The following is a 56,268-nucleotide window of genomic DNA, read 5'->3' on the forward strand; positions in this document are numbered from 1 at the left end:
ATCCGTAAGCAACCGAAACCGCGTCACCGCTCCAGCGTCTCAACCGATCCCCTCAACCTTTGTCAGACACGCCCTAGTGGACGTGACCCGCCGTGACATGCTCCTCGCCGCCGCCGTGGCATCCCTTTGGGGATTCAACTTCGTCGTGATCGACTGGGGGATGGCAGGCATTCCGCCGCTGCTCTTCGTCGCGATCCGATTCGCGGTCGTGTCGCTCGCGGTGCTGTTCGTGCCGCGCCCGCAGACTTCGTGGCGGGTCGTCGTCGGTGTGGGGCTCTTCATGAGCCTCGGGCAGTTCGGGCTGCTCTACACGTCGATGGCCCTCGGGCTCAGCCCCGGACTCGCGGCGCTCCTGCTGCAGGCGCAGGCCGTGCTCACGATCGTCATCGCGGCCGGGGTGCTGCGCGAGCGGCCCACGCTGCCGCAGGTGATCGGCGTCGGTCTCGGCGTGATCGGCCTCGCGATCGTCGCGCTCGGCCGCGGCGGTGATGCGCCAGCGCTCGCCGTCGTGCTGTGCCTGGGCGGTGCACTGTCGTGGGCGATCGGCAACGTCATCGCGCGACGCGCGGGGAACGTCCGCGGTGCGGGCCGAGCAGGGTCGCTCTCGCTCACCGTGTGGTCCGCGCTCGTCGTGCCCGTGCCCGCGCTCGCACTGTCATTCGCGATCGAAGGGCCCGAACAGATCCGTGCGGGACTCGCGGCGTTCGGCTGGACGGCTGCGCTCTCGACCCTCTACACCGCAGTGCTCTGCACCATCGTCGGGTACGCCGTCTTCAACGGACTGCTCGGCCGCAACCCCTCGGCCGCCGTCGTGCCGTGGATCCTCCTCGCCCCGATCGTCGCCATGATCTCGGCAGCGGTGCTGCTGGGCGAGGTGCCCACAGCGGCCGAGGCGATCGGCGGCGCGATCCTCGTCGCGGGTGTGTTGATCACGGGCATCCGGTCGCGGCCCGGCTCGCGCCCGCGGAGACATCGAGAGATCGCGCACGCGCGCTGAACCCGGCGCTGCCCGCTATGTTCGTTCCGGGAACGGAGTCTGGGGATGACGAACACCGTGCGGGTCAGTGTGGTCGACGACCACGAGCTCGTTGCCGTCGCCGTGCGCGCGCTCGTCGAGGCGACGCCGGGTGTGCAGTTCGGTCGACATGAGCGCACGGTCAGCGCGATGGTGCATCGCATGCGCGACGCGGACGTCGTCCTGCTCGATCTGAGCCTGCGTGACGACAGCACGCCGGGTGAGAACGTGGCTGCACTGCGCGCGTGGGGAGCCCAGGTCCTGGTGCTGACGTCGGCCGAGAACCCGTTCCTCGTCCGCGAAGCTTCGCGAACCGACATCCTCGGCATCGCGCGCAAGTCGCTGCCCGGTGAAGGACTGGCCCGAGCGATTCTCGCGGCCGCGGCGGGAGAACACGTCCCGAGCATCGAATGGGCGTCGGCACTCGACACCGATCCGCTCCTGTCCGCGGCACCACTGACCGCGCGGGAGCGCGAGGTGCTCGCACTGTACGCCTCGGGCATGGGCGCCAAAGAGGTCGGTGCGGCGCTGTTCGTCAGCGAGAATACGGTGAACGACCACCTGCGCCGCATCCGCGGGGTCTACCAGCAGTTGGGGCGTCCCGCCGCGACCAAGGTCGAGCTGTATCAGCGCGGCATCGAAGACGGGTTCGTCCCAGCGCCACGGCGTGTCTGAGCGGATGCCGCTCGGCCAGACGGGGCCGACCGAGCTCGGCGCTCGTCGTGTCATCGCAGCGGGCGCCGGTGCGTTGGCGGTCGTCGTCGTCGTTGCCGGGCTGCTGCTCGTGGCACGCGCCGGGGACCAGACCCTGCCGACCTGGTTCATCGTGTCGGCAGGGACGGTCGTGACGGCGTTCGTCGCGCTCGCAGTGCTCGCACGGTGGCTGTCAGATCGCTCCCTTCGTGGACTCGCGGCGATCGCCGCCGGCGGGTATGTCCTGGTCCTCGTGCTGTTCCTTCCCGCGCTGACGGTGGCGGCGGCGCTCGACCGGATCCCATGGGTGTTGTCGGCCAGCACAGCCGCGGTCGCCGCGGCACTGCTCGCCGGTGGCACCCGCGCGGCATGGGGCACGCTCGCCGTCGCCATCGTGGGATGCATCGCCTACCGCGTCGTCGTCGGCGGGCTCGACCTCGACGGGATCGTGAACGATGTGCAGACCGCGCTCTCGGCGACCGTCGTGTGCGTCATCTGCGTCCACGTGATCGCGACCAGCCGGGCGCTCGACCACGCGGCTGCCGAGGTCGGGGCGACCTCGGCAGCCGCTGCCGCGGAGCACGGAAGGCTTGCCGCTCGCACGCGAGCGGCAAGCCTGGTGCACGACGAGGTGCTCGCGACGCTGACGCTCGCCGGGGTGCAGGCGAGCGTGCCGCGGGACCGACTCGCGGCCCAGGCTGCGCGCGCGTCCGAGCTGGTGACGTCGCTCGCCGCGGCCGAGCAGCCGGCGCCCGACCTCGAGACGATCTTGCGCCGGGAGTCGGACCACGCGGCGGCCACGTTCCGGGTCGAGGGGCTCTCGGCCGTCGTGGCGCCGGTCGCGGTCATCGAAGCCCTCGCAAGTGCGGCACGTCAGGCGCTCGAGAACAGCCTGCGGCATGCGCGCGCGCAGCGGCGCGAGGTCGTGCTGCGGCATTCCGCGACCGGACTCTTCGTGGAGGTTTCGGACGACGGTGTGGGCTTCGACCTCGACTCGATCCCTGCCGACCGGCTCGGCGTGCGAACAAGCATCGTCGGCAGGGTTCGGGGTCTGCCCGGCGGTGCCGCAACGATCGACACGGCGCCTGGCCGGGGCACCCGCGTCCGCCTCGGATGGTCGACCGCTGCGGCCGAATCGCCTCGCGATGTCGCGGTGCCCATGCCTGCACGATTCGACCTCGCCGCGCTCGCCGTCGTCTTCGTCGTGGGGCAGGCGCTCTGCGCGGCTGTCGCAGCGCTCACGGCGGTGCGCGAGTCGGGTGATCTCGCGATCTTCGCCGCGATCCCTCACGCGGCGCTGTTCATGGCGGCGTTGGCGTTGTCCGAGCTCCTTCGGCGGTCGCCGAGGCCGATCCCGTCGGCGTTGCGCACGACGGCGGTCGTCATCGCCGCCGTCGGGATCGTCGCGGCGGGCAGCACCGTGGTCCCGTTGAGCTTCGGGATGTCGTGGTATGTCACCGCGATCGCGTTCGTCCTCGTAGCGCTGGTGTTCCGCTCCCGGCCCGGCCCGGCGGGCCTCGGCGTCGCCGGGATCGTCGCGGTCGTGCTCGTCGCCGGCGTGACGGTGGGGGCGACGCCTGCCACGATCGGGCTCATCATCGCGCGCCCGATCGTGCTCATCGTCGCCGCAATCGTCATGCTCCGTGTGGTGCGCGCGATGCGGCGTCGAACGGCGGCGTTGCACGCGGATGCCGCGGATGCCGCGCAGCGTGCCGCGTGGGATGCCGCCGCGCGGAGCGAGTTGGCGCAGCGGGTGGCCGACCTCGGGCGCGATGCGGTGCCGTTGCTCGGGCGGATCGCGGATGCCGCGACGCTCACGGACGCCGAGCGGCGAGCGTGCGTTGCGCTCGAAGGCGAGCTGCGCGACGAATACCGCGCGGGGGCACTGCGTCGCGGTCCGCTCGTCGCGGCCGCCAGACGCGCGCGGCAGCGAGGCGTCGACGTCGTGCTGCTCGATGACGCCGATTCCCCGCCACCGGCTCAGCTACTCGACGCGATCGCCGCATGGATGGCAGATCGGATCGACATGGCCGCCGTTCGTGTGGTTGGACGGCTCTCGCCGGCGGGGCGCGCCGAGCTCGCCTCGATCACCGTCGACGGCTCGACGACGCGCTTCGCCGCCGTCGAGCAGGGGGATCACTCCTCGAGGAGCTTCCACGGCGAATAGTCACGATCGAGGATCGAGCGCGCCGGGTCCTGGCCGCGTGACCACCAGCGGGCCTCGTAACCGACCCCGTCCTGGACCACTCGGTCACCCTGGTCGTACAGCGTCGTGGCATCCCATTCGGGATAGGTGCCGGCAGCGACCACGGGCAGTGCGAACGGTTCATCCTCGGCCAGGACCGGCCCGACGTACGTCCATGCCGACGCGGCGAGGTCGAGTGTCGGGTCGTCGGGTGTCGGGCCATCTTCGGTCCACCATTTCGAGACGTACACGCCGCCGTTCCAGACCACCTTGACGCCGGCGGAGTAGTACGTGGTGCTCTGCCACACCGGATACGGACTCGTGTCGGGATCGTCCGGGATGGGCTCGCCCGGGTCCGGGGCGCTCGTGCCGCCGTCAAAGTCGGCCGCGAGCAGGTCGACGAATCGCTCGCCGGCCTGCTCCACGCCACTGCAGGCAGGCGAGACGACATCGGTGTAGGGGTAGTTACTGCCGCAGGTGTGATCGCGGTTCAACGACCACATCGACATCCGAGCCAGCCCCTTCTCGGCAGCGAAGGCGTTGAGCTCCCGTGCATCGTCCAGACTGAAGACCTCGGTGGGCACATCATTGCGTCCGATCATGGGCGTTGCGCCGAGCAGCGCCCACGCGCCGCCCGTGGGAAGTGCGATGTGGTGCTTCTCCCACATGGTTGCGAGCTGCGTCGACGTCGCCGTCAGTGCCTCGGCGCTGACGCCGGCGAGTGACGCCGGCTCGGCGATGCCGTAGTTCATGGTCATGACGTTGACGCCGGCGAGTTCCACTCCCGCGTCGAGCATCGCGTCGATGACGCCGATGCCGTCCGCGGTGAGCCCCGTCGGTGCGACCGGGAGGGTCAACCAGACATGCAGGGGGTCATCTCGCTCGTGCTGCAGACGGGCGATCGCCGCGGCGCGGCGCACCGTCGCCGCGTCGTCGAGGAACGCGTCACCCTCGATGTCGAGGTCGATCGTGTCGACGCCGTATCTGTCGATGACGAGGTTGTACGCGTCGGTGAGCGCTGCGACGTTGCGGCACGCGAGGGCGAGTTCGGTGTTGATCGCGCCGCCGAACGAGACCGCCACGGGACGGCCCTCGCGCTGCAGGCGTTCGACGCGTCGGTCGAGGTCGAACCGTGTGGATGCCTCGTCGAGACTGTACGCGCGGCCCCAGGTGGGGGTGCACGCGTCGTCGGAAGCCGCGACGACGAACGCCAGCACGGTGCCGCCCGGAGACACCCCGAGAGAGCTGCGTGCGAGGTCGGCACCCTCTTCGAGGGTCACGTCGTAGTACGCGCCGAACCAGCGATCGGCGAGCGGCGCTCCGGACACCGGCGTTGGCAGGAGCGGGAGGACGGTGGATGCCGCGACGCCCGCCACCGCGACGCCGACGGCGAGGACGCTCAGCGACGCCCTCGCCAGCGAGAAGCGGCGTCCGGCGAACCGCGAGCCGTCGCGACCGCGGAGGAGCCGGGTCATTGCGCTGCCACCAGTTCGATCGGCCCGTCGTCGAGGACGGCGCGCCACCCGGCGGCGACGGACACGGTGTCGGGGTGCGACGATCGCACCGGAGCGTCGACCCAGACCCACTCCAGCCAGCCGTGCCAGAGGTCGGCCAGTGCGGCGCGCAGCCCGATCAGTCGGATGCCCGCCCAGGTGACGCAAAGGGCGGTGGCGGCGGCGAAGCCGAGCGCGACCCACGCGCCGTCCGCGGCGGACCGGACGGCGACGGACGTCGCACCGATCGCGATGACGACCGGTGCGAGCACGTACAGTACTCCCGCCGGGGTGCGGGCGTGCACCTTCGGCGTCCGAGCGAACGTCGCCTTGCGCCCCGAGAAGGCCTGCGCCACCGACGCGAAGGTCCCCGCGAGATTGACCGAGATGAGGAGCAGGTTGAGTCCGTACACGCCGACGACGTCGCGACGCCGATACCCGAGGCGGCGCAGGTCCGACGCCATCTCGATGAAGTACGGCAGCGCGATGAGCAGCAGGACGGCGCTCACCAGCTCGCCGTCGAGCGGCACGAGCGTGAGGAGGACGAGCAGTCCGAGTGTGACCCACGTAATCGATCCGAGGTAGTTGGCGCGCAGAAGGAACTCGGTCATGGGCATGGGGGCCTGTGTCGTCCGTCGCGCCGCGGCGAGGGCGCGCAGGCGGGGGAGGACGAGCAGCCCGCCGTTCGCCCATCGGCGACGCTGGATCACGAGTGCGCCGAAGTCCGGCGGCGTCGTGCTGTAACTGAGCCGCTCGGGGAAGTTCTTCAGGGTCCAGCCGTGCGCGGCGACGTCGATGCTGGCTTCGGTGTCTTCGATGACGGTGCGCCCGCGGATGAATCGTGTGACCGCGCGGCCGTCCTCGAGCTCGACGCTGCGCAGGTCTTCGAGCACCGCGCGTCGGATCATGGCGTTCGCGCCGACCCAGAAGGTGGCGCCGAACGCGGTGAGCCCCTGGTGCACAATGTGTTGCAGATCGGTCGTGGCGCCGGCGAGCCGTTCCAAGTGCGACGGGGCATCGCGATACGCGGAGTACGGCGTCTGGATGATCGCGATCCGCTCGTTGCCGGGCTGGACGAGGTCGTGGTGCAGCCGGGCGGCGTACTCGGGGAGCAACATCGAGTCCGCATCGAGCGTGATGATGGCGTCGCACTCCCGCACCGTGATCGTGTCGATGCCTCCATCAGTGCGCTCGAGCTCGACGCATGTGCCCAGCAGCGCGAGGTACGCGTTCAGGTTCATCGCCTTGTTCGGTTCGTGTGACAGCGCCGGGTACCGCTTCCGCTCGAACACGGATGCCTCGACGCCGAACGTCCACGCGACGCGATCGGTGAGCTGCACCGCACGGTCGAGTTCGAGTGTGCCCGCGTCGAGAAGCGCCGCAGCAGACGCCGCGAAGTCGTCCGCGAGTGCCAGAAGCACGCGCTCGACGAAGAAGCGCTCGACGTGTGTGCCGACCGGTTCCTCTGTGGCGGTGCGGCGGAGCCACATCGCAGCGTACGCATGGACATCCGCGACCCGCTGCGCGCGGGCGTCGGACGCGACGCTGCCGTCAACGAGATCCTGGCGCGCCGCGCGCGCGGCATCCGCCACCGGAGCGAAAGCCGTGGTGAGCTCGGCGGCGAGCGCACGCGTGCGGCAGAGCCGCTCGGCGCGGGGATCGGTCGCAGTCGCCTCGGGTGGATCGTCCAGAAGGAGGACGACCCGCAGATCCGGGACGCACTGCAACGCCGTGGACCACATCGCGAGTCGCACGAGTTCGGGATCTTCGTCGTACGAGGGCAACAGGGCGAGGACCCGGGTCGGCTGCGAGGCGAGGGCGTCGTCGATCTCGATGCGGCGGGCCCGCCGATGCGCGGCGAAGCGCGGGAGCGCGCCGGCGCGGGCGAGCAGATACATGCACGCCGAGAAGGTGAGGAGCGCGACAGAGACGAGGAAAACGATCGTCCCGCTCAAGTGCCACACGTCGCGGAGCGCCCCGCCACGCGACAGCGTCACGGCAGTGGCCGTCATGTACGCCACCCACAGCAGGATGCACGCCACGAACGCCGCTCGGGCCCGCACGATCACGGCCGCAGACGGTCGATCGTGCACGGCCGGCATTCCGGTGCCGAGAGCGTCACGGCGACGGCGCTCTCGCGACCGTCGCCGTGACGTCGTTGTTCGGGTCATCGCTCGTCCTCCCCCGGGCCGCATGCGCCCGACAGTGCACGAGATCTCCCCAGATGACTCGTGCTCGTCCAGTGTTCCGTCGGCGGATGCCTCGCATCGGCGATGTCGGCCACTGATTCTGGTGGTTGTGGCGGGCGGCGGGAGACGGCCCCGCGAAGGTGGGCCACTAGGCTGTCCGCGTGACACCCGAGTCCTCCGCCGTCGCCGTCGATGCCGCGCCCGTTCGGCGCACGTACAGCTTCCTCGGACCCGCCGGCACCTTCACCGAGGCGGCGCTCGCGCAGGTGCCCGAAGCCCGCGACCAGACGTGGCGCCCCGTCCGCAACGTGGGCGAGGCGCTCGCCGACGTCGTCGAGGGTCGATCGGATGCCGCGATGATCGCGATCGAGAACTCGGTCGACGGCGGCGTCTCAACCACCCAGGACGCCCTCGCCACCGTGCCGGGCCTGCGCATCGTGGGGGAGTACCTCGTCCCGGTCGACTTCGTGCTCGTCGCGAAGCCCGGCATCGCGCTCGCCGACGTGTCGGTCGTCGCCGCGCACCCGGTCGCGTACGCGCAGTGCCTCAGCTGGCTGACCGCGAACCTGCCCGAGCATGCGCACATCCCCGCGACGAGCAACGTCGCCGCCGCGGTCGGGATCGTCGACGGGCTGACCGAGGCGGATGCCGCGATCGCACCTCCCGGCATCCTGAAGCTCCACGACCTCGACCTGCTGGCCGAGAAGATCGGCGACAACCCGAACGCGGTGACGCGATTCGTGCTCGTCAGCCGCACGGCGCCGCCGCCTGCGCCGACCGGGGCCGACAAGACGTCCCTCATCGTCGAGCTGCCCGAGGACCACCCGGGCGCCCTGCTCGAGTTGCTGGAGCAGTTCGCGACGCGCGGTATCAACCTGTCGCTGCTCGCGTCGCGCCCGATCGGCGACGCGCTCGGCCGGTACCGCTTCGTCATCGACGCGGACGGCCACATCGAGGACGAGCGGATGGCTGACGCCCTGCTCGGGCTCCGCCGTTTCTCGCCGCGGGTGCTGTACCTCGGCTCGTACCCGCGCGCCGACCGCGCGATCGTCCGCTACCCCGCCCGGTACTCCGACGACGTGTTCGTCGAGGCGCGAGACTGGCTGCGCGGCCTCGTCTCCGGCGAGCCCGAGGCCTGACCTCACTCAGACCGCGAGCAGCTCCAGCGTGCGGATGCGGGAGGTGCCGGCATCCATCGGCTCGTCCGCCGTCGCGCCGGCGACCGGCGAGATCATGACCTCGTCGACGCCGTGCGCGGTTGCGAACGCCGTCAATCGTGCTCGGACGTCCGTGCCGGTGCCGACGAACCAGCGCTCTCGCAGTGTGTCGAGCATCGGGGTCGCGAGGTGGTCGACGGCTTCGGCGGATGCCGCCTCCTCGACGGTCTCGAGGGGGATGAGGGGCCGGTTGCCGCGCAGCCGCGCCATCATCCGCGCCTGCGGCAGCATCGCGGCATCCGCGACCTCTGCGGTGTCGGCGGCGACCGCGTTTGCAGTGAGGAACGTGCGGGGAGCTGCGAGCGTCTCGGACGGCTGGAACTGCTGGCGGTACAGGTCGAGCGCCCGCTCGAGCCCGTCGCCGGCGAAGTGGTTCGCGAACACGTACGGCAGGCCCATGCTCGCCGCGAGCTGCGCGGAGTAGTCGCTCGACCCGAGCAGCCACACCTCGGGCTGGCCGGTCGCGGCCGGCGTCGCATGAACGTCGTATGTGCCGCCCGACGTGAAGCGGAGCGCCGCGCCCTCGGGCGAGACGAGCGAGCGGATGTCGCGGATGTGCTGCGGGAACCCCTCGACGTCGCTCGTCGTGCCAGACTGGCGAAGCAGCTGCGTGATGACCGGGTCCGACCCCGGCGCGCGACCGATGCCGAGGTCGACGCGGCCGGGCGCGAGCGCCTCGAGCGCGGCGAACTGCTCGGCGACGACGAGCGGCGAGTGGTTGGGCAGCATGACGCCGCCCGATCCGACGCGGATCCGCTGCGTCCGAGCTGCGGCGGCAGCGATCAGCACCGGCGGGGTGGTCGACGCGACCGCCGGCATGTTGTGGTGCTCGGCGAACCAGTAGCGCCGGAACCCCAGCTCGTCGGCGCGCTGCGCGACCGCGAGCGATGCGGTCACCGCCTCGGCGCTGGTCTGCCCGGTGCGCACCGGGACGAGGTCGAGGACGGAGAGTGCGGGTGCGGTGCTCATCACCCAGTGCCAACCGGATGCCGCGCCACGGCATTCCGGCGACGGGGCATTCCGGCCTCAGTGCGACCGAGCTGCCTGCTTCACGTCCTCGTAGGCGTCGAGCGCCGCCTGCCGGGTCTCCTTCAGGTCGACGATCGGCATCGGCGGGCGGCCGTCCTCGGCGAGGTACTCGGGGGCCCACTGGCGGACGTAGCTGCCGTCGCCGTCGAACTTCTTCGCCTGCAGCTCGGGGTTGAACACCCGGAAGTACGGCGACGCATCGGCGCCGGAGCCGGCGACCCACTGCCAGTTGAACGGGTTGCTGGCCTCGTCGGCGTCGACGAGGGTGTCCCAGAACCACTCCTCGCCTCGGCGCCAGTCGATCAGCAGGTTCTTGATGAGGAACGACGCCGTGATCATGCGGACGCGGTTGTGCATGTAGCCGCTCTGCCAGAGCTCGCGCATACCCGCATCGACGATCGCGTACCCGGTCTGCCCCTGCTGCCACGCTTCGAGTGCGGTCGGCTTCAGCCTCGGCCAGTTGAACGCGTCGAACTCGGGTCGCAGGTTCTTCGTCGCGAGCTCGGGGAATCGATACAACGTGTGCCACGCGAACTCGCGCCAGCCGACCTCGGAGAGGAACCGAGACCCGCCGCCGGCTTCGACAGCCTCGTGCCACACCGTGTACGGGCTGACTTCACCCCACCGCAGCCGCGGTGACAGCAGCGAGGTCGCTCCGGCGCCCGGCTCGTCGCGGGTGCGGTCGTACGAGCCGAGGTCGTCACGGAGGAACTCGCGCAGGCGGGCGCGGGCAGCAGGCTCGCCGGGCTCCCACGTCTCGCGGAGCCCACCCGCCCAGTCCGGCTTCGTCGGCAGCAGGTCCCAGTCGGCGAGGTCGTCCGACGCCGGGGCACGGCCGGGGCCGTCGATCGCGCGGGGCTCGGGCAGCGGCGCGCGCGGCGCGGGCAGCGCGAGGCACGCGCGCCAGAACGGGGTGAACACCGAGAACGGTGTCCCTGCGCCGGTCTTCACGGTCCAGGGCTCGAACAGGAGCGACCCCGCGAACGACGCGACCTCGACGCCCTCCTCGCGGAGGCCCTGCTTGAGTGCGGCGTCGACCTCGCGCTCCGCACCGCCGTAGCGCCGGTTCCAGAAGACCGCTCCGGCACCGGCATCCGTCACCAGCTCCTGGACGATGCGCTCGGCGGGACCACGGCGCAGGACGAGGGTCCCGCCGCGCTCGCCGAGTCGCTCGCCGAGGGATGCCAGCGAGTGGTGCAGCCACCACTTCGCGGCGCCGCCGTGGGGGCGGATGCCCGGGCTCTCCTCATCGAGGACGTAGAGCCCGATGATCGGCTCGCCGCGGTCGATCGCGGCACGCAGTGCCGGATGGTCGGCGAGCCGCAGGTCGTCGCGGAACCAGACGATCGAGGGGGAGCTCATCCCCTCATCTTCCCGAGCGGCGCGGATTTCGCGGGGCCCCTTGCCATCGCACCGGCACGGTGCAAGGACGTCACGCGGGGAGCGTGTGGCCCTTCGGGACGGCGATGCGCAGCGAACCGGCGGCGATCCGGACGGCGACGTGCGTGGCCTCGCCGAACTCGTCGCCGTCGAGTTGCACGGGGTGCGCCTCCTGGGCGGCGAGGTCGATGCCGGTGCCCTTCGTGTACCGGACCGAGCTGTCGGCGGTGCGCAGCGACAGGATCTTGCGCCCGGCGCGGAACTTGCGCAGGAAGCTGTTGTCCCACGCGACGCGTCGCCACACCAGCAGCCAGCCGAACGCGCTGCGCGGCTGGAAGATCACGATGTCGAGTTCGCCGTCGGCGATGGATGCCTCGGGGATCAGCTCGAGCCCTGCCGGGAGCGAGCCGCAGTTCGCGAACAGCACGCTCTGCACGTTCGCGCGGTGCATCTTGTGGTTCGGCACCTGATACATCACGGGGAACGGCTTCGCCTGCACGAGCGAGCGGGCGGCGCCGTCGACGTACGCGACCCAGCCGACCTTCTTCTTGAGGTCGCTGTTGGTGTTCGCGATCATCGCGGCATCCAATCCCATGCCGCCCATGACGACGAAGGCGTGCTCCTTGGTCTCGCCGTCGGGGCGGCGGATGCGAGCGAGCCCGACGTCCATCGCATGCGTGTCGCCGTCGAAGGTCGCCTCGACCATCGCCGCCTTGTCCTCGAGGGGCAGGCGGAGGTTGCGGGCGAGGAGGTTGCCGGTGCCGCTGGGGACGATCGTGAGCGGCACGTCCGATCCGGTCATCGCCTCGCTCACCGCGCGCACCGTGCCGTCGCCGCCGGCGACGAGCACCGCGTCGACGCCCTCTTCGAGGGCCTGTCGGGTCACGTCGTCGCCGAGGTCGTCGACGGTTGTCTCGTAGAAGAGGGGCGCCGACCAGCCGGCCGCTTCGGCACGGGATGTCACGAGCGCGCGGAGCTCGTCGCCGTCGACCTTGATCGGGTTGTAGACGAGTGCCGCTTTCGGCTTCGGGCGGTCGTCGCTGTCCGAGAACGAGGTCTTCGTCCCGTCCTCATCGACGCGCTTCGCCTCGCCGGTCTCGCCGTCGGAGGTGTCGGGGCTGACGTCTCCGGGCTCGCGGATCACATCGTCGGGCTCGGCCGCAGCTGCGGCGTCGCGCTCAGGGGTCGTGCCGGATTCGGTCGCCATGGGTACAGGGTATTGCGGCACGTCAATCGGTCGGGGCCCCTTGCGCGGGCGGGGTCCCTCGGTGCAGGACGAGGGTTCCGAGCCCGCGACTAGACTTGCCGGGTGATCGATCTCGCTCTGCTCCGTGACGACCCGGCGCTCGTCAAGCGCTCGCAGGAAGCCCGCGGCGAGTCGGCCGACACGGTCGACGCCGCCATCGAGGCCGATCGATCGCGCCGCGCCGCGATCACCGCCTTCGAGGAGCTCCGGGCCGCGCAGAACGCGCACGGCAAGACCGTCGCGAAGGCCCCGAAGGAAGAGAAGGCTGCGCTCGTCGCCGAGGCGAAGATCCTCAGCGAGCAGGTCAAGGCGGCGCAGCAGGCCGTGGTGGCTGCTGAGGAAGCGGCATCCGCTGCCCTCGGCAAGATCGAGAACATCGTCATCGACGGTGTCCCGGCCGGCGGCGAAGAGGACTTCGTCCTCGTTCGCACGCACGGTGAGCCCGCGACCTTCGACTTCGAACCGCTCGACCACCTCGCCCTCGGCGAGAAGCTCGGTGCGATCGACATGGAGCGCGGTGCGAAGGTCTCGGGCGCCCGGTTCTCGTTCCTCACCGGCATCGGCGCGCGCCTCGAGCTCGCGCTCATGAACCTGGGCCTCGAGCGTGCGCTCGCCGCAGGATTCATCCCCGTCATCCCGCCGACGCTCGTGCGCCCCGAGGTCATGCGCGGCACCGGCTTCCTCGGCCAGCACGCCGACGAGGTCTACCACCTCGACGAGGACGACCTCTACCTCGTGGGCACGAGCGAGGTCCCGCTCGCCGGCTACCACATGGACGAGATCCTCGACCTGACCGCGGGCGCGAAGCGCTACGCCGGCTGGTCGACGTGCTACCGCCGCGAGGCCGGTTCGCACGGCAAGGACACCCGCGGCATCATCCGCACGCATCAGTTCAACAAGCTCGAGATGTTCGTCTACACGACGCCTGAAGACGCTGAAGCCGAGCACCTGCGCCTCGTCGAGATGCAGGAGCGGATGCTGCAGGACCTGGGCCTCGCCTATCGGGTGATCGACGTCGCCGCGGGCGACCTCGGCTCGTCGGCCGCCCGCAAGTACGACGTCGAGGCGTGGGTCCCCACGCAGGGCGCGTACCGCGAGCTGACGTCGACCTCGAACTGCACGACGTACCAGGCGCGCCGGCTCGACATCCGCTACCGGCCGAACGTCGAGGGCTCCACGCGCACCGCGCCGGTCGCGACCCTCAACGGCACGCTCGCGACGACGCGGTGGATCGTCGCACTGCTCGAGACGCACCAGCGGGCCGACGGCTCCGTCGTCATCCCCGAGGTGCTGCGGCCCTACCTGGGTGGACTCGAGGTGGCGGAGCCCATCGCGTGACCGCCGAGTCGCCGACCACCGGCCAGGTCGACGTCGTCCCCGCCGATGCGGCCAGCGAGGTCGTCGAGGAGGTGGTGGCGGATGCCGCGGAAGCGCCGTTCCGCCGGCTGCTGATCGCGCTCGACGTCGACGGCACCGTCCTGCTCGAGGACGAGTCGTACAGCCCGGGCGTCGTCGAGGCGGTCGCCGACGCGCAGGCGGCCGGGCACGAGGTGATGCTCGCGACGGGACGCTCGTGGGAGGGCACCCGCCACATCCTGGAGCACCTCGCGCTGACGCCCGAGTACGTCGTGTGCTCGAACGGCGCCGTCATCCTGCGACGCGAGGACGACGGCTACGTCCGGTTCCACACCGAGCAGTTCGACGCGACCGAGGTGCTCGAGCTGCTTCGCACCCACCTGCCCGACGCGCACTACATGGTCGAGCTCCCCGACGGGCGCCGGCTGTACACCGACGACATGGACGACTGGAACCTGTCGCGTGCCGACCAGGTCGCTTTCGCCGAGCTGCACGCGCAGCCGGTCTCGCGGGTCGTCGTCGTATCGGACGACGACACCGACCAGGACTTCGTCGACCTCGTCTCGCGGATCGGCCTGAACGAGGTCTCCTATGCGGTCGGCTGGTCGGCCTGGCTCGACATCGCCCCGCAGGGCGTCGACAAAGCCACGGCGCTGGAGCGCGTCCGCGAGTGGCTCGGGGTCGACGCGGCATCCGTGCTGGTGATCGGCGACGGACGCAACGACATCGGCATGTTCCGCTGGGCGCGGGCGCACGGTGGGCGCGCGATCGCGATGGGGCAGGGCCCCGAAGAGGTGCTCATCGAAGCGTCGGAGCGCACCGCGACTGTCGGTGAGGGTGGCGTCACCGCGGTACTGAAGGCCCTCTGACCCGGCCTTTCAGCGGTCCCACAGACGCCCGCGGGAGAATCGGGGTGTTCTGGGGTCGGCTAAGCTCGTGCTTTGTCTGACGGACGCTTCGCGCAGCCGTCGGGAGGGTTGTCCGAGCGGCCGAAGGATCCGGTCTTGAAAACCGGTGGGCAGCAATGTCCCGTGGGTTCGAATCCCACACCCTCCGCAGTGTCTGAAAGGTGATCCGTGAGCGCACAGCCCGAGGCGAAGGCGTCGAAGTTCCGACGTCAGCCGGTCGCCCGTCACGGTGTCCTCTCGTCGCCGAACCCGCTGGTGCAGGTGCTCACGATTCTCGGGGCGATGCTCGTGGTCGTCGTGATCAGCGTCGGCGCCATCGGCGCGTTCTACGTGTGGGATGCCGCGCGTGCGCTCGGCGACAACGGAGTCTCGATCGGCGATGACGGTCAGTTGCCGCCGCACATCGGCGAGATCGAGGGCGGCGTCAACATGCTCGTCGTCGGCACCGACTCGTGCGAGGGCCAGGACCTGAAACTCTTCCCGCGTTGCGCGGAGGACGACGGCGGTGAGCGCAACGACGTCACCATGCTCGTGCACATCAGCGACGAGCCGCGCCGGGTGACCGTGGTCTCGTTCCCCCGCGACATGATCGTGCCGATCCCGGGCTGCACGGACGAGGAGAGTGCCACCACGTACTCGGCGATGAGTGCGCAGATGATCAACACCTCGTACTCCTACGGGGGGCTGCCGTGCACGGTCGCCACCGTCGAGGAACTCACCGGCGTCGACATCCAGTTCGCGGCAGCCATCCGCTGGACCGGCGTGATCAACATGTCGGATGCGATCGGTGGGGTCGACGTCTGCCTGAGTAGTGACATCAAGGACTCGCACACTGGTCTCGATCTGAAGGCGGGCCAGCGCACCCTCGTGGGCGCCGAGGCGCTGCAGTTCCTCCGTATCCGTCACGGAATCGGCGACGGATCCGACCTCGGCCGCATCTCGAACCAGCAGCAGTTCATGAGCTCGCTGGTCCGCAAGCTGCAGTCGGGAGAGGTGCTCTCGAATTACCCCGTGCTGCTCAACCTCGCGAACACCGCCGTCCGGCAGGTGAACGAGCGGCAGCTCATCTTGAGCGAGTCGCTCGCGAACCCGCAGCGCATGGTGCAGATCGCGATGGCGGTCGCCGATGTGCCGTACGAGGACATCGTGTTCGTCCAGTACCCGACGGTCTACGCGCCCGGCGGCGGTCGGGTGCTCCCGGTCACCTCGGCCGCGGACGTGCTCTTCACCGCGCTGGAGGAGAACAAGCCGATCCGGTTGACGGGCAACGTCAGCGGTGGCAATGGTGTCGAGGTCGTCGGTGAAGCGGAGGAGGAGCCGTCCTCCACGGCGTCGCCCGACCCGTCGCCCGACGCGAGCGGTACGCCGACCGAGACGCCGGATGCCGAAAGCACGCCCGACCCGACCGAGACCGGTGACGCCGTCGACCTGCCGAGCGAGATCACCGGCCAGTCCGCCAACCAGGTCACCTGCACCGTCGCGGAGCAGTGATCGCCGGTTCGGCGCGGCGGCGTCGAGCGGGTATGCTTGCCGGGTGCATCCGCGCCGTTTCGCGATCGGATGCCTGGAGACGTCGCATAGTCAGGCCTAGTGCACCACCCTGCTAAGGTGGAGTCCCCTCACGGGGACCGAGGGTTCAAATCCCTCCGTCTCCGCCATTTTCCCCAGGTCAGGAGCCGTTTTATCGGCTCAACTATTGGGTGCTGGCGGTCAGAGTCCGAGGCTCGGACCCTTCGAGGTGACCCCCAGGTGACCCCCGCTACGGCCGAACTCCTCGGCGGCCGCGAGGCGACGCACATGATCGCGCCGCTGACCTTCGCCGAGGACGTGCGCGTAGACCGCGAGCACGGTGCGGGTATCGTCGCCCAGGTACTCGGCGACCTCCCCGCCCGTATACGACGAGGTTCGTACTTATGGCCGGGCGCGGCCGGCGGCGTCGCAGTGCCCCGGCGGTGAGTGTGGTCCGATAAGTACGAACGTGGTGCTGTGCGAGGCGTATAGCGGCGCGCGGGCGAGGAGGTTCGTACTTATGAGAGGGCGGCCGCGGCGCGCTCGAAGGCTGCCGCCGCCTCGTCGCTGTCGGGGGAGAGGAGGGCGGCGCGCAGCACGGCGGGGGCCGCGGTGATGTGCCGCACGCCGGCCGTGGCGAGGCGGGCGATCGCGGAGGGCGTGCGCACGCTCGCCACGAGCACCTCCGTCGACGTGCCGGCGAGGGCCGCGGTCATGGCGGCGATGTCGGTGTGGCCGTCACGGCCGCGGTCGTCGAGCCGGCCGAGGTAGGGGGCGATGAAGGAGGCGCCGATCGCCGAGGCGGCGACCGCCTGCGCCGTGGTGTGCACCGCGGTCACCAGCACGGGCACTCCGTCGGCCACGAGCCGGGCCGCGGCCGGGAAGCCGATGGCGGTGGCGGGCACCTTCACCACGACCTCTTCGCCCCAGGAGTGGATGACCCGCCCCCGCTCCACGAGCGAGTCGACGGAGGTGCCCGTCGCCTGGAAGAAGGTCGACGCGGCGCCCAGCCCGACCCATTCGTCACGCAGGGAGCGCGCCCCGTCGGGAGAGATCTGCGACGCGGCGAGGATGGACGGGTTCGTCGTGACCCCCGCCACGATCCGGTCGGAGAGCAGCGCGCCCACCGCCTCGCGGTCGGCGCTGTCGGCGTAGAAGGTCATCGCTGGCACCGCCACATCATGAAGCCGGAGAGGACAGAAGGCAAAATCAGCCGCTCATCCGAGCACACAACTACCGCAACAGCACCCGCGCCACATCCAGATCCGTCACGAGCGAGGTCGCATACCGCCCCACCAGCACCGAGTGGATCGCCCCCACCTTCGACAGCCCGCCCGCCACGGCGATCACGTTCGGGATGGTGCGCAGCTGGTCGCCCCCGATGGCGATGGTGCGACTGGAGATCTCGGGCAGGATCGACCGCCCCTCGCCGTCGAGCAGCACCCCGCACACCTCGGCCCGCACGCCCCGGCCGCGCATGGAGGTCTGCTCGGCGGGGGTGAAGAGCTTCTGCAGCTGCGAGTTGGGCGGCTCCCAGCTGCCGACCGCCACCACGCCGATGGTGGTGCGCTCGAACATGGCGATGGTGTCGGCGATGCCCGGCTGCGCCCGCAGCCCAGCGGCGCTCGCCGCGTCGGGCATGAGCAGGGGTGCGTAGAGCGGGTAGGAGTCGCCCTTGCTCACCGCGGCCACGGCGCGCACCGGCTCCATCGAGTTGTCGTGGGTGGTGCCGACGATTCCGCCCAGCTGCACGATCGGGCAGGGCGGGAAGCTCGTGATCGCCTTGGCCATCGCCGTGATGGTGCGGCCCCAGCCCAGGCCGACCACGTCTTCGGGCCCGGCCATCCGCTGCAGCAGCTGGGCCGCCGCCTTGCCGAGGCTCTCCCGCAGCCGCCCCTCCGGCCCCAGGAACTTCGTGTCGACGATGACCACCTGGTTGAGGTCGTAGCGGGCACGCAGGCGGTTCGCGAGCTCGGCGTAGCTCTGCTTGGGCGAGGCGATGGAGATCTGCACGATGCCCTCGTCGAGGCTGCGCTGCAGCACCCTGGCCACCTTGAAGCGGGAGAGGCCGAGCTCGCTCGCGATCTCGCTCTTGCCCTTGTTCTCGATGTAGTAGCGGCGGGCGATGTCGACGGCGAGCGCCAGCTCGTCGTCGTCCCATGACCCCTCGATCTCCGTGTCGCTCATATGAGCAGTGTATTTGTAATCCACGCGCTCGTTTGCTTACAGTCGTCCCCGTTGCCACGGTCGCCGGCCGTGGTCGTTCCTCATCGTCGATGACGACCGGACGCAGGAGTGGGCAGTGGGCGAGAACGTGATCGGTGTGGATTTCGGCACCGAATCCGCACGGGCGGTGGTGGTGCGCCTCACCGACGGCGTGGAGCTCGCCGAGTCCGTCATGCCCTACCCGCACGGCGTGATCGACGCCGAGCTACCAGGCACGGGACCCGGCACGGGCGCACGCCTCGGCGCCGACTGGGCGCTGCAGCACCCGGCCGACTGGCTGCAGGTGCTCGAGCACACCGTGCGCGACGCCCTGGCCGCGAGCGGGCAGCGGCCCGAGACGGTCGTGGGCATCGCGGTCGATGTGACCGCCTGCACCATCGTGCCGACCACAGCCGCCGGCCACCCGCTCTGCCTCGACCCCGCCTTCGCCACCGAGCCGCACGCCTGGCCGAAGCTCTGGAAGCACCACGCGAGCCAGCCCCAGGCCAACCTCATCAACGAGCGCGCCTCCGCGGCCGGCGAACCCTTCCTCGCCGACTACGGCGGATTCCTCTCCTCCGAGTGGCTGCTGCCGAAGGCGCTGCAGACCCTGCAGGAGGCCCCCGCCGTCTTCGCCGCGACCGAGCGGCTGATCGAGGCGCAGGACTGGGTCACCTGGCAGCTCACCGGCATCGAAGCCCGCAGCGCCCAGGCCGCGGGCTTCAAGGCCACCTTCCGCGCCGAGGCCGACGGCTACCCGACCCCGTCCTTCCTCGACTCGGTGCACCCCGGCTTCGGCAGCGTGCTCGGCATGCTGTCGAGCGAGGTGCACCTCGCGGGCGAGAAGGTGGGCGAGCTGCAGCCCGAGTGGGCCGAGCGCCTCGGTCTGCCCGCCGGCATCGCCGTGGCCATCGGCAACATGGACGCCCAGGTGGCCATGGTCGCCTGCGGCGTCACCACCCCCGGCCGCATGGTGCTCGTGATGGGCACGAGCGTGTGCAACCTGCTGCTCGCGGACGACAAGCACGAGGTCGAGGGCATCGCGGGTGTGGTTCGGGATGCGGTGATCCCCGGCTTGTGGGCCTACGAGGCCGGCCAGGCCGGGGTGGGCGACCTGTTCGGCTGGTTCGTGCGCACCCAGGTGCCGGAGAGCTACGCCATCGAGGCGCGCGAGGCGGGCATTAGCGTGTTCGACCACCTCGAGCGGCTGGCGGCGGCGATCCCGGCCGGAGCGAACCCCGTCGTCGCGCTCGACTGGTGGAACGGCAACCGCTCGGTGCTGACGGATGCGCACCTGAGCGGCCTCTTCGTGGGCATGACCCTGGCCACCCGGCCCGAGCATCTCTACCGGGCGCTCCTCGAAGCGGTGGCCTTCGGCCAGAAGGTCATCATCGACGCCTTCGAGGGAGCGGGCGTCCCCGTGACCGAGCTCGTCGCCTGCGGAGGACTGCCGCACCGCAACGCCCTGCTCATGCAGATCCTCGCCGACGTGACGGGCCGTTCGATCGGCATCGCCGCCACCACCCAGAGCGGCGCCCTCGGTGCGGCGATCCACGCCGCGGTGGCCGCGGGCTCCACCGCCGGCGGGTACGACACGCTCGAGGAGGCGGCGGCGGCCCTCGCGGGCCTCGGCCGCACGGTCGAGCCCGACCCCGCCGCCACGGCCGCCTACTCCGACGCCTACGGCGACTACCGGCGGCTGCACGACTTCTTCGGCCGCGCGCAGGCCGACCTCATGCACGGCCTGCGCCGCCGCGCCCACGCCGCGACCGCATGCGGCCAGGCCATCCCGGCCCCCACGACTCCGACGACAGAACAACCCACCGAGTAAGGACACACAGTGAATTCGATGAAGAAGTCAATCCTGGCCGGCACCGCGCTGGCCGCCACCGCGGCACTGCTCACGGGCTGCGGCTCAGGCATCTCGAACGACGGCGCCGCCTCGGGCGGCAGCGGCAACGAGTCGTTCGTCAACATCGTCAAGCTCACGGGCGGCGACTGGTTCAACCGCATGGAGGTGGGCAACCAGGAGTGGGCGAAGGCCAACGGCGCCAAGGTCACGCAGACCGCGGGCGACGACTCCAGCGCCGAGAAGCAGATCGCCGTGATCAGCGACGTCATCCCGCAGCAGCCCGCCGCCATCACCGTGGTGCCGAACGCCCCGGAGTCGATCGAGGCCGTGCTGAAGCGCGCGCAGGACGCCGGCATCGTCGTCATCACCCACGAGGCCGCGGGCATCAAGAACACCGACGCCGACATCGAGGCCTTCAACGACCTCGACTACGGCGCCCACCAGATGGACCTGCTCGCCGACTGCATGGGCGGCAGCGGCACCTACGCGCACTTCGTGGGCGGCCTCACCGTGACGAGCCACAACAACTGGGTGAAGGGCGCCGCCGAACAGGCCGCCGCCGAGTACCCCGACATCACCTCGATCGGCGACCCCATCTCCTCCGACGAGAGCGCCGACACCGCCTACCAGCGCACCAAGGAGCTGCTGGCCACCTACCCCGACCTCAAGGGCATCCTCGGCTCCGCCTCCACCGACGTGGTCGGCGCGGGCAAGGCCGTGGCCGAGGCGGGCCGCAGCGACGACGTCTGCGTCATCGGCACCTCGCTCCCGTCCTACGCGGGTTCGGCGCTCGAGGCGGGCGACATCGACGTGATCACCTTCTGGGACCCGTCGCTCGCCGGCCAGGCCATGCTGACCGCCGCCCAGACGATCATCGACGGCGGCGAGATCGCCGAGGGCACCGACCTCGGCGTCTCCGGCTACGAGAGCCTCGTGCAGAGCGAGGAGTCGCCCTCGACCTTCTACGGCACCGCCTGGGTCGACGTGACGGCCGAGAACGCCGCCGACTACCCGTTCTGATCCGCACCCCCCTCCCGATCGGAGAATGATGTCGACCCCCACATCCGTGCTCAGCGCGACCGGCATCCGCAAGCACTACGGCGGCGCCGCGGCGCTCGCCGGAGTCGACCTGCAGGTGCGCGCCGGCGAGGTGCACTGCCTCGCCGGGGCGAACGGCTCGGGCAAGTCGACGCTGATCAAGATCCTCAACGGCGTCGAGAGCCCGGATGCGGGGGTGGTGTCGATCGATGGCGTCCCGCTGCAGAGACAGACGGTCTCGGGGGCGATCAATGCCGGCATCCAGGTGATCTACCAGGATCTGTCGCTCTTCCCGAACCTCTCGGTGGCCGAGAACATCGCCATGACCACGCGGGTGGCGGCGAAGGCGAAGCTCGTCTCGCTCGCCGAGGCCCGCCGCCTCGCCCGGGCGGTGATCGACCGGCTCGGTCTCGAGATCGACGTCGACAGCCCGGTCGAGGAGCTCTCGGTGGCGCAGCGCCAGCTCGTCGCCATCTGCCGCGCCCTCGCGAGCGACGTGCGGGTGCTCTTCATGGACGAGCCGACGACCGCGCTCACCTGGAACGAGGTGGAGGTGCTCTTCGGCGTGGTGCAGAGGCTCAAGGCCGACGGCGTGGCGATCGTGTTCGTGAGCCACAAGACCGAGGAGGTCTTCGCGCTCAGCGACTACATCACGGTGCTGCGCAACGGCCGGGTCGTCGCCGAGGGCGCCGCCTCCGAGTTCGACCGCGACTCCCTGGTGGAGGCCCTGATCGGGCGTCAGGCGCTCGAGGAGCGCAACGTCGCCGACCTCAAGACGCACGCCGCCGACGTGCTGAAGGTGGAGGGGCTCGGCGCTCCCGGGCTCTTCGCCGACGTCTCGTTCTCGGTGAAGGCCGGCGAGATCGTGGGCCTCACGGGACTGCTCGGCTCCGGCCGCAGTGAGATCGCCGACTCCATCTTCGGCATCATCCCGTTCACCTCCGGCCGCGTGACGGTCGACGGCAAGCCGGTGCGGCCGGGCCGGGTGTCCGAGGCCCTCAAGAGCGGCATCGCCTACGTGCCGAGCGACCGCCTCACGCAGGGCGTCTTCCTCGACCAGTCGATCAGCGACAACATGATCGCCTCCGCCATCGCGCGCTTCTCGAACAGGGTGGGCGTGCTGCGCCGCACGGTGATCGACCGCACGATCGGCCGGCTCGTCTCCGACCTCTCGATGAAGATCGGCCGACCCGAGGATGCGGTGTCGTCGCTCTCCGGCGGCAACCAGCAGCGTGTGGTCATCGCCAAGTGGCTCGCCACCGAGCCCCGAGTGCTGGTGCTGAACGGCCCCACCGTGGGCGTCGACATCGGCTCCAAGGAGACCATCCTCGACATCCTGCGGCAGAACGCCGCAACCGGGATGGCCGTGCTGGTCATCTCCGACGACATCCCCGAACTCGTCGCCGCCTGCCACCGCGTGCTCGTCGTGCGCCGCGGCCGCCTGGTCGACGAGATCGCGGGCAGCCAGGTCACGGTGGATTCCGTGCGCGAAAGGAGCATCGCGTGAGCGACTCGTCATCGTCGGCCGCCGCCGTGCTCGGCCGACTCCGCGGCCGCAACAACGAGGGGGTGCTGCTGCTCATCATCCTGCTGCTGATCGGCCTCGTCGCCGTGATCAACCCCTCGGCCCTCACCCTCGGCATGGCCTCCGACATCCTGCGCAGCGCCATCGTCAACATGACGCTCGCGCTGGGACTCCTGCTCATCATCGTCTCCGGCGGCATCGACGTGTCGTTCACGGCGATCGCCATCTTCTCGGGCTACTCGACCGTGGTGCTCATGCAGTCGATCGGTCTCGACAACCCCGTGCTGCCGTTCCTCGGCGCCATCGTGATCGGGGCGCTGCTGGGCATCCTCAACGCTGTGCTCGTCGCCGGGTTCCGGTTGCCGACGCTCATCGCGACCCTCGGCACGCAGGGCATCATCCGCGGCGCCCTGCTGGCGCTCGTCGGCTCGCTCTACATCTCGACGCTGCCCGCGAGCCTCGCGGGTGTCGGGGCCACCAACCTGATCACACTCGACTCATCACCCGTGAACGTGCTCGTCATCCCGGTGGTCGTGCTCTGCCTCGTGCTCGCCTTCGTGCTGAAGAAGACGATGTTCGGGCGCTCGGTGTACGCCATCGGCGGCTCGCCGGAGTCGGCGAAGCGGGCGGGCATCCGAGTCGGCCGGGTGCAGACCACCATCTACGTGGCGGCGGGCGCCATCTCCGGCTTCGCCGGCATGACGCACGTCACGGTCTCGGGACACGCCTCGCCCTTCGAGCTCGTCGGCACCGAGCTCGACGTCATCGCCGCGGTCGTCATCGGCGGCGCCTCCGACTCGGGTGGGCGCGGCTCGGTGCAGGGGGTTGCGCTCGGCGTGCTGCTGATCGCGCTCATCCAGAACTCGCTCGTGCGGCTCGGCGTGCCCGGCTTCTGGCACGAGGGAGTGGTGGGTCTCGTCATCCTCGTCGGTGTCGCCATCCAGGCGCAGAGCCGCCGCATCCGCAACAAGCGCTCGATGATCCTCGAGGGAGCGATCGCATGACCATGACCACCAAGACGCCGTCGTCGACCCCCACGTCGACCGACGACGCTATCCGTCCCTCCTTCTCCTCCCGCGTCGGCACCTTCACGGCGGCCTCGGGGCAGACCGGCGGACTGCTCGGCCTCGCGGTGGTGGTGCTCGTCGTGTTCACGCTGCTCAGCCCGCGCATCTACCCCTCGGCGCTCAACCTGCAGTCGATCGGCTACGCCGTGCCGGAGATCGCCCTGCTCGCGCTCGCGGTGTGCATCACCATGTCAAGCGGCGGCATCGACCTGTCGATCGTGGCCACCGCCAACCTCTCGGCGCTGATCAGCGCCACGGTGAGCATCGGGCTCGTCGCCGCGGGGACCCCTGCCGGCCTCGCCGTGCTGCTCGGCGTGCTGATCGGGCTGGCGGTCGGGGTGCTGTGCGGCCTGTTCAACGGCTTCCTCGTGGCGAAGCTGCGCATCGCGCCCATCCTCGCCACGCTGGCCACGATGACGCTCTTCACGGGCATCGCGCTCATCGTCACCCGCGGCGAGCCGGTGTACGGACTGCCCGAGGAGTTCCTCGCGCTCGGCACCGCGACGGTCGCCATCGTGCCGGTGAGCTTCTGGATCTTCGTGCTCATCGTCGGGCTGCTCTGGTTCGTGATGAACCGCACCGGGCTCGGGCTCCGCGTCATCCTCGTGGGCGCGAGCCCCGAGGCGGCCGACTACAGCGGCATCCGACGCAGTCGCGTGCTGCTGCAGACCTACGCGCTGTCGGGCCTCATCGCGGGTGTCGCCGGGCTCATGATGTCGGCCCGTTCCGCGAGCGCGACCGCCGATTACGGCTCGTCGTACCTGCTGCTCGCCATCACGATCGCGGTCCTGGGCGGCACGAACCCCACCGGGGGTCGCAGCCCGATCGTGGGTGTCGCGGTGGGCGCCGTGGTGCTGCAGATGATCTCGAGCGGCTTCAACATCCTGCAGATCAGCCCGTACTTCTACCAGATCGTGCAGGGGCTCATCCTCGTGCTGGTGCTCATCCTCGAGCTGCGCCGCAGCCGGCTGCAGCGGTGGCTGCGGGGCCTCGTGTCGCGCCCCGCCAAGGACGGCGACCTCGCGCCCCTGCCCTGACCATCTGATCCCCCCTCGATTTCCCTCTAGTACTAGGAGACCCCCGTCATGTCCACAGATCCGTTGAGTGCGCGCACCGAGTTGGCCCGCGAGCTCATCGCCGCCGAGGCCGAGGCCATCGCCGTCGTCGCCCGGCAGCTCGATGCCTCCTTCGACGCGGCGGTCGACCTCGTGAAGTCCGTCACCGGGAAGGTCGTGGTGATCGGCTCCGGCACCTCGGGCGCGGTCGCGCGGCGCATGGCGCACCTGCTCTCGGTGTGCGGCACGCCGTCGTTCTTCCTCATCGCCGCCGACGGACTGCACGGCACGGTCGGCGCGGTGACCACGGGCGACCTCGTGATCGCGATCTCGAAGGGCGGCGAGTCGGCCGAGCTGAGCCAGTTCGTGCAGCTCGCCACCGACCGCGGCGCCCGCTCGATGGCGCTCACGGCGAACCTGTCGTCGCCCCTCGCCGAGCAGGTCGACCTCGCGGTGCTCGTCGACAGCTCGGCCGCCGACCCGGGCGGCGTGATCGCCATGGGCAGCACGCTCGCCACGGCCGCGTGGGGGGATGCCCTCGCGATCGCGCTGATGAAGGAGCGGGGCTACGGCTGGGAGTCGGTGCTGCACTCGCACCCGGGCGGCGCGGTCGGCAAGTACGCCGCCGAGCTGCTGGAGACGGCGGAGCAGAAGCTGCCGACGCGCTGAGCGGCTGCGGCCAGGGTTCAAATCCCTCCGTCTCCGCTCTAAAAGGCCCTGATCAGAAGCTTTTTTTGTCACCACCTGCCACGAAATCTGCCATTTCTGCCACGTTCCTAACGGGGTTGGTGTTGAGCATTCTGGCGATCATGTGCGATCACACGTAGCTTTCTGCTCGCCGCGCGGTCGTTCGACTTGCCGCTTCGGCCGCTTCGGCGCGGGACCGAGAGCGCGAATCCCTCCGTCTCCTTGTGTGCTTGCGCGCCATCGCTTGAGCGGCACGGCGGGCTCGGTCGCGAACGCGCCGAAGATGCGAGCGACCGTAGTGGCGGTGAATCACGCCGCGGAGAATGCGTGCCCAACTCTCCGTGACCGCGTCGCCGGACTCCGCTCGGTCGGAATGGGCGCTCGTTCATCCCGAGGCGCTACGCAGGATTGGGTTGCTGGCGGCAGCGGATCCCGCACGAGCTGACGAGCTGAAGAGCCCGCAATTTCCGTCAGCCAAGTGGCAGGGGAGGGGCGGCGCGAAGTCGGTGAACGTGATCAATGGGTGGACGACTTAGCATCCGGCCACTGAATGCGTCTAGCTGGACTTGACGGCAGTGGGGCGGCGTGTGCATAATCACCCTGACCGATTGGTCAATCGATTTAGCAGATTCCTCTAGCGGGATATCGCCACCATCGACTCAACGAGGAGCAGGAGTGGGCAGGGTTCGCATTTCCGACGTCGCAGCGGCGGCGGGCGTGTCGGTATCGACCGTCTCGCTCGTCATGAACGACGTCGAATCGCGTATCCCCGAAGCCACGCGTGAGCGGGTGCGTTCCGCCGCGGAGCAGGTCGGCTACCAGCCCAGCTCCGTCGCCCGCAGCCTGCGCACGCAGCGCACCCGCACCGTCGGGCTCATCTCCGACCAGATCGCGACGACGCCGTTCGCCGGACGCATGCTCGCCGGTGCGCAGGACGTCGCCCGCGAGCACTCGCACCTGCTGTTTCTCGTCGACACCGGCGGTGACGTCGACATCGAGCGCGACGCGATCCGTGCCCTCGGCGCGCAGCGGGTCGACGCCATGATCTACGCCGCGATGTGGCATCGCGTGCTCTCGACCCCGGCCGGCCTTCCCGACGACGCCGTCTTCCTCGACTGCCGCCCCGCGGCCGGCGGCTACCGATCCGTCGTGCCGGCCGACCGCGAAGGCGGTCGTGCGGCGGTGCGTGCGCTCACCGAAGCCGGGCACCGGTGCATCGCATACATCGACACCAACGAAGATGCGCCGATCGCCGCGAGCCTGCGTCACGAGGGCTACCTGGAGGCGCTCGCCGAGGCGGGCATCGAGCCCGACCCCGCATGGCACGTCGCCGCGCAGACCTCGCCCCAGGGTGGTCGCATCGCGGCCGAGAGGCTGCTCGACCTGCCCGAAGCGATCCGCCCCACAGCGTTCTTCTGCTTCAACGACCGGATGGCGACCGGCGTCTACCGCGCGGCGCACGCCCGCGGCCTCGACATCCCCCGCGACCTCTCGGTCGTCGGCTTCGACGACCAGCAGTTCGTCGCGGCCGAACAGGACCCACCCCTCACCACCGTCGCCCTGCCCCACTACGAGATGGGTCGCTGGGCGATGGAGGCCGCGCTCGGCATCCGCGCGGAGGGTGAAAAGGATGCCGTGCACCACATGGAGTGTCCCGTCGTGCGACGAGACTCCGTGGGCCCGCCGCCGGCGCACGTCGGCAAACAGAACCGGCGACGGGCTTCACACACAACCGAACGGTCGCGAACCGCGACCACCGATCGGTGATCGACGCGGGCGTCGATCACAAGAAAAGGAAAGCACAATGAAGCGCACTCCCGTGCGGGTCGCCGCGGCAGCGGGGCTCGTGAGCGTTCTGGCACTGGCCGGCTGCGGACAGGCCGGTCAGGGCGACACCACCACTGAGGACGGTCGCACCCAGCTCACCATGTGGACCCACTCGGCCGGAAACGAGGCCGAGCTCGAGGTCTACGAGCAGATCATCTCCGACTTCAACGCGTCGCAGGACGAGTACGAGGTCGTGCACGAGTCGTTCCCGCAGGGCGCGTACAACGACGCGATCGTCGCGGCGGCAGCCTCGAACGACCTGCCCTGCCTGCTCGACCTCGACGGTCCGATCATGCCCAACTGGGCCTGGGCGGGCTACCTGCAGCCGCTCGAGCTGCCCACCGAGCTCACCGACTCGCTGCTGCCCACCGCGTTGGGTGTCTGGGACGACGAGATCTACTCGGCCGGCTACTGGGACGCCGCACTCGGCATCTTCGCTCGCCAGTCGGTGCTCGATGAGAACGGCATCCGAATTCCCACGGTCGACGAGCCCTGGACGGCAGACGAGTTCGCCGACGTCCTGTCGACGCTGAAGGATGCCGGCTACGAGACGCCCATCGACATCGGCGCCGAAGACACCGGCGAGTGGTGGCCGTACGCGTACTCGCCGTTCCTGCAGAGCTTCGGCGGCGACCTCATCGACCGCGACACGATGCTCTCCGCAGGCGGCGCGCTCAACGGCGCGGATGCCGTCGCGTGGGGCGAGTGGTTCCAGGGGCTGTTCGCCGACGGTTACGCGAACGCGAGCGGCACGATCGGCAACCAGGAGTTCATCGACGACCAGGTGGCGCTCAGCTACACCGGCGTGTGGAACGCGCTGACGGCGCTCGAGGAGGTCGGCGACGACCTGCTCATCCTGCCGGCGCCCGACCTCGGCAATGGCCCCAAGATCGGCGGCGGCTCGTGGCAGTGGGGCATCTCGTCCAGCTGCGAGCAGGCAGACGGTGCACGCGCGTACCTGGAGTTCAGCTTCCAGGACGAGTACATCACCGCCTTCGCCGACAAGCAGATCGTGATCCCGGCCACCGAGTCGGCAGCCGCGGCATCCGAGTACTTCGGTGAAGACGGCGCCCTGCGCGACTTCGTCGAGTTCTCGCAGCAGTATGCCGTGCTGCGTCCCGAGACGCCCGCCTACGCGGTCATCTCGACCACGTTCGAGACCGCTGCGAAAGACATCATGAACGGCGCCGACGTGCAAGAGACCCTCGACCGCGCCGTCTCCGAGATCGACGCCAACATCGCGTCGAACGACGGGTACGGATTCCAGTGATCGCCTGACCGGTGGGGGCGCTCGCCCCCACCGGTCCCTACGGAAGCACTCCCATGACTGTCACACCCCCGACGGTCGCGGCCGAGACGCCTCGGCGCGCGACCCGCCGCATCCGCAGCGCACGCGGACGCGAGACCTGGGCCGGCCTCGGCATGATCGCCCCCGCGGCGCTCCTGCTGCTGCTCTTCCTCGTGATACCGGTGATCCTCGCCTTCACACTCTCGTTCACCAACGCGCGACTGATCTCGCCGAACCCGCCGCGGTTCGTCGGCTTCGACAACTTCATCCGGGTCTTCACGACCGACCCCGTCTTCTTGCAGTCGGCGTGGAACACCTTCGTCTTCGCCCTGGTCGTCGTGCCGGTGCAGGCGGGCCTCGGCCTGCTGCTGGCCGTACTCGTGAACCGGCGGATGCGGGGGACGACGTTCTTCCGCGTCGTCTTCTTCATCCCCGTCGTCACCTCGATCGTCGTGGTGTCGATCCTCTGGAAGTTCATGTACCAGAAGGACGGCCTCATCAACTCGATGATCGACACGCTCACCTTCGGAGCGTGGGCGGGCGTCGATTGGCTCAACAACCCCGACGCGGCCCTCGGCGCCATCATCGTGCTGTCGATCTGGCAGGCCGTCGGGTTCCACATGATCATCTGGCTCTCGGGCCTGCAGACCATTCCCGAAGAGCTCTACGAGGCGGCCAAGATGGACGGCGCGAGCCCGTGGCGCCAGTTCACGAACGTCACCTGGCCGGGCCTGCGCCCGACGATGGTGTTCGTCCTGGTGACCATCACGATCGCGGCCCTCGGCCTGTTCGTGCAGGTCGATGTCATGACGCAGGGCGGTCCCGTCAACTCGACCTCCACGATCGTCTTCCACGCCGTGCGCAAGGGCTACGAGCAGCAGGAGATCGGCTACGCGGCGGCGATCTCGCTGATCTTCTTCGTCGCCGTGCTGATCATCGCGCTCATCCAGCGCTGGCTGACGCGAGAGAGGGACTGACATGGCCATCGATACGACCTCGACCCGTGCCGTCACTACGCGCGGCAGCGGCCAGCGCCGCGCGGCGACGCCCGCCAGCGAGCACCGTGTGCGACTGCGGGGCCGCATCTTCACCTACATCGCGATGAGCGTGTTCGGGATCATCTTCATGTTCCCGCTCGTGTTCATGTTCGTCTCGAGCCTCAAGCCCGACGCGCAGATCCTGCAGGACGTCGACTCGCCGATGGCGTTCGTGCCGGCAGGTGACATCAGCCTCGACAACTACTTCGGGGTCTTCGACCGGGTACCGGTGGCGCAGTTCCTGTTCAACTCGATCTTCATCACGGTGCTCACCGTGGGACTCGGGCTCATCGTCAACTCGATGGCCGGCTTCGCACTGTCGCGTCTGCGGTGGAAGGGTCGCGCCGTCGTCATGGCGATGGTGATCGCGACGCTCATCGTGCCCTTCGAGACGATCGCGGTGCCGATGGTCTACTGGGTCGCCCAGCTGCCCACCCTCGTGATGGAGGGCGGACTGCTCAAGTACGACTTCGGCTGGCTCAACACCTACGAGGTGCAGATCGTGCCGTTCGTCGCGAACGCGTTCTCGATCTTCCTGTTCGCGCAGTACTTCTCGACGATCCCGACCTCGCTCGACGAGGCGGCGCGCATCGACGGGGCGAGCTGGTTCACGATCTACCGTCGCATCCTGGTGCCGCTGTCGGGTCCCGCGTTCGCGACGGTCGCGATCCTCACGTTCCTGCCCGCGTGGAACCAGTACCTGTGGCCGCTCATGGTGGTGCAGAAGGAGGAGCTGCGGCCGGTCATGGTCGGCATGCAGTACTTCTTCCAGCTCAACACCGCGTGGGGCGAGGTCATGGCGTACACGTCGCTGATCACGCTGCCCGTGCTCATCGTGTTCTTGATCTTCCAGCGGGCGTTCGTCAGCTCGATCGCCGCGAGCGGGGTGAAGGGATGACGCCGCCTGCGCGCGTGGCCGTCGTCGGCGAAGCGCTCGTCGACGTGGTGCACCGCATCGACGGGAGCGTCGATCGCGCCCCTGGTGGCAGTCCTGCGAACGTCGCCCTGACCCTCGGCAGACTGGGGCTCGACGTGGCGCTGCACACGCGCCTCGGCGACGACCCCGATGGACGCGCGGTGCGGCGGTGGCTCTCCGACTCGGGGGTGCGGATCGAAGCCGCTGCTGCACCGCGCACCTCGACGGCGACCGCCCGGCTCGATGAGGCGGGAGCTGCCGAGTACACGTTCGACATCGACGGCGAGCCCGTCGACGCGGCGCTCGCGCCGGCCGACGTGCTGCACGTCGGCTCGGTCGCTGCGCTGCTGACGCCGGGTGCGGATCTGGTCGTCGAACTGGCCGAGCACCGGATGCCGGGGACCCTCCTCAGCTACGACCCGAACATCCGCCCCGCACTCGTCGACGACCCCGCCGACGTGCGTCATCGCGTGCAGCGCCTGGTCGCCGCGGCCGACATCGTGAAGGCCAGCGATGAGGACGTGCGGTGGTTGCACCCCGACCGCGACATCGACGACGTCGCACGGGAATGGCTGGCGAGCGGGCCGACGCTGGTGGTGGTCACGGCAGGCTCGGGCGGCGCCACCGCCTATCGGACGGACGGACGCCACCGTGTCGTGGCGGCCGACACCACCGTCGTCGACACCGTCGGCGCAGGCGACACGTTCATGGGCACCCTCGTCGCCGCGCTGCTCGCGGCGACATCGGGTGCCGAAGACAGGAGGGCCGCGATCGCGGCGCTCACGCCCGGCGTGCTCGAGCATGTGCTGCTCGCGTGCGCCGAAGCAGCCGCGATCACCGTGTCGCGGCCCGGTGCCGACCCGCCGGTCGCCGCCGAACTCAACTTCCTCAACTCCGTGGGCCTCGCCCACACCACGAAAGGCTGATGCGTGTTCGATCTTCCCGGTTCCTGGGTCTGGGACTACTGGTTCGCCGACGACGGCGAGCGCTACCACCTCTTCTACCTGTACGCCTCGCGCGCGCTGCAGGACCCCGATGCGCGCCACTACCGCGCGTCGATCGGTCACGCCGTCTCGACCGACCTCGAGACGTGGACGCAGGTGCCCGACGCACTCGTGCGCAGCGATGCCCCCGCGTTCGACGACCTCGCCACGTGGACCGGCTCGACCGTGCGCCACCCCGACGGCACCTGGTTCATGTTCTACACGGGGTCGACGCTCGCCGAGGGCGGCAAGAACGTGCAGCGCATCGGGTATGCGACCTCACCCGACCTCGAGGTGTGGACGAAGCACCCCGGTGCCGTGCTCGAAGCATCGGGCCCGTGGTACGAGACCCTCGCCGACGACGCCTGGCACGACGAGGCGTTCCGCGACCCGTGGGTCTTCGCCGACCCGAACGGCGACGGCTGGCACATGTACATCACCGCCCGCGCCCCGCACGGTGACCCCGCAGGGCGGGGCGTCATCGGGCATGCGACCTCGCCGAACCTGCGGGAATGGACCCTGCAGCCGCCGCTGTCGACGCCGAGCGAGACCGGGTTCGGGCAGCTCGAAGTGATGCAGGTCGAGGTCGTCGACGGCACACCCGTGTTGCTGTTCTCGTGCCTGGGTGATCACGCCACGGCATCCCGCAGCGATGCCCGCGGCGGCACCTGGGCGGTGCCCGCGGACAGCCTCACCGGGCCGTTCCACCTCGACGACGCCTACTCGCTCACCGACGAGACGCTCTACGTCGGGCGTCTGCTGCAGCGTCGCGACGACGGCCAGTGGCTGCTGTTCGCATTCCGCCACCAAGATGCCGACGGCCGCTTCGTCGGCGGTGTGACCGACCCGATGCCCGTCTCGTGGGTGGGTGGCCGCCTGACCGCCGCAGGGGTGACAGTCTCCGCCTGACCTCAATGAAAGGAGACGCCGATGACGTCATCTCCCCACCACTCCGACACCCGAGCCCGCCGGTGGGCTCGGGTGGGCGGGGCGTCGGCAGCAGCAGCCGTCGCCGCGTCGCTCGCGCTCGAACACCGTTGTACTCAACCCAAGGCACGCGCTCGCCGCGGTGCAGGAGATCGCGAGTCGTTCCGGCCGCTACGGTGCAGTGCTTACCGTCGAGGAGATCCTGGACACGTTGGGGGACCGGTACGACATGGTCGAAGCCGTCGAGATGATGGTCGAAGCCGCGTCCGCGTAGCCTCCAGTTCGCATGACTGAAGAGCGGGTGCAGCCACCTGATTTCGCGCCGAACACCCGCCATGTTTCTGCCACGAATCGAACCCGGCTCACCTGATCGAGGAGCACGTCCGCGACGTCAGAACCCGCGGAATCATGCGGCTTCAGCCCGTTTCGGTTGCCGTCGGCGCGATTTCAAATCCCGCCGTCTCCGCCACAAAGGCCCCCGTTTCATCGGGGGCCTTTCGCCGTTTCGGGGACATACTGAAGGCAGGAAGGGGAACCGGTATGGATCAGTCGCTCGTGATCACCGCGATGTGGGTGTCGATCGCGATCCTTGCGGGCGGATACGCGCGCACTCGTCATCGCAGCCCCTGGTATTGGTTTCTCCTCACGCTCCTCCTCGGGCCGATCTCGGCATTCCTGCTTGTCGTCTGGCCGCCGCGCGAGAACGCCTGAGCACCGCACCCTGACGCCGACGCGGGCCGTCGGAGCGACGCTCCCGCGACCACCGCTGTCGGCCGGAATCATCCGCGAGAGCGACATTGATCATCCGCTCGAGTGACGATCTTGCGGATGCCCGGAAATAGCGTCGATGGCATGACACAGCACCGCGTTCCCCGCCCCGTCCCCACCGGTTTCTCGTTCCTCGGCATGGCCGCCATCGTCCTCATCGTCTCTGGATGCGCGGTCGTCGACGATGTCGTCCACGGGAAGGCGGCGACGACGTACTCGACCGCCGCCGAGCTCGCCGATGACCGGGATATCGCTGCCGCATGGCTCCCCGACGACGCGACCGAGATCGAGGTCGTCTCCTCGACGAGGACGGCAGACACCGCGTCGATCGTCTTCCGCAGCGATGAAGGCGTACGCGGTTGCGTCACGACTGAGCGCCGCTCGGCGCCCACGATGGTCATCGACTCCGGCCCCGATGTCTACGCGATCGACGAGGTCATGGTCTGCGGTGACTGGGCCGTGGTGGAGAGTGACGGCCTGTTCTCCGGGTGGACGCCGGCCGTCGAGGCGGAGGGCGACTGACGCCGCGGCATCCGCTCGCTGCTGGGATGATGAAGGGATGATCCTCGTCGGGCTCGTGCTGGCCGGCCTCGCCGCTGCACTCCACGTTTACATCTTCGTCCTCGAGTCCCTGATCTGGACGGGTCCGCGCGCTCGCCGCACGTTCGGGCTCGACGCCCGGACTGCCGAGATCACGAAGCCGCTCGCGTTCAACCAGGGCTTCTACAACCTGTTCCTCGCGATCGCGATCTTCATCGGGATCGTTGCGATGGCAGCGGATGCCGCCACCGTCGGCGCCACGCTCGTCTTCGTCGGCACCGGGTCGATGGTCGCCGCGGCGCTCGTGCTCGTCCTCTCCGACGGGACGAAGGCGCGGGCCGCGGCGGTGCAGGGCGTGTTGCCGCTGCTTGCGACCGTGGCCCTCGCCATCGGGCTCGCCGCGTGAGCGGCATCCGTCTGGCGATCGTCGGTCACGGGCAGATCGTCGCCGACTTCCTGCCTGCCGCAAGCGCCGTCGAGGGCATGCACCTCGCTGCGATCGTCGGCCGCCCTGCGCGTCGCGAGCAGCTCGAGCAGATCGCCGCCGAGCACGGCATCGACCGCGTGCACGTCGACTATGGCGCGTGCCTCGCCGACCCCGACGTCGACACGGTGTGGATCGCCCTGCCGAACTCGCTGCACTTCGAGTACTCGCGGCGGGCCCTGCTGGCCGGCAAGCACGTCATCTGCGAGAAGCCGTTCGTCCTCCGGAGCGACGAGCTCGCCGAACTGCGGTCCCTGGCGGCGGAGCGCGAGCTCATCCTCGTCGAGGCGATCAGCAACCAGTACCTGTCGAACGTCCGCTGGATCGAGGAGAACCTCTCGCGTATTGGCGAGCTGCGGCTCGTCCAGTGCGAGTACTCGCAGTACTCGTCGCGCTACGACGCATTCCGGAGCGGACAGGTCCTGCCCGCGTTCGACCCGTCGATGGGTGGTGGGGCACTGATGGATCTCGGTATCTACACGCTGCATCTCGTCGTGGGCCTGATCGGCGCACCCGACACGGTCGACTACCGACCCACGCTCGAGCGCGGCGTCGACACGTCGGGTGTGGTCACCCTCGGCTACGGCAGTGCGCAGGCGGTGTGTGTCGCTGCGAAGGACTCACCCGGACCGTCGCGCACGAAGCTGCAGGGGACGGGTGGCGTCATCATCGTCGACGGGGCGCCGAACGTCGTCCCCGAGGTTCGGATCGAGCTGCGGGACGGCACGTCGGAAGTCGTCGACCTCACCGTCCATCCGCATCGGATGGTCGAGGAGTTCCGTGCGTTCGTCGCGATGATCGAGTCGCTCGATCTCGCTGAGCGCGACCGCCGGCTCGATCACAGCGCGACCGTCCTCGACGTCGCGACCCGCGCGCTCGAGTCGGCGGGCATCACGCTCGGCTGACCGGCCGATCCTCGCGATCACGCGCCGGACCCACGAGGGGTGGCCGTCGTCCACGACGGGTGCGTTCGCACGGCTGACGTCCGGCCGCGTCGAGTAGCGTGGCGCATCGAGCGCGTGGGAAGGGCGGCACAGGATGGCCAAGCGGTCTCGTCGCCGGACGCGTCGATCGACAGGTGCCGCGGTCGTCGTCGCGGTTGCGGCCGCCGCCTCCCTCGCCGTCGTCGTTGCGGTCGCCGTCCCCTTGGCGGGGGCGATCTCAGAGGGGGCGCCCGACGAGCCGCGCCCGATCGCCGTGCCCGGGCTCCCCGTCGATCCCGCGATCGAGAGTGCCGACGACGGGCACGCGGACGACGCATGGGTGGAGCGGGTGTCCGCCGACACCGGAATCCCGGCACGTGCGCTGCGTGCCTACGCTGCGGCCGACCTCGCTCTCTCCGACGAACAACCGGAGTGCGGCATCGTGTGGAATACCCTCGCCGGCATCGGCAGTGTCGAGTCGCGACACGGCTCCTACGGCGGGGCGACGCTCGAGGCGGACGGGTGGGTCACGCCCCGCATCGTCGGCCCAGCGCTCGACGGAGACGGGTTCGCCGAGATCGGCGACACCGACGGCGGCGAATGGGATGGCGACACCGAATGGGATCGGGCAGTGGGGCCGATGCAGTTCATCCCCGAGACCTGGCGTCGCTGGGGCGCAGACGGAAACGGCGACGAGCGACGCGACCCGAACCACATCGACGATGCGGCGCTCGCGGCCGCGCGGTACCTCTGTGCGTCCGGACCGATGACCGAAGCCGAGTCGTGGCGTGATGCGATCTTCAGTTACAACCCGCTGACCAGGTACGTCGACGACGTCGCCGAGACTGCCACGGAGTACGCACGCCTCGCCGAGCGCGAGTGAATCGAGCAGTGCGACGGGTGGATTGCGGTCTGAGGGAAGCGCTCGCGCCGCGTCGTCCGGACCGGCAGGATGTCCGACATGGCGGAGCGGATCACCCAGGAGCGGATCGCCGAGCACGTGCGCCGGCTCGGCGACGAGTATCCGCCGATCGAACTCGACTCGGTCGATCGCGAGGTGCGCGCACCCGAGGTCGTCGCACGGCGCTTCGGCCACGTCATCGACTACCTCGCGCGGGTGGAGCTCGATGTGGATCGGAATGTATTGGAGCTTCTCGTGCTCCTCCCCGATGTCCACGAGGTGGATCGGGCCTTCTACGCCGATGTGTGGCAGCCGCAGGAGATCCAGCACGGGCTCATCCTCGACCGCCTGCAGCAGGACATCGGGAGGCCGGCGGCCGAACCCGAACTCGACGTCGCGGTGAAGATCAAGCTCCTCGGCGCGCTCGCGCACATCCCCGCGATCCAAGACGTCGTGCGCCTCATCTATTACCTGACCGGCGCCAGCACCGAACGGCAGGCCGTGCTCGCGTACAACGTCATCCACGGAGGGATGACCGAGCTCGGCGAGGCGGCGATCGCGGAGACGATCATCGCCCCGATCCGCCGGCAAGAGCCGGGGCACTTCGCGTTCTACCGGATGAGCGCGACCGAGCTCGTGCAGAGCGGTGCGCTCAGACCGTGGCAGCTCCACCTCACGCGCGTGCTGCGACAGCGCAGTTACAACCTGGTTGGTACCAACGGGCAGGACCGGTATCGCGCGCAGATGGGCGCAGTCGTCGAGACGCTCGGGTTCGACACCGACCTCGAGCGGTACGCGCGCGAGGTCGGCCGCATCGAGGCGCAACTGCTCTGGGCGCACCGGCAGGGGATGGCGTATCCGCCGTACGTGCTGGCGGCGCTCCGCGAAAGCATCGACCTCTACCGCGAGCGTGGCTTCGCGGCCTGATCCTGCGGGGTCTCCCGGGGCAAAGGAGGGGCCCCGGCGATAAGCCCGATCGCCGGGGCCCGACATAAGCGTTGGGAGTGGATGGGTGACCCGAACACCGCTCGACTCGACCGTTCCGCCTACGTACCTTGCGTGCTCAAATCTAGGGCTCCACGGCACCTTTCCGCCGGGGATTGACGCGAGCTCCGTCGCTCTGATACGCCTCCCGAACGGATGCCGCGCGCTCGCGGTGAACACGCACTCGGTGCCCGTGAAGTCAAGCCCCTCCGCGGCGCGGCTTCGGCGGGGGAGAGTTGCCGGGCGTCGCGCTCCGCGACCCGCGCCGATGACGGCGATGCACCACCTGGAGGTTCCACGATGCCGGATGATCCTGCCCCTCGATTCCGACTCCAACCACTCGGCCGCGACTGCTGGCGGCTCTGCGACAGTGCGGTCGCCGAAGCCGACGCCGAGGTCGTCCTCGCCTACGTCGAGCGACGCTCGGACGGGCGATACGAAGCGACGTGGGTGCGAGGAGGCGCCGGGTCGGCTCTGTTCGGTTCCGTCGACGCCCTGCTGTCGGGTGCCGCTCGGCACCTCGCGGAGTGCGCGCCTCGGCGAGTGAAGCCACGCCCGATCGCGCACCGGCCACCGCTCGCCCCGATCTGAGCGCAGCGGCAGCTCCTGACGTTCCCAGCAACTGCAGGAACACTCCTGATGGCACGCCGAATCATGTCATAGAAGCCGCATAGGGTCGCGCGGTCGGATGGCTCCAACGCACATTCGAGCAGGAGCCACGCATGACCGTCACGACCCTGATCCTTCTCTCCGTCGACCTCGTCGCGGCGACGATCCTCACCGTCGGCCTGTACTACCGACGCCACCACCGCCGCGACCTCGTCGTCGCGTTCCTGGGTGTCAACGTAGGCGTCATGGCAGTCGCGTCGGTGCTCGGTACCGCAGAGGTGGCCATGGGACTGGGGCTTGGTCTCTTCGGCGTGCTGTCGATTATCCGCCTGCGTTCGTCCGAGATCTCACAGCGCGAGGTTGCGTACTACTTCGCAGCCCTCGCGATCGGCCTCGTTTCCGGTCTGCCCACCACCGATCCGTGGCCGGTTGTCGGGCTCATCGCGCTTGTGCTCGGTGTGATGTGGGTAGCCGACCACCCGGCCCTGCTGTCGCGCAGTCGGCAGCAGATCATCAGACTCGATCGCGCCATCGGCAGTGAGGACGAGCTGCGGGCAGAGCTCGCCGCGCGTCTTGGCGGCGAGGTGACCGCGCTCGTCGTGCAAGAACTCGACCTCGTCAACGACACCACGCTCGTCGACGTCCGGTTCCGCGCACCGCGGCCCCGGGCGCAGGCGCCGAAGCGACAGCTCGCTGGGGCGTCGCGATGACCTCGGTCCTTTCGCATTTCGATTCGGTCGGGCTCGACGAGCTCGTCTCGGAGGCATCCCTGCTGACGCGCGTCGACCGGAAGTACGTCGTGCCGCGTGCCGAACTCGACGTACTGATCGGTGGGCTGGATGCCGCCACTCGCGTGCTTGAGATCGATGGCGTTCGCGACTTCGCGTACGAGTCGTTCTACTTCGACACCCCCGATCTCCTCAGCTTCCACATGGCCGCCCAACCTCGCCGGCGACGCTTCAAGCTGCGCACCCGCGCGTACCTCGATGTGGGTTCCGCGTATCTCGAGATCAAGACCCGCGGCGCTCGCGGGAGCACGGTCAAGGAGCGGTCGGCGTATCCCAGTGCCGACCGCGACCGACTCACAGCCCGGGCGCGCGACGAAGTAGCCGAGGCGTTCGGCTCGATCGGGGTCGCCCCGTCACGTGTCGACGCACTCGATGCGACCCTCGTCACGCGGTACCGCCGTACCACCGTGCTCGCCCCCGACGCGGTCGCGAGAGCCACCATCGACGCTGAGCTCACGTGGCTGACCCCTGAGGGGGACGGCTTCGCGCTCCCGCGCCTCGCGATCGTCGAGACGAAGTCCGGTGCACGGGCGTCCGACATCGACCGGCTGCTGTGGCGGTCAGGTTACCGCCCGGCGACCGTCAGCAAGTACGCGACCGGCCTCGCTGCCCTTCGCCCCGACCTTCCCCGCAATCGCTGGTCGCGCCTCTTGCGCGGCCCGTTCGCCGACACGGCCCGACCCGAGGAGCTGCCATGCGCCGCCACCGTTTGATCCTGTCCACCGTCCCGTTCGTCCTGGCAGGCGTTGTGCTCGCAGGCTGTGCCGTGCAAACGGACACTGCGATCGAGCAGGCGCCTCAGGCGTCAACCTCGACCACATCCGAAGGTGGGGCGGAGACGGCCGTCGTGATCGATTCTGATCTGCAGGCGGAGGCCGTCATCGCAGCGAACGACGATTCCACCGTCACCCGTGACGACGAATGGTCGGACGTCGACGCGATCGACGTCGCACTGATCGGCTCCTCGGCGACGACCGCCGCCGAGGGCGTGACAGTGGCGGACGGCACGGTGACCATCTCCGAAGCCGGTGTGTATCGACTGAGCGGCTCGCTCGAGGGATCGGTCGTCGTCGCGGCGCCAGATGACGCGCTCGTCGTGCTCATCCTCGACGGTGTCGATATCCAGAACGGCGACGGCCCCGCGATCCAGGTCGATTCCGCCGATGACGTCGCCATCGCCCTGGCCGACGGCAGCGAGAACACCGTGTCGGATGCCTCGTCGTACGCCGACGACGCCGACGCGAATGCGGTGATCTACGCCGCGGCGGACCTCACGATCACCGGCACCGGTTCGCTCACGGTGGACGGGAACGGCAATGACGGCATCGCGTCCACCGACGACCTCGTTATCTTGTCGGGCGACCTGACTGTTGACGCCATCGACGACGGGTTGCGTGGCAAGGACTCGCTGACCGTCGAGGGCGGCACCCTCGATGTGACCGCTGGCGGCGACGCGTTCAAGAGCGATCAGGACGATGACGCCACGCGAGGTTGGATCCTCATCGAGGGCGGCGATCTGACTACGTCCAGCGGTGATGACGCGCTCTCGGCGTTCACCGATGTCGTGGTGACGGGTGGAACCCTCTCCCTCGACGCCGGCGTCGGCGGCACTGCGTCCGACTCCGCGAAGGGCATTGCGGCAGGAACGGTCGCTGTGCTCGACGGCGGCGAGCTCACGATCACCGCGACCGACGACGGTGTCCACTCGGACGGGTCGGTGGGCATCGGGGGCGCATCGCTGCAGATCTCATCCGGCGACGACGGCGTGCACGCCGAGCAGACGCTCGAGGTGCGTTCCGGAGAGGTGACGGTGGACGCGGTCGAGGGTCTTGAAGCACCGGTGCTCGTCGTCGAAGGCGGCGATACCACGGTGCACGCATCGGACGACGGTATGAATGCGTCGGTATCGGACCTCGTCACGTCGGATGTGAGCATCACGATCTCAGGAGGCAACCTCACCATCGTGATGGGCAGTGGAGACACCGATGCGATCGACAGCAATGGAGACCTCACGATCACCGGCGGCACGTTCGACATCACGGCGAACTCGTCGTTCGACTACGACGGCAACGGCTCGATGTCTGGCGCCACGGTGACCGTCAACGGGGCGGCCGTGACGGAACTGACGAACTCCATGGGTGGCGGCGGGATGGGCGGCGGCGGGCGACCCTGACCTCGCGTGGCGGGGAGCCGGATGCGACGACGGGCTACCTGCCGCCGCGCGGCGTGTCAAGGACGTGACGTCCGTCGTGTGGACGGGCGATGCTGGTCCCTGTTCAGCGCACCGCAGCCCGGCGGAGGAGGACTGATGCGGCGGATCGACATCTCGTATGGCGGCCAGTGGTACAGCATCGGCGACCGCTCGCTCGAGGCGGTGCACGAAGAGATCCGCGCGGGCGTCCTCGCAGGCCATCACTGGCTCGAGGTGAACGAAGGCGAGGGTCAGTCGCGTCCCGCGTACCTCTCGATCACGCCGGGCGTGCCCATCGCCGTCGTGCCCGAGACCGAACCGCACGATCCGCCGAGCGAAGCCCGGATCGACGAGGCCGACGGCGACTACGAGCAGCCGTCCGCACCGCGATGGACGGGGCCGACAATCCACGCCGGCCGTCGCTGACACGCTGATTCGACGCGGCTGTCAAGACCCTCGCCGCAGTCGGCACCCGCCGCGAGAGTGTCCTCATGAGCGAACAGACCGATCCCCGCGAAGACCCGACGACCGGTGCCGATCACCACGGCGAGGACGGGCGACGCGACGCCGTGTGGGCAGGATCGACCCAGGAGGGGCGCGAGCAGCGCGCGACGCAGGATCTGCCCGCGATGTCACAGCATCCGGCCGACGTCTCCGACAAGATCGACGGCGTCGTCGCGCAGACCCGGGCCGATGCCGCAGGCCACGAGAACTTCGACGTCCGACGCGTCCTCGTGGAGCGACTCGCGCAGGCCGGCATAGAGGTGGACGACGCCCAGCTCGACGACCTCGCGGCGCGCGCGTCCGGCTGAGCGCGCGGGCTATCACCGGCGCCCGACCCGGCGCAACCCCGATGCCCGGAGGTGGCATCCGATCTACCGTCGAAGACGACGATCCACACGCGAAAGCGATCCACACGCGAGAGAAGGGATGCCACCATGACCACGGCCACCCAGACCCCCACCCGCAACAACCGCAAGGCGGCGGGCGCACGTCTCACTGACGAGCAGAATGCAGAGCGCGGCTTCACAGCCTCGAAGCAGCTCAGCGAAAACCTGCAGAAGGTCCTCGTCGATCTCGTCGAACTGGCCTCGCAGGGCAAGCAGGCGCACTGGAACGTCGTCGGCAAGAACTTCCGAGACACGCACGTCCAGCTCGACGAGATCATCGACGCGGCGCGGAACTTCAGCGACACGATCGCCGAGCGCATGCGCGCACTCCACGCCGTCCCGGACGGCCGCAGCGACACCGTCGCAGAGCAGACCACGCTCCCCGAGTTCCCGCACGGAGAGATCTCCACGACCGACGTCATCGATCTCGTGACCGAGCGGCTCGAGGCGACCATCGGGACGTGTCGCGACGTGCACGACGCTGTCGACGAAGAGGACCCGACGAGCGCCGACATCCTGCACGAAGTCCTCGAGACCCTCGAGCAGTACGCCTGGATGGTCAGCGCCGAGAACCGCGTCCCGCGCTGAAGATCCGCGCATGGGGAAATTCATCTACGAGGGTGTGCTGAAGGTCGACTTCGACGACCGTTCGCTCGCACACCTGCAGTTGGTGATCGGCACGAAGCTGTCGCGGGGGGAGTCCTTCCACTTCACCTGGAAGGACGACCCCTCGATCGGCAATGGCCGCACGAGCGTCTGGCTACACCCACGGTGCACGCTGGTGTTCAAGTTCTACCGGGGCGACCGTCCGAAACTGAATCGTGCGTGGGTCGAGGCGCTGTCCAGCGCGGCGAACTCGCCCGCAGGCCTCGTGCTCGTACCCGAGCCGACCGAGGCATCCGATTCCATCGCCGAGACCATCTGAGGGACCCGACGTGAAGCGCATCGACATCCACTACGGCGCGGAGCAGTACTCGATCGGCGAGGAGTCGCTCGAGAAGCTCCACGGGGAGATCCGTGCGGCGCTCGACGCCGGGCACGGTTGGATCACCGTCAACGACGGCGAGGGGGCGCCGCGTCCGGCGCATCTGCTCATCACGCCGGGCGTGCCGATCGCGCTGATCCCGATCCCCGAGCAAACCGAAGACGACGGGTACGTCACGCAGGATTGACGTCGCCCTCGAAGATGGTGGGGTCGAGTTGGATGCCACCCGACGAGTTGGCGGATGCCGCGAGCTCCTCGATCCACTGACGGTTGAGCTCCGGCGCCTCGGGGTCGTCGAACACGAACCGCAGCGGAATCGAGGGGTGCAGCCAGATGGTGGTCCGCCCCTGCGGGAAGTCGTCGGGGTGCTGCCACGACACCGTGAAGCTCTCGGATCTGCGGAGCTTCGTGGAGATCACGACCTTCAGGTGGGCGAGCGCACGGTCATCGATCCGGATCGGCATCGCCGAACCGCCGTAATAGATCAGACCCATGGCCCCACCATAATGGGAGGGAGCGCCGGCGGTGCCGGAGCGGGAGAGGAATGACGTGGGCAAGTTCATCTACGAGGATTCGATCAAAGTCGACTTCGAGGACCGCACCCTCGCGCACCTCCAGCAGGTCATCGGCAACAAGCTGCGCCGTGGCGAGTCGTTCCACTTCACCTGGCGCGACGACAAGAGCATCGGCGAGGGCCGCACGTCTGTCTGGCTTCACCCGCACGCGTCGCTGGTCTTCAAGTACTACGGCAGCCGCCAGTCGCGGATCAACCGCGCCTGGTCCGAGGCGCTGATGTACACCGCGAACTCGCCGGCCGGGCTGCACCTCGTTCCGGAGCCCGCAGACGCCGGCGACGGCGAACCGATCTGACCCCTCGCTCTCGGGAGCGACGACGGATGCCGCGGCGAACGATGAAGCGCCGCGGCACATCGTCTGCTGGGGAGCTATCGATGCGCCGCGGCGCTGGTCGCCGGGGCTGGGGAACCGCCGGCGATGCGAGGCGGGGCGGCCTCGCGATCCGAGTGGGGGACTCGGAGGTGTGTGGAATTGTGGGTCAGACCAGGAGCGGTGCGGTTCCGAACGTTTCGGTGAACTCTGCCGCGAGGGCGTCTTCGTAGGCGTCCGCGTCGTCGAGGAGCTCGCCGTCGATCACGCAGCGACCTCGGTCCGCTTCGGCTGCGGCCGCGCGGCTGAGATCTCGGGGATGTCGAGGTTCGCGTCGAGCACGATGCCGCCGTTCGAGGTCGCCTGGTCGGCCATCTCGCGGAGCGTCCCGGGGTTCAGTGCCACGGGCTCAGCCTGGTCGTAGACGAAGCGGAGCGGGATCGCCGGCTGCAGCCAGAGCGTCGTCCGCCCCTGGCCGTCGGCCTCAGTGCCCTTCCATGAGACGACGAAGCTCTCGCTGCGGCGCAGCTTGGTCGTCGCCACGGTGGCGAGGTGCGCCAGCACGCGGTCCGGCATGACGATCGGCTCGTCGACGTTTCCGTAGTACAGGCTTCCCATGTCGTCCTCCTGGTGGGTTGGTGCGTATCAGTGCTGGGGGGTGCGGTGCGTTGAACGATGGCGCTTGCGCAGTGCGAGCGCGTCGAGGATGCCGCCTCGCCACCATTCACGGTGCTGTGGAATGAGCGCCACGCCGAGCTGACGAAACGGTGCATCGACCGGTCGGTAGAGGGCTGGGGTGCTCATTGCTTCGCTCCTAAATCACTAGCTAAGTAATACATCTAGTGGTTTTCACATCTCTTGTCTATCATCAATTACGACAAACACCGAAACTTTCACAGATCCAGACAGGTAGGGTGAGTGATGTCGATTGGAATGCTCGACGCACAGGGCGAGACTCACGCCGTGCGCGCCGCGCACGCAGAGGATCGGATCGCCTTGTGGCACGAGGTCGAGCCGGGCTTCTGGGTCGGCAACACCCCCGGTCGCTTCCTCGGCTCCGTCGAGTTCGACCACACCGGTTACATCGCCCGAGATCAGGCCGGGGTGAGGGTAGGAAAGTATTCAGACGCAATCGAGGCTCGGATTGCGGTGAGCGAACGACACATCGAGCCGGGGAGTTGACATGCCTCAATCGATCGTCAGGCACGAGCACGTACACCTCTACGCGGCGCAGCCGCTGACCGAAGCGGGTCGCGAACTGAGCAAGGCGATCCTCGAGCTGCGCCACGCCGAGCAGGTCCAGGCGGATCGCTCGCAGCGCATCTCGGGCCTCGGCGGAATCGACCTCTCTGCGCTGCGGTACCTCGTGCAGGCGAAGCGTGAGCAGCGCGAGGTCAGCCCCAAGGACCTGATCGTGATGCTCGGCACGTCGAGCGCGACCGTCACGAATGTCATCGAACGCCTCGTCGGGAAGGGCTACGTGCTCCGTGCGCAGCATCCCACCGACCGGCGTGCCCATTACCTCATCCCGACCGACGCGGCGACGGCGCTCGTCGACGAGGTGTACGGAGGCCACCACGGTGCCGTCGTCTCGATCATCGACGAACTCGACGAGGACGCCGTCGTCACGGCGACCGACGTGATTCGTCGGATCGCGGCGACGCTCGACGAGCTCGCGATGCGCTCCTGACGGACGTCGTCTGCAACGACAAGCGCCCGCTCACCTGACGAAGGTGGACGGGCGGTCGCGGCTGTGGTCAGATCGCGCTGTGTTCGCCGAGCCGGTGCCACGTGCGGTCGTGATACACGAGCGCCGACGGCTCGCTGCGGTCGATGGACGACTGCAGTGCGTGTGCGGCAACGACGGTCGAGCCACCGGCATCCATCCGTTCGATGACGGCGCAGCGCACCCAGGCGCGCACGCCGTGGTACACCGGCTCACCGGTGACCAGGCGCGACCAGTGGTGGTCGGCGAAGCGGTCGATGCCGCTCGTGGCACCCGTCTTGGCGATCTCGAGGTCATCGGCGTCGAGCAGGTGCACCACGACCGTCTCGGCGCGGGCGAGGGTGCCGGCAGCCGACGACTGCGACGACACCGAGAAGATCAGCAACGGCGGCTCGGCGCTCACCGACGAGACCGACGTGGCTGTCAGCGCGACCGGGCCGTCACCGGCGTCCGCGGTGATGACGGCGACACCGCCGGGGTGCCCCCGGAAGAGCGCCTTGAACTCGTCTGGTGAGAGCGACCCCTCGAACGTCCGGTCGCCCTCGAGCGAGCGGTCGCCGACTTGTGCCGGGTCGGTCGGTGCGGAGGTGCGGGCGGAGATGGCCATGCACCGAACCTACGTCCGCTGCAGACCTCCGAGGCCAATGTGTCGGAGAACGACAGCGCATTGCGTCACATGACGCGTGCTCACGCTGGCTGCAGCACCTCGTCGCGGCGACGGGCACCTTCGCGCAGCAGCGGGATGAGCTCGTCACCCCACTCGACGACGTCGCCGAGCGGGTCGAACCCGCGGATGAGGAACTTCGTCACGCCGAGGTCGTAATACTTCAGCAGCGCCTCGGCGACCTGCGCCGGCGTTCCGACGGGCGCGGTCGAGTTGCCGCCCGGGCCGCTCAATGCGGTCATCCCGAGCCACAGCCGCTCGTCGTGCACGTCCGACACCTTCGCGTGCTGCTGCAGCAGATCGGCCGAGGTCGCGGTCTTCTCGGTCTTTGTGCCGGGTGCGAACGACAGGGTGTTGCCCGTGCGCTGCTGCTCGATCAGCGCCGCCGCTTCGGCGTGGATGCGAGCAGCCTTCGCCCACGCCTCTTCCTCGGTGGCGGCGATGATGGGGCGCGTCGAGAGGCTGAACTCGATCTCGCGGTCACCCGCAGCCTCGCGGATCGTCCGGATGTGCTCCGCGACGGACGCGAGCGGCTCGCCGAAGAGCATGTACACATCGGCCTTCGAGGCGCCGACTTCGACGGCGCCCTCCGAGAGCCCGCCGAAGTAGATCGGGATGCCGGCATCCGTGGCCGGCTTCACCGCAGAATAGGCGCCCTCGTGGCGATAGAACTCGCCGTCGTGGTCGAACGGCGCGTCCTCGGTGAGGGTGCGCCGCAGCACGTCGATGAACTCGCCAGTGCGGCGGTACCGGTCGGCCTTCTCGCTCCAGTCGCCGTCGCGGTGCTGGTCGGCCTCGCTCCCACCGGTGATGTGGTGGATCGCAACCCGGCCGCCCCCGGTCAAGTGGTCGAGGGTCGTCAGCTTCCGCGCGACGACCGTGGGCGACACGAAGCCGGGACGGTGCGCGATGAGCACCTTCAACCGTTCCGTGCTGTGCAGTGCGGACGCCGCGACCGCGAAGCCGTCCGGCGAACTCGCGCTGTAGCCGATGAGCACTCGGTCGAACCCGGCGTCCTCATGGGCGCGGGAGAACGCGCGCACGAACGCGGGGTCGACGAGCGGACCTTCGATCGCCTTCGACTCCGAGCCGGGCGTCGTGGCGATCATTCCGAGGATCTCGATGGGCATGGCGACCTTCCTAGGCGGGGACGAGGGCACGGAGCGCGGCGCGCTCGGCCGGGGACGGAGCAGTGACGCCGATGAGCGGCACCGAGGAGATGAGGAGGCGGGTGTACGGATGCTGCGGTCGGCTGACGACGTCACGGGTGAGGCCGTCCTCAACGATGCGACCGCGGTACAGCACGACGAGACGGTCGCTCAGCGCGGCGAGCGACCCGACATCGTGCGAGATGACGAGCATGCCGAGCTCCGATGCGCGGGCATCGCGGAGCGCGACGAGCGAGCGGATGACACGGTCACGGCTCGCCGCGTCGAGTGCGCTCACCGGTTCGTCGAGGACGAGCAGCTTCGGTTCGACCGCCAGAGCCCTCGCGATCGCGGCACGCTGGCGCTGCCCGCCAGAGAGCTCAGCCGGACGGCGGGCGGCGAGCGCGGCATCCACTCCCACGGCCTCGAGCGCGCGCTCGACCCGCGCCGCGACCTCGGCGCGGGGGAGTCCCGCGAGCCGCGGGCCCTCAGCGACGGAATCGCCGATGCGGATGCCGGGGTCGAGGGAGCGGAGCGGATCTTGGAAGACGTATTGCGCGGCGCCGGCGCGGCGCCAGGCGCGGAGCGCGCGGCCGCCGAGCGCGCGGACATCGACGTCGTCGACGCGGATGTCACCGGATGCCGCGGGCACGGCGCGCATCACCGTGCGGGCGAGCGTCGTCTTGCCCGAGCCGGACTCGCCCACGACGCCCACGACCTCGCCGGGGCGGACACGGAGCGAGATGTCGGAGAGGATGCGCGCGCCGCCGAGATCTACGTCGACGTTCGCGAGTTCGAGGAGCGTCATGCGAGGTACCGTTCCAATCCGTACTGCGCGTGCGAGCTGAGGAGCTCCTTCGTGTAGGGGTGCCCCGGTGCCTTCAGCACGCGATTCGTCGCACCGCCTTCGACGACGCGGCCGTCGCGGAAGACGACCACGCGCTCGCAGACCTGCGAGACGACGGCGAGGTCGTGCGAGACGAGGACGAGCGCCAGTGCGCGCTCGCGACGGAGCCTGCGCAACAGGTCGAGGAGCTCCGCCTGCACGGTGACGTCGAGCGCGGTCGTCGCCTCGTCGGCGATGAGGACGGCCGGGTCGGCGGCGAGTGCCATCGCGATGAGGACGCGCTGCAGCATCCCGCCCGAGAGCTCGCCGACGCGACTGGCGAGCACGCGATCGACATCGCGCAGCCCGAGGTCGTCGAGCAGCTCGCGCGACCGCGCTCGTGCCAGTCGACGGGGAACGCCCGCGGTGACGCGGACGACCTCGTCGAGCTGCGCGCCGATGCGGATCGACGGGTTGAGGTACGACGCGGGGTCTTGGAAGACCGCGCCGAGCTTCGGCCCGCGCACCCGGCGCCAGGTGGCCTCGTCTGCGGTGGTGAGGTCGGTGCCGTCGACGAGGACGCGGCCGCCGTCGATGCGGGTGCCGCGGGGGAGGAGCCCCAGCAGCGCGCGGCAGGTCAGCGTCTTGCCGCTGCCGGACTCGCCGACGACGCCGACTGCCTCACCGGGGCGGACCGACAGGTCGACGCCGTGCACGAGTGGGGTGCCGTCCTCCGCCGAGACACGCAGCCGTTGCACGGCGACGACCGGGGGGACGAGGAGCGAACCCTCGTCGAACGACGGTGCTGCGGGCGCGACCGTGGTCGACGTGGTGGTGCGTTCAGACACGCGCGGCATCCGTGACCTCCTTCTTCGGAGCGCGGCGGCGGCCGGCACGGCGACCGTCGCCGATCGCGTCGGCGAGCACATTCAGCGCGGCGACGGTCACGATGATCGCGAGCGCCGGTGCCACGGGGCCGAGGGGCCGCTGCGACAGGTACTCGAGGTCGCTCGCGAGCATGCCGCCCCAGGTCGGGGCGGGCGGCTCGACGCCGATGCCGAGGAAGGTCAGCGACGACACCACGAGGAGCGCGGCGCCGAGCGAGCCGATCGCGGTGACGACGACGTTCGGCGCGACCCGCCGCCAGACGTGCCGGCTGACGATCCACGCAGCCGTCGCACCCAGCAGGCGCGCGGCCTCGACGTACTGCGAGTCGGCCACCTGAAGCGCGGCAGCGCGCGAGACCCGGAAGAAGCCCGGTGCGAGGAGGATGCCGATCGCGGTCATCGCCGGCCAGATGCCGTTGCCGAGAAGCCCCGCGAATGCGATCGCGAACAACACGAACGGCAGCGCGAGCAGCGTGTCGACGAAGCGGAGCTGCAGCCACTCGACCGGACGAGGGGCGAAGACGGAGAGGAGGCCGGGGATCACGCCGAGGGCGAAGCCGATGACGGTGGCGAGGAGGGCTGCGAGCAGTGACACCGGGGCGCCCGCGAGGAGGCGGCTCAGCACGTCGCGACCGAGGTAGTCGGTGCCGAGCGGGTGCGCGAGCGTCGGGCCGGCGAGGGCGTTCGCGGTGTCCTGCGCGAGCGGGTCGAACGGGGCGATCGCGGGGCCGACGACACCGACGACCGCGACCGCCGCGAGGACGCCCACGGCGACGCGCACAGTCAGGGTGGAGGAGGTGCTCATGCGGCACTCCGTTCGCTGGGGTTGAGTCGTGCGAGCACGAGGTTCAGGGCGACCGCGGTGAGCACCACGATCGTCACGCTCACGAGCAGCACGCCCTGCACCACGGGGACGTCGCCCTGCAGTGCCGACGACCGGGCGAGCTGGCCGAGGCCCGGCATCCCGAACACGGCCTCGGTGATGACGGCGCCGCCGACGAGACGGGGGACGTGCAGCCCGAGGGTCGCGAGCGCGGGCGCCGCGGCGTTCGGGAGCGCGTGGCGCCAGACGATGCGGGCGCCGCCGAAGCCGTGCATGCGCGCGCCGACGACGAAGTTCTCGTCGAGCGCCGCGACGAGTCCGGTGCGGAGCTGGCGGGAGAGGTCGGCCGCAGCGTCGAGGCTCAGCGAGACGGCCGGAAGGACGAGGCACGCGAGCCACGCGGTGACGCTCACGGCCGGGGGCACGTAGCCACCGACGGGGAGGATCGGGAACGCGAATCCGAAGAGGAGGATCAGTGCGATGCCGGCGACGAACGCGGGGATGGTCGCCAGCGCCGCGTTGCCCGTCGAGATGACCCGGTCGATCCAGGTGCCGCGGCGCACCGCCGCCAAGGCGCCGCTGACGCCGCCGAGCACGAGGGCGACGAGGGTCGCCCCCGCGGCGATCGACAGGCTGACGGGGAGCGCCGCGATGATCGATTGCGCGACCGGGATGCCGGTGAACCACGACCGCCCGAGATCACCGACGACCGCGCCGCCGAGCCACGTCGCATATCGCTCGAAGAACGGGCGGTCGACCCCGAACTCCGCGTTCAGGCGGGCGACGTCCTCGGGTGTCGCCATGTCACCGAGGGCGACGGCGGCGGGGTCGGATCCGCTCGCGGCGCCCAGCGCGAACGTCACGAAGCTCGCCGCGACCAGGACGACCGCCGCCTGCGCGAGGGCCGCTCCGGCGGTCCGCCCCGCGCGTCGTGCGGCCGCGCCGGACACCCGGGCGCCGCGAGTGGGCGTCCGGGTGCCGGCTGCTGCGGTGAGCGTCATGTCAGCCCTCGACCTCGACGTCTTCCCAGCGCTGCACGTCGATCCAGTGCTGGATGCCGGTGACCTTCGACGGGTGGATGAGGATGCGCGGCCAGGTGAACAGGAAGGTGTTCGGCTGGGTCTTCACACCGGTCGCGACGGCCGCCTGCAGCTTCTCGGCGTAGTCGGGCGCATCGAGCGGTGTCGCCCGTGCCTCGTCGATGGCCGCGGTGAGCTCGGGGGGCGTGGTGCCGCCGAGGTTCATCAGCCCGGTCTCGCCGTAGAGCACTTCGAGCGCCTGCAGCGGGGACTGGCGTCCCGAGAAGCTGTCGAGGACGAACGGGTAGGTGCGCTTCACGTAGTTCTGCGAGATCGCGGTCGGTGCGAGCACGTTGAGCTTCGCGCGGATGCCGGCTTCGGCCCACTGCGCCTGCAACACCTCGGCGATCGGGCTGACGTCCTCGGTGAGGCTCAGCTCGATGTCGACGCCATCGGGGTAGCCGGCCTCGGCGAGGAGCGCCTTCGCACGGTCCACGTCGTGCGGGTACAGGTCATCGAGTTCGTCGTCGTAGGCGACGTACCCTTTGGGGAACGGCTGGTAGTTCGGCGTGCCCTGCCCGAAGTACGCACCGTCGACGAGCGCCTGCCGATCGGTGGCGTGGCTGATCGCCTGGAGGACGCGCTGGTCGTCGAACGGCGCGACGCGGTTGTCGACGTCGAGCGTGCGCACTGTGAGTGCCCGGATGTTCTCGACCTCGAGACCCGCCTTCTCGGACGCCTCGACCTGCGACGGCGGCACGAGCGCGACGTCCCACTGCCCGGTCTGCACGCCCGCCACGACGGTGGCGGGGTCGGTCACGGGGGAGACCCGGAACTCGTCGATGTGGATGCGGTCGGCGTTCCAGTACTCCTCGTACTTGTGGAGGTCGGCGTGCGAGTTCGGCACGTACTCGTCGAGGACGAACGGTCCCGAGCCCTCGGGCTGCGTCGCGAGCGTCGTGACGTCGTCGAACGCGGCGGGGTTCACGATGAAGCCGGTCTTGCCGGCGAACAGATAGGGCACCTGGTAGTCGGCCTGGTCGAGCTCGACGGCGACCGTCTGCTCGTCGACGACCTCGACGCCGGTCACGATCGCGAGCTGCCCGGCGATCGTCGAGTCGGCCTGGTCGCGGCCGCGCTCGAGGTTCGCCTTGACGGCCTCGGCATCGACGGGGGTGCCATCGCTGAACGTGGCATCCCGCAGCGTGAAGGTCACCGTCGTGCCGGCCTTGTCGTACTCCCAGGACTCGGCGAGGCCGGGGACGACCTCGCCGTCGGGGTCGAGTTGCGTGAGCCCGTCGTAGACGAGGGCGAGCGCGTGGGTGTCCCAGCCGGCGGTCGAGGTCACCGGATCCCAGCTGGTCGGGAGGTTCCACCCCCAGGTGAGGGAGGTGGGGGCGTCGCCGCCTGCGGCGGGCGTCGCCGAGCCGCAGCCCGCCATCGCGACCGCGGCGGCGGTGGCGACGGTCAGGCTGGCGAGAAGTCGTCGGGTAGTCATGTCGAGGGACGCTAGGGACCGCGCAGCCGCCCCTTCAATCGCGCATGACACCCGCCGTCACGCGTCGCAACAGTTCGACACATCGGTGTCCGTGCGGCCGCCGCCCGGAACCATGGACGCCATGACCGACACCCCCTCCGGCGCGGATGCCGCGCGCTTCGCGTCGCTGCAGGTGCAGGCCGGCTACACCCCGGGCACGCCGCAGAACGCCGTCGCGCCGCCGATCTACCAGACGACGGCGTACGAGTTCGCGTCGTTGCAGGATGCCGCCGACATCTTCGCGCTCCGCAAGGCCGGCAACCTCTACAGCCGGTCGGCCAACCCGACGCAGCTCATCTTCGAGGAGCGCGTCGCGGCACTCGAGGGCGGGCGTGCGGCGGTGGCCGTGGCATCCGGTCAGGCAGCCGTCGCGATCACGCTCCTCGCCCTCGCGAAGGCGGGGGAGCATCTCGTCGCCGCGCGTCAGCTCTACGGCGGTACCGTCGACCTGCTGCAGGACACGTTCGCCGACTGGGGCATCGAGGTCGATTTCGTCGACCAGGACGACCTCGACGCGTGGCGAGCGGCGATCCGTCCCTCGACCCGCGCCCTGTTCGCCGAGTCGGTCACGAACCCGACCGCGCAGGTGCTCGACGTGCGCGCGGTCGCCGACGTCGCGCACGCGGCCGGGGTGCCCTTCGTCGTCGACAACACCGTCGCGACCCCATACCTGCAGCGCCCGGGCGAGCACGGCGCCGACTTCGTCGTGCACTCCGCGACGAAGTACCTCGGCGGCCACGGCACGTCGATGGGCGGCGTCGTCGTCGACATCGGGTCGTTCGACTTCGGCGCCGAACCCGCCCGCTGGCCGCAGCTCACCGAGCCGTACGCCCGCGTCGGCGACGTCGTGCTGTGGGAGCGCTTCGGCCCGTCGGGGCAGGCGTTCGCCGCGCTGCTGAAGACGAAGTACGTCCACGACCTCGGCCCGTCGCTGTCGCCGTTCAACTCCTTCCAGCTGCTGCAGGGGCTCGAGACCCTCGACCTGCGGATCGCCCGCCACGCGGCATCCGCGCTCGCCGTCGCCGAGTTCCTCGCGCAGCACCCGTCCGTGCGCGCCGTTCACCACCCGGGCCTCGCTTCGAGCCCGTGGGCGGATGCCGCCACGCGGTACCTCCCGCGCGGCGTGCCGGCCGTCTTCTCGTTCGACCTCGCACCGTCCGGCGACGCAGACGTCGACCGCGCGCGCGTGCACCGGTTCGTCGACGGGCTCCAACTCGTGAAACTCGTCGCCAACATCGGCGACGCCCGCAGCCTCGTCGCGCACCCGGCATCCATGACCCACAGCCACCTGACCGACGAGCAGTTCGCCGAGGCGGGCATCTCGAAGACCACGGTCCGACTCTCGATCGGACTCGAAGACCCGACAGACCTCATCGCCGACATCGCCCAGGCGCTGGCGGCATCCGACACCGACGCCTGAGGAGGCGAGCCATGACGATCGACCTCGGCTACTGGACCCCCGTCTACGGCGGATTCCTGCGCAACGTCGGCGACGAGGAGGGGATGGATGCCACCTGGGCCACCATCCGCGACATCTCGGTGACCGCCGACCGGCTCGGCTTCCACACGACGCTCGTGCCGGAGCTGTACCTCAACGACCGCAAGGGCATCGACGCGCCGAGCCTCGAGGCGTGGTCGCTGTCGTCCGCGATCCTCGCGGTGACCGACCGGCTGCGGGTGATGACAGCGGTGCGGCCCGGCTTCCACCTGCCGGCGGTGCTCGCGAAAACGGTGTCGACGCTCGACGCGATCGCTCCGGGTCGTGTCGCCCTCAACGTCGTCGCCGCGTGGTGGGCGGAGGAGGCTCGGCAGTTCGGCGGTCGGTTCACGACCCACGACGCCCGCTATGTTCAGGCCGAGGAGTTCGTGCAGGTGCTTCGCGGGCTCTGGGACAAGAGCCCGTTCACCTTCGCCGGCGACTACTACGAGCTCGAGGGCACGATCGTCGAACCGAAGCCGTCATCGTCGCCCGTCATCTTCGCCGGCGGCGAGAGCGAGGCGGGCAAGGAGTCGATCGCCCGCTTCTCGGACGCCTACGTCATGCACGGCGGCACCCTCGACGAGGTGCGTGCCAACGTCGCCGACATCAACGAGCGGTCGCTGCGCATCCACGGACGCGAGATCAGTGAGATCGGGATGCCGGCGTACGTCATCGTCCGCGACACCGAGGCCGAGGCGCAGCGCGAGCTCGAACGCATCACGACCGTCGACCCGAACTCGCCCGGCTACGCCTCGTTCGAGGAGTTCCAACGGAACTCCAAGCTCTCGCTCGAGCTCACGAAGCGGGAGTACTCCGTCGGCACGCGCGGGCTCCGCCCGAACCTCGTCGGGACCGCCGAGCAGGTCGCCGAGCGGATCCACCAGTATGCGGATGCCGGCATCTCGCTGCTGCTCATCCAGTCGTCGCCCCTCAAGGAGGAGCTCGAGCGCATCGCCGAGCAGGTGTTCCCGCTCGTGCCGCAGCGCACCGCAGCACTGGTCTGAGGTGCGGTCGACGGGTGCGCGTCCCCTCGGGTACGCTGGCAGGGTGCTGACCCTTCGTTGTTGTCGTCGCTGAGCGCCGTTCTCGGCCTCTTCCGCGACCCCAACGACCTCCCGCGCCTCTGCGAGCGCGGCATCCCGTCAGGAAATCGAACACCGTGCGTTACGCAACCCACATCGCCGACCTCGTCGGTAACACACCCCTCGTCCGTCTGAACGCCGTCACCGAGGGGATTGCAGCCACCGTCCTCGCGAAGGTGGAGTACTTCAACCCCGGCAGCTCGGCGAAGGACCGCATCGCGCGGAACATCATCGACGCGGCCGAGCGCGATGGGCTCCTGCGGCCCGGTGGCACGATCGTCGAGCCGACGAGCGGCAACACCGGCGTCGGGCTCGCGCTCGTCGCGCAGCAGCGCGGCTACCGGATGATCTTCGTCGTCCCCGACAAGTTCTCGGGCGAGAAGGTCGCCGTGCTGAAGGCGTACGGCGCAGAGGTCGTCGAGACGCCGACCAGCGTGCCGCCCGAGCACCCCGACTCGTACTACAGCGTGTCCGACCGTCTCGCCGCCGAGATCCCCGGTGCGTTCAAGCCCAACCAGTTCGCGAACCTGAACGGGCCGCGCGGCCACTACGAGACCACGGGTCCCGAGATCTGGCGCGACACCGACGGCACGGTCACCCACTTCGTCGCCGGGGTCGGCACCGGTGGAACCATCAGCGGCACCGGGCGGTTCCTCAAAGAGGCCTCGAACGGCGAGGTCGTCGTCATCGGCGCCGACCCCGAGGGCTCGATCTACTCCGGCGACGACCTCCACGGGTACCTCGTCGAGGGCGTCGGCGAGGACTTCTACCCCGCGACGTTCGACCCGACCGTCATCGACGGGTACGAGCGGGTCGGCGATGCCGAGTCGTTCGCGATGACCCGCCGCCTCGCCCGCGAAGAAGCGCTCCTCGTCGGCGGCTCGTCGGGCATGGCGGTCGTCGCCGCGCTGCGCGTCGCACGCGATCTGCCCGCTGAAGCGGTCGTCGTCGTGGTCCTGCCGGATCACGGCCGCGGCTACCTCAGCAAGATCTACGACGACGACTGGATGCGTGAGCGCGGCTTCGACGTCGCGGCATCCGAAGCCCACTGACTGCCCACCCGACCGCGAGAAACCACTCCTGCGCGAGAAACCACACCAGACGCGATGTCTCGCGCCGGAAGTGGTTTCTCGCAGACGAAAGGACCCCACATGGCCACCTCTGACGCCGCCCGCAACTTCGCGAGCCTCGCTGTTCACGCCGGGCAGGAACCGGATGCCGCGACCGGAGCGGTCATCCCGCCCGTCCACTTCTCGACGACGTATGCCCAGGACGGCATCGGCGGACTGCGCGGCGGGTACGAGTACGGCCGCGCCGCGAACCCGACCCGCACCGCGCTGCAGACCCAGCTCGCCGCGATCGAGGGCGGCGCCCACGCGCTGTCGTTCGCGTCGGGCCTCGCCGCCGAGGACTCGCTGCTGCGGGCCGTGCTGCGCCCGGGCGACGAGGTGCTCCTCGGCAACGACGTGTACGGCGGCACCTACCGCCTCATCTCGCGCGT

General features: G+C 69.7%; 59 protein-coding genes and 2 tRNA genes (1 of these 61 only partly in view). 44 read left to right on the forward strand and 17 right to left on the reverse strand.

From position 1 onward, the window contains the following. Window positions 1-82: 82 nt before the first annotated feature. The 3 genes from QNI14_RS08705 to QNI14_RS08715 are packed head-to-tail and all read left to right on the forward strand — an operon-like array spanning window position 83 to window position 3,875. Window positions 83-997, forward strand: a complete 915-nt coding sequence (locus tag QNI14_RS08705; RefSeq protein ID WP_283716167.1) for an EamA family transporter — start codon at window positions 83-85, stop codon at window positions 995-997. A 45-nt stretch (window positions 998-1,042) separates the two neighbouring features. Beyond that, window positions 1,043-1,690, forward strand: a complete 648-nt coding sequence (locus QNI14_RS08710; protein ID WP_283716169.1) for a response regulator transcription factor — start codon at window positions 1,043-1,045, stop codon at window positions 1,688-1,690. After that, the gene (locus tag QNI14_RS08715) at window positions 1,683-3,875 is read left to right on the forward strand and encodes a sensor histidine kinase (RefSeq protein ID WP_283716171.1); all 2,193 of its coding nucleotides are present in this window, start codon (window positions 1,683-1,685) and stop codon (window positions 3,873-3,875) included. The genes QNI14_RS08710 and QNI14_RS08715 overlap by 8 nt, the downstream gene beginning before the upstream one ends. Here the strand turns inward: QNI14_RS08715 and QNI14_RS08720 are convergent. Both QNI14_RS08720 and QNI14_RS08725 read right to left on the reverse strand, forming a co-directional pair. Continuing rightward, the gene (locus tag QNI14_RS08720; RefSeq protein WP_283716172.1) at window positions 3,845-5,368 is read right to left on the reverse strand and encodes a chitinase; all 1,524 of its coding nucleotides are present in this window, start codon (window positions 5,366-5,368) and stop codon (window positions 3,845-3,847) included. The genes QNI14_RS08715 and QNI14_RS08720 overlap by 31 nt on opposite strands. Continuing rightward, window positions 5,365-7,479 carry a glycosyltransferase family 2 protein gene (locus QNI14_RS08725; RefSeq protein ID WP_283716173.1) on the reverse strand — a complete coding sequence of 705 codons (2,115 nt, stop codon included), beginning with the start codon at window positions 7,477-7,479 and terminating at the stop codon, window positions 5,365-5,367. The genes QNI14_RS08720 and QNI14_RS08725 overlap by 4 nt, the downstream gene beginning before the upstream one ends. 257 nt (window positions 7,480-7,736) lie before the next feature. Here QNI14_RS08725 and pheA point away from each other — a divergent pair, with 257 nt between their 5' ends. Beyond that, the gene (pheA, locus tag QNI14_RS08730; protein WP_283716175.1) at window positions 7,737-8,714 is read left to right on the forward strand and encodes a prephenate dehydratase; all 978 of its coding nucleotides are present in this window, start codon (window positions 7,737-7,739) and stop codon (window positions 8,712-8,714) included. Between the two features lie 6 nt (window positions 8,715-8,720). Here the strand turns inward: pheA and QNI14_RS08735 are convergent, their stop codons facing one another. From QNI14_RS08735 to QNI14_RS08745, 3 genes are all read right to left on the reverse strand, one after another. Next, window positions 8,721-9,761 carry an LLM class flavin-dependent oxidoreductase gene (locus QNI14_RS08735; protein ID WP_283716176.1) on the reverse strand — a complete coding sequence of 347 codons (1,041 nt, stop codon included), beginning with the start codon at window positions 9,759-9,761 and terminating at the stop codon, window positions 8,721-8,723. A 57-nt stretch (window positions 9,762-9,818) separates the two neighbouring features. After that, window positions 9,819-11,183, reverse strand: coding sequence for a cryptochrome/photolyase family protein (locus tag QNI14_RS08740; protein ID WP_283716178.1), 1,365 nt, complete (start codon window positions 11,181-11,183; stop codon window positions 9,819-9,821). Window positions 11,184-11,253: 70 nt separating this feature from the next. Then, window positions 11,254-12,408, reverse strand: coding sequence for a diacylglycerol/lipid kinase family protein (locus QNI14_RS08745; RefSeq protein WP_283716181.1), 1,155 nt, complete (start codon window positions 12,406-12,408; stop codon window positions 11,254-11,256). Window positions 12,409-12,510: 102 nt separating this feature from the next. Between QNI14_RS08745 and serS the strand changes: the two genes are divergently transcribed. The 6 genes from serS (at window position 12,511) to QNI14_RS08775 (ending at window position 16,667) form a co-directional block, all read left to right on the forward strand. After that, window positions 12,511-13,785, forward strand: coding sequence for a serine--tRNA ligase (gene serS, locus QNI14_RS08750; protein ID WP_283716183.1), 1,275 nt, complete (start codon window positions 12,511-12,513; stop codon window positions 13,783-13,785). Further along, window positions 13,782-14,672, forward strand: coding sequence for an HAD family hydrolase (locus tag QNI14_RS08755; RefSeq protein ID WP_283716184.1), 891 nt, complete (start codon window positions 13,782-13,784; stop codon window positions 14,670-14,672). Before serS ends, QNI14_RS08755 begins: the two co-directional genes overlap by 4 nt. A 102-nt stretch (window positions 14,673-14,774) precedes the next feature. Further along, a tRNA-Ser gene (locus tag QNI14_RS08760) sits at window positions 14,775-14,859 on the forward strand. A gap of 20 nt (window positions 14,860-14,879) precedes the next feature. Next, window positions 14,880-16,202, forward strand: coding sequence for an LCP family protein (locus QNI14_RS08765; protein WP_283716185.1), 1,323 nt, complete (start codon window positions 14,880-14,882; stop codon window positions 16,200-16,202). Window positions 16,203-16,277: 75 nt separating this feature from the next. Beyond that, window positions 16,278-16,369 (forward strand) — tRNA-Ser (locus tag QNI14_RS08770). A 91-nt stretch (window positions 16,370-16,460) separates the two neighbouring features. Next, a complete protein-coding gene (locus QNI14_RS08775) occupies window positions 16,461-16,667 on the forward strand; it encodes a hypothetical protein (protein WP_283716186.1) in 207 nt (68 codons plus the stop codon). Between the two features lie 71 nt (window positions 16,668-16,738). On the opposite strand, the gene QNI14_RS08780 is transcribed toward QNI14_RS08775, so the two are convergent. Both QNI14_RS08780 and QNI14_RS08785 read right to left on the reverse strand, forming a co-directional pair. Then, complete coding sequence (locus tag QNI14_RS08780) at window positions 16,739-17,383, reverse strand: transaldolase family protein (RefSeq protein ID WP_283716732.1); 645 nt, start codon at window positions 17,381-17,383, stop codon at window positions 16,739-16,741. 70 nt (window positions 17,384-17,453) lie between these two features. Beyond that, the gene (locus QNI14_RS08785) at window positions 17,454-18,407 is read right to left on the reverse strand and encodes a sugar-binding transcriptional regulator (protein WP_283716187.1); all 954 of its coding nucleotides are present in this window, start codon (window positions 18,405-18,407) and stop codon (window positions 17,454-17,456) included. A 115-nt stretch (window positions 18,408-18,522) separates the two neighbouring features. On the opposite strand from QNI14_RS08785, the gene QNI14_RS08790 reads away from it, so the two are divergent. The 27 genes from QNI14_RS08790 to QNI14_RS08920 all read left to right on the forward strand — a co-directional run bounded on the left by QNI14_RS08790 (window position 18,523) and on the right by QNI14_RS08920 (window position 42,877). Continuing rightward, complete coding sequence (locus QNI14_RS08790; protein ID WP_283716188.1) at window positions 18,523-20,256, forward strand: ribulokinase; 1,734 nt, start codon at window positions 18,523-18,525, stop codon at window positions 20,254-20,256. A gap of 18 nt (window positions 20,257-20,274) precedes the next feature. Beyond that, a complete protein-coding gene (locus QNI14_RS08795) occupies window positions 20,275-21,297 on the forward strand; it encodes a substrate-binding domain-containing protein (protein ID WP_283716189.1) in 1,023 nt (340 codons plus the stop codon). Window positions 21,298-21,325: 28 nt separating this feature from the next. Continuing rightward, complete coding sequence (locus QNI14_RS08800; RefSeq protein ID WP_283716190.1) at window positions 21,326-22,822, forward strand: sugar ABC transporter ATP-binding protein; 1,497 nt, start codon at window positions 21,326-21,328, stop codon at window positions 22,820-22,822. Continuing rightward, complete coding sequence (locus QNI14_RS08805; protein WP_283716192.1) at window positions 22,819-23,844, forward strand: ABC transporter permease; 1,026 nt, start codon at window positions 22,819-22,821, stop codon at window positions 23,842-23,844. The genes QNI14_RS08800 and QNI14_RS08805 overlap by 4 nt, the downstream gene beginning before the upstream one ends. Continuing rightward, window positions 23,841-24,944 carry an ABC transporter permease gene (locus QNI14_RS08810; RefSeq protein WP_283716193.1) on the forward strand — a complete coding sequence of 368 codons (1,104 nt, stop codon included), beginning with the start codon at window positions 23,841-23,843 and terminating at the stop codon, window positions 24,942-24,944. The genes QNI14_RS08805 and QNI14_RS08810 overlap by 4 nt, the downstream gene beginning before the upstream one ends. 48 nt (window positions 24,945-24,992) lie before the next feature. Then, a complete protein-coding gene (locus QNI14_RS08815) occupies window positions 24,993-25,631 on the forward strand; it encodes an SIS domain-containing protein (RefSeq protein WP_283716194.1) in 639 nt (212 codons plus the stop codon). A gap of 693 nt (window positions 25,632-26,324) precedes the next feature. After that, a complete protein-coding gene (locus QNI14_RS08820) occupies window positions 26,325-27,416 on the forward strand; it encodes a LacI family DNA-binding transcriptional regulator (RefSeq protein WP_283716195.1) in 1,092 nt (363 codons plus the stop codon). Window positions 27,417-27,453: 37 nt separating this feature from the next. Further along, window positions 27,454-28,746, forward strand: coding sequence for a sugar ABC transporter substrate-binding protein (locus QNI14_RS08825; RefSeq protein WP_283716197.1), 1,293 nt, complete (start codon window positions 27,454-27,456; stop codon window positions 28,744-28,746). 53 nt (window positions 28,747-28,799) lie between these two features. Then, the gene (locus QNI14_RS08830) at window positions 28,800-29,741 is read left to right on the forward strand and encodes a carbohydrate ABC transporter permease (protein WP_283716198.1); all 942 of its coding nucleotides are present in this window, start codon (window positions 28,800-28,802) and stop codon (window positions 29,739-29,741) included. Window position 29,742: 1 nt separating this feature from the next. Continuing rightward, window positions 29,743-30,699, forward strand: a complete 957-nt coding sequence (locus QNI14_RS08835) for a carbohydrate ABC transporter permease (RefSeq protein ID WP_283716200.1) — start codon at window positions 29,743-29,745, stop codon at window positions 30,697-30,699. Continuing rightward, window positions 30,696-31,643 (forward strand): carbohydrate kinase family protein, encoded by a 948-nt coding sequence (locus QNI14_RS08840; RefSeq protein ID WP_283716201.1) that lies wholly within the window; start codon window positions 30,696-30,698, stop codon window positions 31,641-31,643. The genes QNI14_RS08835 and QNI14_RS08840 overlap by 4 nt, the downstream gene beginning before the upstream one ends. A gap of 3 nt (window positions 31,644-31,646) precedes the next feature. Next, the gene (locus tag QNI14_RS08845; RefSeq protein ID WP_283716203.1) at window positions 31,647-32,609 is read left to right on the forward strand and encodes a glycoside hydrolase family protein; all 963 of its coding nucleotides are present in this window, start codon (window positions 31,647-31,649) and stop codon (window positions 32,607-32,609) included. A 558-nt stretch (window positions 32,610-33,167) separates the two neighbouring features. Further along, entirely contained in the window at window positions 33,168-33,338 is a 171-nt protein-coding gene (locus tag QNI14_RS08850; RefSeq protein ID WP_283716206.1) for a hypothetical protein, read from the forward strand. 141 nt (window positions 33,339-33,479) lie between these two features. Further along, entirely contained in the window at window positions 33,480-33,917 is a 438-nt protein-coding gene (locus QNI14_RS08855) for a hypothetical protein (protein ID WP_283716208.1), read from the forward strand. Between the two features lie 37 nt (window positions 33,918-33,954). Continuing rightward, window positions 33,955-34,341: a DUF1304 domain-containing protein gene (locus QNI14_RS08860; protein ID WP_283716209.1), complete on the forward strand. Its 387-nt coding sequence runs from the start codon at window positions 33,955-33,957 to the stop codon at window positions 34,339-34,341. Beyond that, complete coding sequence (locus tag QNI14_RS08865) at window positions 34,338-35,324, forward strand: Gfo/Idh/MocA family protein (protein WP_283716210.1); 987 nt, start codon at window positions 34,338-34,340, stop codon at window positions 35,322-35,324. The genes QNI14_RS08860 and QNI14_RS08865 overlap by 4 nt, the downstream gene beginning before the upstream one ends. A gap of 133 nt (window positions 35,325-35,457) precedes the next feature. Further along, window positions 35,458-36,225: a lytic transglycosylase domain-containing protein gene (locus QNI14_RS08870; RefSeq protein WP_283716211.1), complete on the forward strand. Its 768-nt coding sequence runs from the start codon at window positions 35,458-35,460 to the stop codon at window positions 36,223-36,225. A 78-nt stretch (window positions 36,226-36,303) separates the two neighbouring features. Further along, entirely contained in the window at window positions 36,304-37,170 is an 867-nt protein-coding gene (locus QNI14_RS08875) for a GTP-binding protein LepA (protein WP_283716213.1), read from the forward strand. 357 nt (window positions 37,171-37,527) lie between these two features. Then, window positions 37,528-37,818, forward strand: a complete 291-nt coding sequence (locus QNI14_RS08880) for a hypothetical protein (protein WP_283716214.1) — start codon at window positions 37,528-37,530, stop codon at window positions 37,816-37,818. A gap of 131 nt (window positions 37,819-37,949) precedes the next feature. After that, window positions 37,950-38,546: a DUF4956 domain-containing protein gene (locus QNI14_RS08885; RefSeq protein WP_283716215.1), complete on the forward strand. Its 597-nt coding sequence runs from the start codon at window positions 37,950-37,952 to the stop codon at window positions 38,544-38,546. Continuing rightward, window positions 38,543-39,337, forward strand: a complete 795-nt coding sequence (locus QNI14_RS08890; RefSeq protein ID WP_283716216.1) for a polyphosphate polymerase domain-containing protein — start codon at window positions 38,543-38,545, stop codon at window positions 39,335-39,337. Before QNI14_RS08885 ends, QNI14_RS08890 begins: the two co-directional genes overlap by 4 nt. Window positions 39,338-39,471: 134 nt before the next feature. After that, entirely contained in the window at window positions 39,472-40,797 is a 1,326-nt protein-coding gene (locus tag QNI14_RS08895) for a carbohydrate-binding domain-containing protein (protein ID WP_283716217.1), read from the forward strand. Between the two features lie 135 nt (window positions 40,798-40,932). Further along, window positions 40,933-41,241 (forward strand): hypothetical protein, encoded by a 309-nt coding sequence (locus QNI14_RS08900; protein ID WP_283716219.1) that lies wholly within the window; start codon window positions 40,933-40,935, stop codon window positions 41,239-41,241. A 65-nt stretch (window positions 41,242-41,306) separates the two neighbouring features. Next, window positions 41,307-41,627: a hypothetical protein gene (locus QNI14_RS08905; RefSeq protein WP_283716220.1), complete on the forward strand. Its 321-nt coding sequence runs from the start codon at window positions 41,307-41,309 to the stop codon at window positions 41,625-41,627. A gap of 126 nt (window positions 41,628-41,753) precedes the next feature. After that, window positions 41,754-42,293, forward strand: a complete 540-nt coding sequence (locus QNI14_RS08910; protein ID WP_283716221.1) for a Dps family protein — start codon at window positions 41,754-41,756, stop codon at window positions 42,291-42,293. Between the two features lie 10 nt (window positions 42,294-42,303). Beyond that, complete coding sequence (locus QNI14_RS08915) at window positions 42,304-42,630, forward strand: DUF7882 family protein (protein WP_283716223.1); 327 nt, start codon at window positions 42,304-42,306, stop codon at window positions 42,628-42,630. 10 nt (window positions 42,631-42,640) lie between these two features. After that, on the forward strand, window positions 42,641-42,877 hold the full coding sequence (locus QNI14_RS08920) for a hypothetical protein (RefSeq protein ID WP_283716224.1): 237 nt from the start codon (window positions 42,641-42,643) through the stop codon (window positions 42,875-42,877). Here QNI14_RS08920 and QNI14_RS08925 read toward each other — a convergent pair. Further along, window positions 42,864-43,184 (reverse strand): DUF7882 family protein, encoded by a 321-nt coding sequence (locus QNI14_RS08925; RefSeq protein ID WP_283716225.1) that lies wholly within the window; start codon window positions 43,182-43,184, stop codon window positions 42,864-42,866. The two genes, QNI14_RS08920 and QNI14_RS08925, sit on opposite strands and share 14 nt — an antisense overlap. Window positions 43,185-43,239: 55 nt before the next feature. On the opposite strand from QNI14_RS08925, the gene QNI14_RS08930 reads away from it, so the two are divergent. Beyond that, window positions 43,240-43,560: a DUF7882 family protein gene (locus QNI14_RS08930; protein WP_283716227.1), complete on the forward strand. Its 321-nt coding sequence runs from the start codon at window positions 43,240-43,242 to the stop codon at window positions 43,558-43,560. Between the two features lie 279 nt (window positions 43,561-43,839). Here the strand turns inward: QNI14_RS08930 and QNI14_RS08935 are convergent, their stop codons facing one another. After that, a complete protein-coding gene (locus QNI14_RS08935) occupies window positions 43,840-44,193 on the reverse strand; it encodes a DUF7882 family protein (protein ID WP_283716228.1) in 354 nt (117 codons plus the stop codon). A 27-nt stretch (window positions 44,194-44,220) separates the two neighbouring features. Continuing rightward, complete coding sequence (locus QNI14_RS08940) at window positions 44,221-44,379, reverse strand: hypothetical protein (protein WP_283716229.1); 159 nt, start codon at window positions 44,377-44,379, stop codon at window positions 44,221-44,223. A gap of 129 nt (window positions 44,380-44,508) precedes the next feature. Here QNI14_RS08940 and QNI14_RS08945 point away from each other — a divergent pair, with 129 nt between their 5' ends. Beyond that, window positions 44,509-44,757 (forward strand): hypothetical protein, encoded by a 249-nt coding sequence (locus tag QNI14_RS08945; protein WP_283716230.1) that lies wholly within the window; start codon window positions 44,509-44,511, stop codon window positions 44,755-44,757. Between the two features lies 1 nt (window position 44,758). Then, window positions 44,759-45,265, forward strand: coding sequence for a MarR family winged helix-turn-helix transcriptional regulator (locus QNI14_RS08950; protein ID WP_283716231.1), 507 nt, complete (start codon window positions 44,759-44,761; stop codon window positions 45,263-45,265). A gap of 67 nt (window positions 45,266-45,332) precedes the next feature. On the opposite strand, the gene QNI14_RS08955 is transcribed toward QNI14_RS08950, so the two are convergent. The 7 genes from QNI14_RS08955 to QNI14_RS08985 all read right to left on the reverse strand — a co-directional run bounded on the left by QNI14_RS08955 (window position 45,333) and on the right by QNI14_RS08985 (window position 52,166). Next, a complete protein-coding gene (locus QNI14_RS08955; RefSeq protein ID WP_283716232.1) occupies window positions 45,333-45,908 on the reverse strand; it encodes a flavin reductase family protein in 576 nt (191 codons plus the stop codon). An 80-nt stretch (window positions 45,909-45,988) separates the two neighbouring features. Continuing rightward, on the reverse strand, window positions 45,989-47,095 hold the full coding sequence (locus QNI14_RS08960; protein WP_283716234.1) for an LLM class flavin-dependent oxidoreductase: 1,107 nt from the start codon (window positions 47,093-47,095) through the stop codon (window positions 45,989-45,991). A gap of 10 nt (window positions 47,096-47,105) precedes the next feature. After that, entirely contained in the window at window positions 47,106-47,921 is an 816-nt protein-coding gene (locus QNI14_RS08965; protein ID WP_283716235.1) for an ABC transporter ATP-binding protein, read from the reverse strand. Further along, window positions 47,918-48,787 carry an ATP-binding cassette domain-containing protein gene (locus QNI14_RS08970; RefSeq protein ID WP_283716236.1) on the reverse strand — a complete coding sequence of 290 codons (870 nt, stop codon included), beginning with the start codon at window positions 48,785-48,787 and terminating at the stop codon, window positions 47,918-47,920. Before QNI14_RS08970 ends, QNI14_RS08965 begins: the two co-directional genes overlap by 4 nt. Continuing rightward, window positions 48,780-49,631, reverse strand: coding sequence for an ABC transporter permease (locus tag QNI14_RS08975; protein WP_283716237.1), 852 nt, complete (start codon window positions 49,629-49,631; stop codon window positions 48,780-48,782). The genes QNI14_RS08970 and QNI14_RS08975 overlap by 8 nt, the downstream gene beginning before the upstream one ends. Beyond that, entirely contained in the window at window positions 49,628-50,650 is a 1,023-nt protein-coding gene (locus QNI14_RS08980) for an ABC transporter permease (RefSeq protein ID WP_283716238.1), read from the reverse strand. The genes QNI14_RS08975 and QNI14_RS08980 overlap by 4 nt, the downstream gene beginning before the upstream one ends. A 1-nt stretch (window position 50,651) precedes the next feature. After that, window positions 50,652-52,166 (reverse strand): ABC transporter substrate-binding protein, encoded by a 1,515-nt coding sequence (locus tag QNI14_RS08985; protein ID WP_283716239.1) that lies wholly within the window; start codon window positions 52,164-52,166, stop codon window positions 50,652-50,654. A gap of 121 nt (window positions 52,167-52,287) precedes the next feature. Here QNI14_RS08985 and QNI14_RS08990 point away from each other — a divergent pair, with 121 nt between their 5' ends. From QNI14_RS08990 to QNI14_RS09005, 4 genes are all read left to right on the forward strand, one after another. Further along, window positions 52,288-53,625: an O-acetylhomoserine aminocarboxypropyltransferase/cysteine synthase family protein gene (locus tag QNI14_RS08990; RefSeq protein WP_347177831.1), complete on the forward strand. Its 1,338-nt coding sequence runs from the start codon at window positions 52,288-52,290 to the stop codon at window positions 53,623-53,625. 11 nt (window positions 53,626-53,636) lie between these two features. Next, window positions 53,637-54,689 carry an LLM class flavin-dependent oxidoreductase gene (locus QNI14_RS08995; RefSeq protein ID WP_283716241.1) on the forward strand — a complete coding sequence of 351 codons (1,053 nt, stop codon included), beginning with the start codon at window positions 53,637-53,639 and terminating at the stop codon, window positions 54,687-54,689. 155 nt (window positions 54,690-54,844) lie between these two features. Continuing rightward, window positions 54,845-55,819, forward strand: coding sequence for a PLP-dependent cysteine synthase family protein (locus QNI14_RS09000; RefSeq protein ID WP_283716243.1), 975 nt, complete (start codon window positions 54,845-54,847; stop codon window positions 55,817-55,819). A gap of 99 nt (window positions 55,820-55,918) precedes the next feature. Then, on the forward strand, window positions 55,919-56,268 hold the 5' portion of the coding sequence (locus QNI14_RS09005) for a cystathionine gamma-synthase (RefSeq protein ID WP_283716244.1). 808 nt of this gene lie beyond the right edge of the window; 350 of the gene's 1,158 nt are visible here — the first part of the coding sequence; the start codon lies at window positions 55,919-55,921; its stop codon lies off the right edge, out of view.

Source organism: Microbacterium dauci (genome assembly GCF_030065535.1).
Taxonomy (GTDB): domain Bacteria; phylum Actinomycetota; class Actinomycetes; order Actinomycetales; family Microbacteriaceae; genus Microbacterium; species Microbacterium dauci.

Bases quoted from the DNA above. Each gene is read 5' to 3' on its own strand.
- QNI14_RS08720 (WP_283716172.1), bottom strand. From the start codon at position 5,368: ATGACCCGGCTCCTCCGCGGTCGCGACGGCTCGCGGTTCGCCGGACGC.
- QNI14_RS08785 (WP_283716187.1), bottom strand. From the start codon at position 18,407: ATGAGCGACACGGAGATCGAGGGGTCATGGGACGACGACGAGCTGGCG.
- QNI14_RS08815 (WP_283716194.1), top strand. From the start codon at position 24,993: ATGTCCACAGATCCGTTGAGTGCGCGCACCGAGTTGGCCCGCGAGCTC.
- QNI14_RS08830 (WP_283716198.1), top strand. From the start codon at position 28,800: ATGACTGTCACACCCCCGACGGTCGCGGCCGAGACGCCTCGGCGCGCG.
- QNI14_RS08965 (WP_283716235.1), bottom strand. From the start codon at position 47,921: ATGACGCTCCTCGAACTCGCGAACGTCGACGTAGATCTCGGCGGCGCG.
- QNI14_RS08945 (WP_283716230.1), top strand. From the start codon at position 44,509: ATGCTCGACGCACAGGGCGAGACTCACGCCGTGCGCGCCGCGCACGCA.
- QNI14_RS08960 (WP_283716234.1), bottom strand. From the start codon at position 47,095: ATGCCCATCGAGATCCTCGGAATGATCGCCACGACGCCCGGCTCGGAG.
- QNI14_RS08890 (WP_283716216.1), top strand. From the start codon at position 38,543: ATGACCTCGGTCCTTTCGCATTTCGATTCGGTCGGGCTCGACGAGCTC.
- QNI14_RS08900 (WP_283716219.1), top strand. From the start codon at position 40,933: ATGCGGCGGATCGACATCTCGTATGGCGGCCAGTGGTACAGCATCGGC.
- QNI14_RS08840 (WP_283716201.1), top strand. From the start codon at position 30,696: ATGACGCCGCCTGCGCGCGTGGCCGTCGTCGGCGAAGCGCTCGTCGAC.
- QNI14_RS08995 (WP_283716241.1), top strand. From the start codon at position 53,637: ATGACGATCGACCTCGGCTACTGGACCCCCGTCTACGGCGGATTCCTG.
- QNI14_RS08710 (WP_283716169.1), top strand. From the start codon at position 1,043: ATGACGAACACCGTGCGGGTCAGTGTGGTCGACGACCACGAGCTCGTT.
- QNI14_RS08990 (WP_347177831.1), top strand. From the start codon at position 52,288: ATGACCGACACCCCCTCCGGCGCGGATGCCGCGCGCTTCGCGTCGCTG.
- QNI14_RS08735 (WP_283716176.1), bottom strand. From the start codon at position 9,761: ATGAGCACCGCACCCGCACTCTCCGTCCTCGACCTCGTCCCGGTGCGC.
- QNI14_RS08855 (WP_283716208.1), top strand. From the start codon at position 33,480: ATGACACAGCACCGCGTTCCCCGCCCCGTCCCCACCGGTTTCTCGTTC.
- QNI14_RS08825 (WP_283716197.1), top strand. From the start codon at position 27,454: ATGAAGCGCACTCCCGTGCGGGTCGCCGCGGCAGCGGGGCTCGTGAGC.
- QNI14_RS08850 (WP_283716206.1), top strand. From the start codon at position 33,168: ATGGATCAGTCGCTCGTGATCACCGCGATGTGGGTGTCGATCGCGATC.
- QNI14_RS08800 (WP_283716190.1), top strand. From the start codon at position 21,326: ATGTCGACCCCCACATCCGTGCTCAGCGCGACCGGCATCCGCAAGCAC.
- QNI14_RS08980 (WP_283716238.1), bottom strand. From the start codon at position 50,650: ATGACGCTCACCGCAGCAGCCGGCACCCGGACGCCCACTCGCGGCGCC.
- QNI14_RS08905 (WP_283716220.1), top strand. From the start codon at position 41,307: ATGAGCGAACAGACCGATCCCCGCGAAGACCCGACGACCGGTGCCGAT.
- QNI14_RS08915 (WP_283716223.1), top strand. From the start codon at position 42,304: ATGGGGAAATTCATCTACGAGGGTGTGCTGAAGGTCGACTTCGACGAC.
- QNI14_RS08740 (WP_283716178.1), bottom strand. From the start codon at position 11,183: ATGAGCTCCCCCTCGATCGTCTGGTTCCGCGACGACCTGCGGCTCGCC.
- QNI14_RS08940 (WP_283716229.1), bottom strand. From the start codon at position 44,379: ATGAGCACCCCAGCCCTCTACCGACCGGTCGATGCACCGTTTCGTCAG.
- QNI14_RS08985 (WP_283716239.1), bottom strand. From the start codon at position 52,166: ATGACTACCCGACGACTTCTCGCCAGCCTGACCGTCGCCACCGCCGCC.
- QNI14_RS08780 (WP_283716732.1), bottom strand. From the start codon at position 17,383: ATGACCTTCTACGCCGACAGCGCCGACCGCGAGGCGGTGGGCGCGCTG.
- QNI14_RS08885 (WP_283716215.1), top strand. From the start codon at position 37,950: ATGACCGTCACGACCCTGATCCTTCTCTCCGTCGACCTCGTCGCGGCG.
- QNI14_RS08955 (WP_283716232.1), bottom strand. From the start codon at position 45,908: ATGGCCATCTCCGCCCGCACCTCCGCACCGACCGACCCGGCACAAGTC.
- QNI14_RS08950 (WP_283716231.1), top strand. From the start codon at position 44,759: ATGCCTCAATCGATCGTCAGGCACGAGCACGTACACCTCTACGCGGCG.
- QNI14_RS08875 (WP_283716213.1), top strand. From the start codon at position 36,304: ATGGCGGAGCGGATCACCCAGGAGCGGATCGCCGAGCACGTGCGCCGG.
- QNI14_RS08935 (WP_283716228.1), bottom strand. From the start codon at position 44,193: ATGGGAAGCCTGTACTACGGAAACGTCGACGAGCCGATCGTCATGCCG.
- QNI14_RS08795 (WP_283716189.1), top strand. From the start codon at position 20,275: ATGAAGAAGTCAATCCTGGCCGGCACCGCGCTGGCCGCCACCGCGGCA.
- QNI14_RS08860 (WP_283716209.1), top strand. From the start codon at position 33,955: ATGATCCTCGTCGGGCTCGTGCTGGCCGGCCTCGCCGCTGCACTCCAC.
- QNI14_RS08975 (WP_283716237.1), bottom strand. From the start codon at position 49,631: ATGAGCACCTCCTCCACCCTGACTGTGCGCGTCGCCGTGGGCGTCCTC.
- QNI14_RS08870 (WP_283716211.1), top strand. From the start codon at position 35,458: ATGGCCAAGCGGTCTCGTCGCCGGACGCGTCGATCGACAGGTGCCGCG.
- QNI14_RS08925 (WP_283716225.1), bottom strand. From the start codon at position 43,184: ATGGGTCTGATCTATTACGGCGGTTCGGCGATGCCGATCCGGATCGAT.
- QNI14_RS08835 (WP_283716200.1), top strand. From the start codon at position 29,743: ATGGCCATCGATACGACCTCGACCCGTGCCGTCACTACGCGCGGCAGC.
- QNI14_RS08880 (WP_283716214.1), top strand. From the start codon at position 37,528: ATGCCGGATGATCCTGCCCCTCGATTCCGACTCCAACCACTCGGCCGC.
- QNI14_RS08745 (WP_283716181.1), bottom strand. From the start codon at position 12,408: ATGGCGACCGAATCCGGCACGACCCCTGAGCGCGACGCCGCAGCTGCG.
- QNI14_RS08810 (WP_283716193.1), top strand. From the start codon at position 23,841: ATGACCATGACCACCAAGACGCCGTCGTCGACCCCCACGTCGACCGAC.
- QNI14_RS08910 (WP_283716221.1), top strand. From the start codon at position 41,754: ATGACCACGGCCACCCAGACCCCCACCCGCAACAACCGCAAGGCGGCG.